The following is a 42,253-nucleotide window of genomic DNA, read 5'->3' as shown; positions in this document are numbered from 1 at the left end:
GACCTTGCGTATTCCTTTCCAGTCTAATGTCCTGGCACGCCTCCCAGAAGGCTCGCAGGTGCTCACTGTATTGGTATGGAAAGTCCTCCTGGAAGAGACTCAGCATCTGTCGAATGTATTTGAAGTAACGGGACAGTAGGGTGCGCTCAATCCGCTCAAGACCTGAACGTGTCACTTCGAATCGGAAGGCGGGCGTGTCGTGCCTCTCGATGGATAGAACGAGTCGCTCGATCTGCAGGGTGATGTCGGATTGCGAGAGTCCGGTGTAGCGGTTGTTATGTGTCATGGCTGGAGTACCTGGTGGTGTTTTCATACCAGATACCGAATGAGTATTTTAGAACCGGTGAGCTGACTCCCTGTAGCCTGTAATGGATTGAGTGCTAGTACGCTGTTGGATGTCTGTGGGTCTATCACTTGGTGTTATTTGATAGCTGACGCTGCGATAGGCATGAGTAGTACTGATAGGTCTAGCGAGCTGAGTACTTAGATCTATAAATCCAACTGATTAAATACTTAACTAAGCACCTTAATCAACTGCTTAGCTTAGTACCTAGTCAAGTACTTAGCACCTAAAATCCACTACCAACACATATAGCTATAAATCCAATCCTTACTCCAACCAAGCTAATAAGTTAACCCCATCAACTAATTAGTTAGAACCTATATGCCCAGCACTTAACCACCTCAACCTATAAGCCTACTAAATACCAGATCTATACATCTAACTAGTTAAGTACTTAGAACCTATATAACTAGATGCAGCTCAGCCTCCAGTGATCATTCACGCTCCCATCAGGTCAAGTGGACTCACACTCCCAAGCCAGCTGAGGAATTTACCCAATCTCCCTCGGAGGGAGTTAGCTGAGAGCTGTGGCTCATCCAGTCGGCATAAACGCCATGACCAACAACACGCTGGTCATGGCGACTACGGTGGCTTCCTAGCTGTCCACACTCAGGCGGCCAAGCCTGACTGGAGCGTCATCAGCCAGATCACGCTCTTCGATCCTTGCCAGGATCCATTCGTGTACTTCCCTCTCTACCCAGCCAACGCTGCGCTCCCCCAATGACACCGGCGCCGGGAACGCACCTTTGTCAATGTACGTATAGATGGTCGACCGAGCCAGACCGGTCGAGTCGATAATGTCTTTCAAACGGATGCGCGTCGCGCTGAAAGCTTTACAGCTTTTACCAGGTAAGGCTGTCCTAAAAGCCAGTGCGATCATTAGGCAGCACGTCCTCATTTACGTCGTCCAAGAACTCGCGGAAGATGTTGTGGACGGAGCTATTGATGTTGTCGATCAGTTCCACATATGAAGGGTTGCCTTTAAGCGAGCCGAGGGGATCGTGATGAAGGCTGCGACGAATATCGCGGATTACTAGCTCTCAGATTGCTACCCGCGCAAAATTTCAGTCCAATGTGCCATGATGATCCCAACCGTTGAATGTGCAAGGTTGCGCGCACGAACCGTCACAGTGGGGGGATAAATGGGGGGACAAAAAACTAAAACTCTATAGCCCCCAATAAAATATGGGAAAAACCACCAAATAACGCCGCCCACAAGCCGGGTTTTTTGTCCACGTTACAAACTGAAATGTATGAAGGGCAGCAGACCAACACAGAATCCCAGAATTCCCAGCACTCCGCCCGTTATCCCTAAACGAATGGAGATACGAACATTCAGGTCAGGGTGAAACCAAAACCACTTATAGATTTCCGCGGAGGATGCTCTCTTCAGCTCTAACTCGACTTGATCATTAAAGCGGACGCCCAGGACGTCAATCGCATCGTAGTCGAGTGCTACAGCATTTTTAGTGATGGATATCCCACCAGGAGTGCCCATCACATACCTCAAGACGCTGGCTCCATTTGCACTGTTGCAAATCATCACCGGCTCACGACGAAAGAATCTGCTCCGATCTTTTCGTTTCGAGTCGATGTTGCGGTTGTGTAGTCGAACAATGGAGTTTTGAAGCCCACTGTCCTCTGATGGCAGGCGAACCACGGTTAAGATCTTCATATTCACACCAGCCTGCCGGAAATACCTGTGAGGGCGTAGTGCGTGAAGATGCTTGTCGGGCGAAATGTGTGAGCAAACCAAATCACTTGACCCGCCTCACCCTCAAATACCCACCCACCAGCTGTGGCTCGGTGTTGTAGAGCATCCTCAAGAGACAAGAACCCACAAAAGCATGGTTGATTCGACATAGGTTGTACCTCCAGTTCACCGAGGCACCCCCACCCACCGGGAGAGAGCGCCCGGTAGGCTTAATCCAGCTCATGGCTGGATATCTGATCGCAGTCACTCACCTTAAAGGTAAGGCCGCGTACTTGAAGTGCTGACCAGGGTCAGCTCCCACAGGGCAACAAACATTTGATGTCCTGAATGGCAGATAAAATAGCTCGTGGATTCTAGGTATTCAATCCCAAGAATATCGGCACACGCTGAACTTCTGCGTACGTGCACCCCATCCAATACTTTTTTCCTAACGCTTCCGCGCCACTAGGATTACCACTGACACGGTGGTACCGGCGAAAGCGTTCTCGATGACGCGTGACCACTCCAGATCGAACTCTGGGAGCACGTCCTTGTTCTTCGCACTGGCGGGCAACACGGCCGTAACCTGTCCGCCGGCCTTCAGCAGGCCCGTAGCCGCGGTCAGGTGCGAAAGCCAACGCCCTTCGCTAAATGGTGGGTTCATCACAACACGGTCGAACCGATCAACCGTTGAACCTGCCCAATTCAAGAAATCAGCTTGGGTAACGTCGAAGCCCTTTGCTTCCAGCACCTTACAATGCAGGTCGCTGATCTCGACGCATCGCGTTCTGTTCTTGGGCATGTGATCGGCTATGCCACCAATCCCGGCTGAAGGCTCCAGGCAAGTATGCTCGTCGCCGATATTGGCCAGTTCAGCGACTTGGATAGCTAGTTCATCAGGGGTCGGATAGAACTGATGAGCCCGCTGGTCTGGCACACAACCAGAGACAATAATCTCATCCAGGGCCTCGCGTGGACTGAACTCGAATTCAAACCAGACGTGTGCATTCTTGTTGTGACGTACCCCTCCGATCATGGCCAGAATCTTCTCGGCCTCGGTCTGTACTGCCTCACTACGATCGCCGTAGTCGAACTGAAGGGCATGAGGGTTGGCCGTCAGCGGAGGCCGTGGCTCCTCCCAGCGGTCATAGCGAACCGGCCTGTTTGGCTCGGAGCGCATCTTGGACAGCATAGTAATCACCGCAAACGGAAGCGGACGACCGAACACCTTGTGGCGCTTGCCCTTGGCGCTGGGTTTCGTACGGAAACTGGCCGGAATCGCCGCAGGATACAAGCTGGCCAGGACCGCATTTAGGCGCCAAGCCATTTCCGGATGCACCTCAATATGGCAGGTCCCCTTCTTATACATTTTCATGCGTAAGGTGCCGCCATCAACCTCGTACCACTCCCCCGTGCGACGCCGGAACACCTCCAGCAGCGGCCCAGTGTCACCGTGGCGAGGTTCTTCGCGTCCCATGAACTTAGCTATGACGCAGCGCAGATCATTAAGGTAGCCAGCACGCTCGTAATCAATGGAGTCGTAGCTGTTTATCATGTTAGCAACGATCATTCGCTTACCGAATGCGGCCGGGCTGTTGGTTACGTGCTCACCCGATAACGCCCGGAATATACCGTCCACACGCTCTGCGAAGAACTTGGAGCGAGCCAGCAATAAGTCGTTCAGGGTGGAACGAACCGTCGTCTCTTCAAAGTCCGGCAGTGGGTGCACCTCCCATTCATCCAGCGACTCATTGTTATGTCGACGAGATGACGCCTTCTTGCCCATGGGATTGCGGATCTGTTCTTGCCACTCGGAACGGCGTTTTTGAGGCATGCACTCATAGACATCTGTGAGCGACAGGGCTTTGCCCCAGTAGGATGCATTGAGCGTGGCAATGGCGGGTTCGAGCTGCATCAAGCGCGCGATATCGGTGGTGTAGTAGCGGCCTTGATCACTCGTATTCCCTTCCATGAAGTACCAGAGGGCGCCGCTGAATCCCCCGCCAGTCATCATTTCATGCAGCTGTTCGATACGGCCACGTTCAGAGAGATAGCCGCCAATCAGACCGTCAACCAAGTCAGCGGAAGCGGGCGCGAAGAACTCGGAAGCGTCCTCTACGATATCGCCAATTTTGGCGTGGGATAGGTCTGTCATGGGGGTGATCTCGTACAGTTTTCGATACTGCCGAAACCCCCAGTCAAGGAGGTGCGTTTAGTCGGAGCGGAAGCCGCTTAATGTGATGGACTCATCGATAGTTTTTCATCCCTTAAATTACTGCTAGGTTTGATGTTCAACCGTTGCGGAACGTGTGCAAATGCAACGCTCTGTTCGCGAGGGCAAGATCTCCGCCTGCCTCACACAACCGCTATTGAAACCATCGTGCTCACCAGATCCCAAATTCTGGATGTGAGTTTCATGGGGATTGGGAGATCGTTGGTTGTTCATTGCATTCGTTCCTAGTGTCTCACCCCTTTTTAGAATGCAAGTGGCTCGAACGGCGGCCTACGGCGCTACTTGTTTCCGCACAAAGAAAAGCCCCCGCATTCAGAAATGCGGGGGCTTAGCGATTAGAGCTAACTTGTTAGTGCTCTACTTGGAAACGGCAACCTGGATACCATCGTGACGATCTTCAGCACGTTTTGGGTTAGGCACAAGTTTTCCGTCTTTCCAAACATAGCGAGCCACAGCTTCCTTGGTAGGGTGGCCTGCGTCGTTCTTTGGGTTACCACTGCCATTACCGCCATTACCTGCATTGGCGCTGGTTGCAGCGAACAGAGCGACGATTGCGAAACCCAATACAGTTTTCTTGATACCCATCATTACATCTCCTTGCGGCACTACGGCCTAATATTCACTAAGTTCTGCAAAGCCATATTTGCTTTGCTCACGAAACTAAGTTAACCCCCAAGCGCCGACATGCAACCCCATAAATATCGTTTTTTTTTAAAAAAAAATCTACTCGTTAAATGTTCTAAACGGACATTGATAGTTCATAAAAGTGCTTCTTAACATCGCTCACAATAGACAGGCATCCAGACCAACTGAACACTAGAAAAGTAAATCAGGATCTATTACCCACGTGCGACCTTTACTAATAACGGCCGGCGGCCTCTTGTGAAGGGCATAGACAAAATGACGAGTGGTGATTTTCCCACTTAGATAATGTGACAGAGCGCTAATCATATACCGCATTATCCCTCCTTTGGACCTCATACAGCACGAGGCCAAGAGGTTGGTGAGTAGGTTTCAAAAGATTCTTTTGGCACGAGGAATAGAGCTTCATCACCTAACCTTGACCGAGTAGATTCTGCGTCGCCCCCATCAAAAGCGCGTTGCATCGACGCCCCAACAAATCGGCAAGGATTTCAGCATCATTCGCTGCATCCACACAGTCACGATTCAGCGCGGATTTGAGGGCGCTTTTCAGCCAATCACTTACCGCCGGCGATTCAATCAATTGGGCTAAGGCTGACTCGACAAAGACAGGACCTTCAACCTTCCCTTCTACCTGCCGGAGTTGATTGTCCAAAGCGTCTTTCAAGAGAATGCAGCGCTGTTTCTGCTGCTCGCTCTCCTCCTCGGCCAGAAGTCGGAGTTCATGAGGCGTCAGGCCAGACGTACGCTGCAGGGTAACCACGATGTCGCCACCAACTGGATACATTGCACTATCAAAGCTGAGTTGAATGTAATTCTCAGGATCACTCTCATACAACTGCTGCCCGAGCAGTTCTGAAAGAAGGTGCGCGGCTCCGCCTGCCACCTTCGTAATCGGACTCCCGTAGGTTCGAACAAACTCAACCATCTGGCAGGCACTCACCATCTGTTGGCCAAGAAGCGACCGAAGCTGAATGGTCTCCGCAAGCAAATCCTTGTACGAGGGCAGATCGGCGTCGCCGGCTGGAGAGACGGCCGGCATGGAGTCACTGGTTGGCATAGGGAAACCTCTTCGGGTGGAAGAATGAGGCTATCCCCTACCGCACTCCTACCAGGTCCGTATTAGCCCCAGAATAGGGGCAGGATTTAGAAGGACCAGAATAGTTTTTCCAGATAGGTGTAATTTATTTCCTCATACTCGGCCTGGAACGAGCCTTCAGAAAACCAGTACGAGGAGCCCGCATTTGGGGGGTTGGCTTGTAGTCCTGCGAGGGATCAACGAGCGAACTAAACTTGAACCCCAACTACAAGATCGAGAACGCCGCCATGGCCACGTTCACTCCTGATGAAGTCGCCGCCGCCCGCCGCCAAGTCGCCGATTTGCTGGATAAGGTGAGCACGGCACCGAGCATCGTCCATGCGGAGCACCAGTCTGGCCAGGCCATCGGCTATGCCAAAGCGCTGGCTGACCTGGGTCTTCTGACCGAGGATGAATATAACGAGCTGCGCCGTAAGGCGCTGCGAGCTGGTACGGGATGGATGCCGCCGGATATACGCAGAGTGCCCTGACCCGTGCCGCCGCGGATTAGTAACATCCCCTCAAGCGGAGCCGATGGCTAGAGTTTTCAGGCAACTTTCCCGCCGCTCACTCAGGAGCAAAACGTATCTGTGCAGTCCCGACAGAGAGACTAACGGTACCCGCCGGGCTGCATCCCTTCCATCAGGAAAATTTTGAACGCTCCGGTCACAGATTGGACTCGTATTAGGTGAACCGATTTTCCCAGCTTGACGGCTATCTGCTCCCCTAAGGGGGGCAGTCTTTGGGTTTGCTTTATTTCTTGTCATGGGATGATTGCGCCAAATTGGAGCAGGTTTGAATCACCGCAAAAAAAAAAGGCACCTGCGCCCACACCGCTGAAGTAGTTGACTGAACGCCAGATCAACGTGAAAAGGTTGGCCTCTCGTTGCAATAATTTGGCTGTCCAAAAATTTTCTCCTTCCTAACGTGCGTTGGAGGACTGCCCCCCACAGCGGCGCCTCTTGCAATGGGAAGGCCGCAAACTGACCAAGCAAAGCTAGGGCAATCGCGATGGATACCAGCATAGCCGTAAACACCCACATCTTGTACGACACGATCAGCCATGAGCATCTCGACGGCCTTGTTTCTTGGGCAACGGGCGAATTCCCTAGCGCTGGGTTGAACCTTGTGGAGTGCGCGGATGGCCGATGGTTTGTTGAGGTAGATCACGGGCACGCGTTTGATCACCTTGCAGGCATTTCCAGACCGACCGTGGCTCCCTACATCGAGCCTGATTTTTTCCAGTCGGAAGCCGAAGCGCAAGAATTTGCTTTTACCTGCATCAGACAGGTGTACCCGGAATTGGCAAACAAAAACCTGTCCGAATACTACTCGGACGATACCGATGAATAGTCATGAAAGCCTTGTGAAGTGAGTGCACGAGGACTCAGGGCCTGCGAGTGGCTGAGAACGGGAGGTGATAGCCTTCTCAAGCGAAAACCACAGCCGCGTACACACTATCTGAGGAATCAGGTTACAGAGGAAAAACCATGTTCTACGAAAGCGTAAAAAAAGAATACGAAGCTGGGAAAGTCCGTGTTGGCCTGCCAGCCCTTGGTCACGGTAATCGCGTCTCTATCGAGGCGAACGGCCTCACCAGCTTTAAGGCAGCTTTTCTAACGGACGCGGAGCGGCGGCAGTTGGCCGAGCTTTCCAAAATTGACGCGATGGCCACAAAAGCAATCAAGTCGATGTAAGGAGAATAGTTCCAACTGAACACCTAAGTCTTGGCTCTAGAAAGCTGGGGCCGTGGGCTAAAAAGATGCCCATTAGCGTCTACACCAACAGGATAATGAAATGCGCGATTCCAAGACAGTTTTACGGGTAGCTGTAACTATGCTGATGGCCTCAGGTGTACATGCTGCGACACTGGATATTCCAGTTGGCACGGTCGCTGACTGTATTCCGTTCCCCAGCATCGAGGCGATTAAATCAGCCTCAATTTTTCAAGGAGAGAATCCAGCATTGGTTCAGCTCATGACCTGCGAAGTCATCAAGGGGCAGCCTCTCCCCGCGCAATCCAAGCTAGTCGGGGAAGTACGAGCCGGTTCCAATCTTGGCCCCTATTCGATTGTATGGCAGCGGCTGCAACTTACAGGTGCACAAGGTGTGCTGGAGTGGAATCCCGCCGATGAAGACTTTGTTTCATCGCGCATCCAGGACGCCGGCCACCTGCGTGTGACTTTCAAGCGCGGCCTCAGTGTTAGTCCTGACTCATCGTCCAAGCCCTGAGGCCCAAATTTTGAACCGGGTTGATTGAGCTCACCAGGCGATGAGTGTCGCCCAATCGTCAAGACCGGCACGAGCCTCCGCTTTCACTATCAGGAATGACGTCATGAAACACGATTACCCTGAGTATCCATTTGTCTTGGCCACGGTAGAGCCATCGCTTTACATAGAGGCAATAGACGCCCTGGAAGGCGTCCGCCAGGTTTTTTGTGATGGTGAAACCATCATGTTGCCCGAGGCCGAAATGCAGGCAGTTGAAATGCTTCGCTCAAACTTCAATGCCTCCGTGGTTTATGGCCAGGCCAAGGACTACGAATTCGCTACCAAAGCTCACGCTCAGGCAGTTCCGCTTGAGTTGTTGCGGCTCGGTCAAGCTGTCCATCACTGCACAGGCCAAAGCGCAGACGAAATGGTTCAATCTGCATTGGAGCAACCAAGTGCGACGTTGTTGTCTTGGTCAGCTCTCTATCGCTCCAGCATGTTGTTCAACTAACCAATCGTACAAGCCTAGGTATCTGACATGACTATGCCGATTTTGGAGCAATTGCTAGGAATTTTGGCCAGTGCCGGTTTGTTTGTATTCGTTGTGACCTTTCCCGGCATTCTCGGGAAGCGCACGGAGGTGCTTTTTAAAAATCCAGAGCCTGTAGCAGTGATCGGCATCTCAATTTTCGCCCTGTGCTTTTCGTCTATCTGGCTTCTGAATTCCACGCCGCTTGGCGCCTTGGTAATGAAGGCTTATTTCAACTGATCTCGGATTTCGCCGCCCCTCCTACCCGACCAGTTGAATCCAGTCACTCCCTCATCTGAGAGCGGCATAAATCGGCTCTCGCACGCCGCAACTCTAAATAATCCTGAATGGAAAACCTCGACGAATGCGACGACCTCACACCATAGGCTTTGAGGATTGGGAGAACGGCTTCTGGAAGCGGGAGCACACGCCGACTTTGCCCGTAACGTAGACTATAAACCTTGCATGGCCAGGAATGATGAATCGTCAGATCTGAGGCATCCGGATAGGCTGTGGCTGCAACCATAGTCTGCATCGGACGCTTATGGGCCTTAAACAGCGCTACTCGATTCTTTCCTTCCGTTGCTACGATCAGCGGCAATGAGCCAATCTGGCATGATCTCGGCGAAAATGGGTTCCTCAGCATTTCGCGACACGCGTATTTATCAGACCGATCCATTGTCTGTTGTACAGCCAGTACAGAACACTCATCGTCCGTGTAGTAATTGAACGTTCCCGAGACAATCATCCGACAGTCGATTGTCATAGGCTGTGCCTTACTGGCAATAAACACGACGTCAGAAAATGGAATCGTAAGCTCTACAAACTTGCTTGGAAACGTAGCTGTCCATCCTCGCTCCGGTACTGTCCATCCCTGTACCCAACGTCTAATCCGATAGAACCATCCACCAGGAATATAGGTTCTACCCTCGACATCAAACCGATCCTTTGCAGCAACAAATTCCGCCACCGCACTACGCATAACATCGTCCAAGACATTCTCCTGTGTATAGGGCGTTCGCGTCATTGAGGACCTTCTACTACTCCCCTATCCGAGCTGCACTTTGCCCGATATCGATACTTGCTGGCAGCATGGTTGGCCAAAGTAGCATCTGGCCAAAGCTAGTTGCCTTATCCAGTCATGCTGATAGTTGCTAAATTTTAAGCCTCAGGCATGATTGTGATGAGCGTACGCCAACGCTTGCACGCCCACCTGGGCGAAGGCTGGATCAGGCCATGGCTGCAAAAACTTCCTTCTAAGCATTGCCTATCGGTAATGCGCCTTGTGGGCGTGGCGCTAAAGCCGTGCAGGAGAATGCTTTGTCCAACGAAAACCGATTCCCATCCGGCGCAACCATTGATCAAGTCAAGAAGGACGCCAAAAAGCTCGCCAAGGCACAGAATATTCCGCTTAACCAAGCACAGGATGCAGCAGCGCTTAAGCATGGCCTTGCCCTGCCGTGGAACCGTGTCAACGAGTGGCTAGCCCGCCAAAGAGGATCTGCTATCGCCAGCTTCTCCCTGCCTCTTGATAGCGGTGAAACCAAGATCGTCAATTTGACCAGTGAACAGCCTCTCATAATGATTTGCGGAAGAGTCGGCTGCGGTAAATCGACGACTGCACTTGTTCTAGCTGGTCAGGCCATGGCCACATCCAAAGCCAGACTGTTTTTCCTCACGTCAAAGCCCGCCGGCTGGCCACCTGCAGTTTGGGATACTCTTCGCCAGGATTTCCCAGGGCGGTGCATTGAAGTAGGTAATTTTTATGATTTCGATCTTTTCGATCTGAGTCAGATCAACCCTGCGGCCGGTGACATCTTAATACTTGACGAGCGATACCAAGGGGCGAGGGATCATAGCCTTCAACGTCTCATCGAGCGTGCAAGGGATTGGAGAGTTGGCCTATTCGTTTGCAAGCAAGGAGGTGCAGCAGATATGGAGTTGGAGCTTACGAAAACGCCCTATCCGGACCGTGGCATCCCTTTGGTAGTGGAAGGTAAAGGTGGATTTATACGCCATGGTGAACATGCTACTTACACGGCTACCGCGTTTGAACAGGCCAAGGTTACCGGGGAGCCCGACCGAAAATCCTGGACCGGCCAGTTCACCATCACAGTGTCTAAACCTGCGGTTCTTGCATAAATGTAAGTTTTAGGAGAATGCCTCGCATGTAACCCTTTCAGGATCATGCGATGCACCTTAGCGAAGCTCATACTACTGACACTGTCATCACCGCGGCGGTAACGAGAAATAGATCGGCCCTACCTCCTCTCCATCCAAGTGGTGATGTCGTAGGCGAACTGCTCTCTGCGGTTGATGATGGATGGTTCGAGTTACCTAAAGGCAGAAATCGGTGCTACACCCACAGGCAGTTTTCCCGGATATCAGCTCTCGTCCAATCACTACCTGAGGTTGTCCAAGTACAGCAGAGGTCCCGCACGTGGTGTGCGGCAAAACGCGTGGAACTCGGAGAGCGCTTTAGCTTTATCTTCGGACTGCCCAACACTTTTCCCGACATCGTCCAACGAGCGGCCTCCATACCCTACGGTGGCCCCCGGCGACCTCGCGAATTCAGAGCGGGAACCTTCCAAGCTGTGAATTTTCTTCACTGCCTCCAGGATGCAATTTCAGCGGCTGCCCAACTAAACGATCTGATGGACGCACTGGATGCGCCAGATATGTTCGATCGCAATGCGAAAATAGAAAATCAGGTTGCTCGACTTCGCAAACATGGCCAGATGCATTACCTCGACAAATACGTCTATGCCCTTCGTGGTAAGTTTCTTTGGAAGGATGATCAGCAGTGGCTGCGCGATGTAAAGGAAGGTCGTATTTCAATGACTGACTATGACGATCGCGTCGCTGCTAGGGAAGCGCGGAACGAACAAGCCAGCGTTTTGCATTGGAGGTCCGTCTACGCCCTGACCCAGCAGTTGGCTGACTTCTTTGAGAGTGCATGCACGTATCACCATGGCACGCTCACGAGGCGACTCAGAGAGCAATTTGGCAGACGTGTAAAGCTTCTGCGCGAATCAGCATCCTGCGGCTCTGGATTTATGATCGAACTCGAAGACGGGCCAAAAATTGGCATCGGGAAAAAACTTGATGAAGGTTTTGTGTTTGTAAATTTTGTCATCGCTCTTGCGGGTGAGCTCGAGTCAGCTTCACCAGATGTCCACTCCTACTTCTCGGCTGAAGAGAGGGCATCGGTGCGATCGACTGAGGTTGCATCGACTCTAGAACGAGTTGTCCGGCGTATAGATACGCTCGAGCTTCAGAGCGTTCGCTGTTAACTGAAACGCCCACCAGGATTCGGCAGTACTCGCGATTGTTCATCACGTAGCCATTTGAAACTGGGGGCGATTCAGTTAGCAGGACCCCAAGCCAGCTAAGCTTGGCTCATACGCACTCACTTAACCTCAGTGGCAAGACGAATCCAATCTGTCGCTGGGTTCTGGATTGCACAGGTTCCTGTCTCGCCTTGAAACCCCGGAAACTTAACAATTCCCAAGGATGGACTCGTTTGGTAAAACTTGCCGAGACCGCATGGCCCGAAATCGACGGTGACGTCTTCCAGAGGCTGATCGTAGCTCATCGGCCTGCTCGAGGGAGTGAGTGCCCCTTTAGCAATCAGGGCCTTGCCATTGACGTCCACACTGGCCATCTCAAAAGTCTTTTGCCCGTCCTGATCATAGATCTGAACGTAGTTGCCTTCCTTGGAGGGGAATTCAACGCGACGGTGATCACTGGCTTCGCTTACGCTGGCCAAGAGGGCGAGCGAGAGGGACAAAGACCCGAGAACGAAATGCATCTGCTTCATTGGTATTTCCTGGTGAGAGCGCTGACGACGGGATTCGAAAGCGCGTTAACTCACAAGATGGGGGCGACCTGGGGAAATATCCAGTAGTTTGGAGATGATATTTTCCGGTTGCAGCGCCAGCCCTATCCACTACGCTTAGCAGCTTTGCACGTGCGCACACAGAGGATGGTGAGAAACGCGGCGAAGACTCAATCGCAACTAGGTGTTGCAAGCCGCCCCTTTAAATCACTATCACCTGCTCAGGATCCTTCTGCTCACTCCATTGGTGGGTCCGACTATCACGTGTCGTAAGCTCCGGTACGCGCGAGCAATCGAAGTAATTGAGTCCATTTTCATGGGCCAACGGCAAGTCGAGATGCTCACTAGGTAACGTGGACAGAATTCCGATCATTTCACGAGCTGTAACGACCGTACAGCGTGGCTCCTGCTCATTTAGTGTCTGTAAGGGATTCTCGATGCCAAAGCGCTTTCCTGCATTCTGAGCCGCGGTAGAGATTCGTGTTCGAAGGACTTCCTCTTCTGCAATTGATACTGCACCGTCCTCATGAAGAGATCCCGCCAACAGCCCTGCGCCAAGGATGCATTCGTACATGTCCTCCTCGGTCGCAGCTGCAGATAACGCACTCATAAAGTTTTCAAGCAATCTGAAATCATCAGATCGGTCGATACATTTTTTGGTCGAAAACCACTGCCGGCGGGCGGTTTCAGCTTTGCTGACCAGATCAGACCGGGTATCAGGCAGTACAAATCCCAGGTCCGTAATCGCTCGGATGTAGCCCTTGAGCTCACTTAGATGCTGATCTGCCTCAGCGGTGGTATCACAGCCTTCCATGTCCTTGATCACACCGAGCACGGCGGCCATCACCATTTCACTGTGTTCGCTCATCAAGACTCTCCCCTAATCGTACTGTCCGCAGATCGTTGCTGACGATTGCCCCTTAACGATAGTAACCGTAAGCGACGTTTCACAAGCTATCGGATGACAACTTGTCGAAATGAGAGAACGCGCCAGCACCATGAAGCTTGTCCTACGCCCAGCTCAGCTTCGTGCAATGGCTTGCATTTTTTTTCGTCCAGATACCGTGGAGAAGATCAATCAATTCCTAGGCCATCATGATGCAACTAATCGCCACTTCCCTCTTCCAGGACGCGACACCCGTCACCGCCCCAGTGAAGGAGCCTTCATTTGACGAAAAAGTGGTCAACGCTGTGGAGGTGATTAAGAGCCTGATCCGCGCAGGCAAGCGGGTCGTTGCGGCTACATCCTTTGGAAAAGATAGTTCTGTGGTTTTGGCCCTCACCCTTAGAGCAATGGAAGAGCTCAAAGCTGAAGGTGTAGAAGTACCTGAGCTTCACGTTTTGAACTCTGACACGCTCATCGAAAACCCAGTGGTTCATGCATTCAGCAAGCAGGAAATTCGCTCCCTGAAGGCCTACGCCGAGAGAAAAGGCCTTCCTGTGCGCATGTGGGTGTGCAGTCCCAACCTCAGTGAGAACTGGTTAATTTCACTCATCGGCGGCCGAACTGTTGCATCGATGCCTGGCAACTCGGCCAAGTGCACTATTCAAATGAAAAAGTCACCGATGGATCGCACCAAACGGCTAATAAAATCGATCATCAAGCAAGAGTTGGGGTCTGCTTTTTCTGATGACTCGATCGTAACCTTGATCGGTACCCGCCGTGACGAATCGGCGGTTCGCGGTCGCAACATGGCCTCCCGCGGCGAGAGCGCGACAGTCCCCGTGAACACGGCAAAAGAGGGGGAAAAGGCCAGCTGGATTTTGAGCCCGATCGCTGACTTCACCACCATGGATGTCTTCACATTTCTTGGGCGGGTTACGAACGGCCGAATCGAAACTTACTCGGATTTCTGCCAGCTGACTCAGGTGTATCGCGACTCTTCAGGCGACTGTATGGTCAACATTTTCATGCGAGACGGCGCGGCAGAACGTAAAACGTCGTGCGGTGCAAGGCATGGGTGTTGGATGTGCTTGCGGGTGAGCTCTGACAAAAGCATGGAAAACATGCTTGCTCAGGAGGACGGAAAATACTCTTGGATGGCGCCCCTTTCCTCCTTTCGAAATTATCTCAAGGCACGGCACTACGACCCAAGTGCTAGAAACTGGCTTGCACGTTCCGTCAACGCTGATGACGGCACAATCAAAATTGCGGCAAACGCGTATGCCCCAGATTTCTGCCTCGAGCTTCTACGCTATGCCCTGACAATTGATGCCAACGAGATTGAATGGGCGATGCAAAATCAAACGTCACCCCGGTTCAACTTGCTTGGCATGAAAGAGGTTCTCGCGATTGATCTTCTGTGGGCTCGTCATAGCTACCAGCGCCCATTCACAGCCCTAGCTGAGTACAAGGCCATCTTCGAAAATGGGAAGCGCTACAGCATCCCAGAGGAGTACACAGAGTTTCTGCGTTCCGATCTGGACATCTCCCGTTCCGTCGAGCTGCCTTTCGTTGACTCTGAATTCCACGGAATATTTGAAGGCCTGCGCTCTGTTGACGATGAGTTTTCTTGCCAGTCCGTCATTTCTAAAAAAGGGGTTTACTACACCAACGTCAACGAAACAAATGAGTTCGAGCTCGATGATGAGTCAGTGCATTTATTCTATGAATTCGAGCTCGACCGGGCGCTTGAATACTACGGTCCCCACACGGACGTTTACCCCTCCCAGGCCGTGCACTACCTTCTGCGGTTTGGTGTCGTGTCCATCAAAAAAGGCGGGCACTCTGAGTGGGACAGAATGCTGAGAATTGGTAACCAGCTTCATCGTTTAGGGCTTCGAAATATCCTCAACGATCCGGATGCACTGATCGAAAAACTGCTCCACCAATCCCATGATCCGCGCTTACAAAACAGCCTCGGGGTTAGCACCTCTCGCTTATCCCCCCTGAAGGTTCATGGACAGTTGCAGTTCAGTTTTTAACTCAGCTTTACGACCGACCGGTTTGCCCCTACTGGAGGATCAGACTGAAGGCAATCAATAACGCCCTCGTGAGAGAGTTCTCAGATCGGCTCAGACCAGTTACCAGTGCATTCGGGTACCAACAGCTACTTAAACTGCCACCAGGACGAACATGCTCAATACCTTCATAACCTCCGCCGGCGAGACTTTTACCCTTGACCTGAATCAAACGGGTCACACCCTCATCACCGGTACCTCAGGAAAAGGAAAATCGATCTTTACGGAGCGGGCAAAACGGGAGGCTCGCACTGCCGGCCGCTTATTCGTCGACGTGAAGGCATATCGCGATGAGAAGGGCTCGGGATTAGGGCCATATGAATACGAGATTGCCAGGCGGCACTCTGAGGGCCTTGCAGGGCATCTCCCAAGAGCACTTCGAAAGAAGCGCTACACGATTTCCTCGCCTATCGCATACGACGATGCACCAAGCCGGCGGAGCAAGCAACCCTGGTCAGAACTACGAACGGGTCCGTACTGAGCCGTGAGCTCATCCACCAAGCAAAGGATCAGCTCGAGTCGATATCCGGGATTCGGCTCAATCAGCTACAGCTCGTTGAGCTCATGGTTGACAACGGCATAGACAAAACGCTTGCTGAATTCGGTGAGGCAGAAACACAGATCCGCGGGATGTTGGCTGATGCCTTGTCCAGGAAACTAATCGGCCGGTCGTGGCCAACTTACGGCGATGAGGCGGATGCCGATGCCTTCAATGAGAACCTAGATCAAGCCGCCAAAATTCATGGATACGTCGTCCTCAAATAAGGTGAAACTGCGTAGGAAATACCAATGAAAGTACTTGTAGCCGCGTGCGGATACTTTTTGATTATTTTGGCGGGTGTTGTTGGTGTGGTTGCCTTCGCTGCACATCATGACTATCAAACGTTAGCCGAAGCTATGGCTGATTTGCCGGATTTGTGGACAGCTGTTAAGTGGTTCGTTTGCACGCTCGTCGTTATAGGTTTGATGCTGGTTTGGGAATGGTACAGCCGAGCGTCGCGAGGTGAATAAGCGGCATATGACCAGGCTATTGCAGACTGTCTGAGCGCGGATTTAAGTGGGAATTGAGTTGTGATCTTTAACTTGCGCTCGAAACAGGCAGAAATCAGAGTCGCGAGCGATTCCGGGTATACCCGGTGCCGACGGGTCAACACCAGGTCATTCTTTGTGATTTAGCTTGGTCTGATTGTATTTATCAAGCCCTCTCCTCCCAATTTGCTTGCATAGGAGTCTCCACATGTCATGGGCAGATGCTGCGGCGCCGATCGTCGCAGGAGTGATTCGCAGCGTAGGCCGGAGTGACATGAAGGTGCTGCGTAAGGCATTGGTCGATGCCTACCCTTGGGGTGAGCGAGAGCGCACTCCTTACAAGGCCTGGCTAAGCGAGATTCGCCGTCAGCTGGGTCATCCGCTGAATGCGCCAAAGTCCGACCCAAAGAACAAGCAAACTGACATGTTTAACCCGCGTTAGGATTAAAGATGGCTAGCCGCCGCCAACCTTTCACCCCGTGCAAGTTATACATCGACGGCGCTGACGGCCTGAGCGCTGGCGACTACATCGTTACATCCGGTAGATCGGCCTATCTGGTGCAGGCAACTCGGTCCAGCCCAAGCAAGCCTCAACGACTGTATCTCGACTGCCTTCGCTGGCCCCATGATCAGATCCCAATGGATGCCAGATGTTATCAGCTCAACTGGTATCGCCGATGAAATAGACAGTTACGTGGTACGACTCATCGTCGGAACGTAGCTCCGCCGGCCCAAACCTGCGCGCAGGCGGAGAAGAAAATCACACAACCCATGCCCTGAAGTAAGATTACGCCTCGAGATTACTTAGGGCAGAGCAATTGGACTCGCAAATGAGTGACGACCTTGATTGGCCGGGCGATAGTGATGAATTCGAAAGCCTAGTACGCGAGTGGCATGCTGGTGATGCGAGAGCCGCGGATAAAATTGCTCACGCGTACAGCCAAGCGGGTAATTTCAAACAAAGCATGTTCTGGCTGCGCCTTTCCCAGGACACAGAATTGAGAGACGAAGAGTTTAGTGACGGGATGAGTTTGAAGGAGACCTCGCCATCCGTAGGATTTCATCACCTCTATCGCGCCTACAAATTAATTCATCCTCGAGCATTTTTTGAACTGGATGAACTCTGCAAAAATTACTCAGCTTTTGATCTTGGACTCACCGACCAAGAGTTTTCTCACGTGTCCGCCGAGATGGCAGCACTCGTTGCTCATCACCGTGAGCATGAGGAGCGCACCGCGATGTTAACCGGATCTTACCCGGTGCTTTTTCAGGAAGTGTTCGGGCCGTCAGACTGGAACAATCTCCAGTGGCGGACCGGCTCACTGTTTTTGGTTCAACGTGGCCCGCACCAGTTTGCCGTTACCGCACGACACGTGATCGATAACATGACTGCTAATCCCGACCACTTTCGATTGGTGCTGCCCGAGTATGGAGCCATTCTTCCAATACGTGCCGCCTATACCCCAAGACCGGGGCCGTGGCTCACCCTGGACGAGACAGATGACATATTCGCCTGGCAGATCAATCAAGACTTTGAGAGCGAGAACCAAATCGACTGGTGGTCATGGATGATGGATCAGTGGGTTCGACCCGCAACAGATCTTTCAGCCGGCCAGCGATTATTTGCGACCGGTTTTCCAATTACAGACGGCGCGTACGATCCAGAGAACTTTTCCGCTCAATACACACCGCTTATCCTTAAGGGAACCTTGGATGGCTCTTCAGCGGCTGGGTTCTACACGATGAGATACGAGTCATCAGGGCTTGAAGATATAGACGGCATGAGTGGTGGACCAGTGTTTGCCGAATTCGAGTCACGATTTCATTACGTTGGAATGACTCTCCGCGGAGGGAATGGTTGGCTGTATTTCATCGACTCCACTCATGTGCTCGAGCTGCTAGATAGAATCATCTCGCAAGGGTGATTTCGAAGTGTGCAGGCACGAAAAAGGCCCAGCGATGATCGACCGGGCCTTTTTAGAAACATTGCCCCATTGACTGGAGGGGCGGTCGGGCTTGCCTGGACTCTCCCGTTTCCGAGACGCTACGTTCCCGCAGCGGACCCTCAATGAGGGTGGAGGTGGTTAGCCCGTGCCGTTCCCAACGCATAGCGCCAGTACTGAGTGGAGAAACCCCAAGTCCATCTAACCTGCAGACGTTTTGCGAACTCTCTCATCCCTGGAGCTCGGGGCACCTTCTGCGGACCCCCACGGCGGTGACGCTTATCGCCGCGGACGTATCTCTACGTCGCCACACTGAGTAGTGGCCACTATTTGGTCGTCTAGGATCACGTCGGCGCCAGGCAAGCTTTAGCTTCTGCGGCGCCTCTTTGATTTGTATTCTCCATGAGAAACAGAGATTGCAACTGTTGGACCGTACGGAGCCGAACGCGATGTTAGGGTTTAGCATCATCAATAGTGCATCGCTTCAAACGGTCGACGTCGGTACCGCTTCCACTACCAGAATCAATGTCCCCGTTTGAGTCGAGATAGATTTTTGTTTTTGGCCACTTGGGCGCAATGCTGATGCAGTGGTCACGCCCTTCCCTGCTCCTCCAGTTAAACTCCATGAAAAAATGCTCGTTGGGGAAGATATGGCCAAGATCAGCTGTGGCCTCGCCAGGAAGCATCCCGCCTTTGTCTATCCTGTGTTGAGTGTTCCAGATATAGCGCAGCTCGCCCTTCCCGTCCTTGGCGTAGTACACCGCCACCCGCGGTGTTGCGGCATACCAAAAAATGAGTGGCGAAAACAGGAGCGCTAACAGGATTGGCCACTTTCGGAGTTTACTTACATACGTGGACACGAACGCCATCCCCCCAATCCTCCGGCTTAACTGCCAGTACTTTCTCCATGATCATTTCGGCGGTGATGCCACCATCTGGATGTTGAGTGAATAGCTCGATTCCTATCCCGATTGAAATGCGGTCCGGTGCATCGTCATATGCTTTCAGGCCGTCGACGCCTTCGGTCGCGTGTGGCCCTCTGCGCTCATCCCAGTCAAATAATTTTCTGATTCCATCAGAAACAATCTGCTCAGCGCCGGCGCCGTCAGAAAGTATGCTTTCCGAAAGCCCACCTGCCCGACCGACGTACCCGTAGTGGATGTTGGACCAGATGTCGTAGAAATAATCGTAGCCACCTTGTTTATGGCGAACACCGCCGAATTTCTGCAGGATTTTCGGCTTGTGGTCCCAAGGCCGATCCTGCCCCACACGTTCAGTCCATATCGCCATTGCCGCCGCGGCATTTGCTGCAGCAATTGCTTGTGGACTAGTCGCACCCAGTTGGGCAAACCATGGCATTTCCATTTTGCTTCGAGTTTCTGCCGCCGTGTCATAGCTGAGGAGCTGCTTCATTTTCAGAACCGACGGGTCATTGATATTTCGGTTCATCTCGTCAGCAATGTAGCTGGCTAACTCCGGCATCCGATCAGGGTCATTACAGGTGATTGGCTCGGCCTTTTGTTCAGGTTGGAGCTCCAGCTGCGTGGTTGTCGCAGTGGGGTCAATCAGAGCATTTGCAGCGGTGGCTTTCTCTGTGAGTTTTGGATCGGCTAACAAGGTAGCCATTCTCTCATCATCAACTGTTCCGTCCGCCCGGAAAGCTCCGAGCGCGGCAAAATTTATGATCGCTGCGCCTGGTGCAGCTCCCATGACAAAGCCACCACCAACATCGCCAGATCCGGTGATGATTGTTCCGCCGTGACTGGTTGGGCTCCCCAAATGAGCCATAGGTCGACCGTTCACCTGGATGGAGGGGAAGCCGGTGGTGATCACCGCCCCACAGCCACAAGTATCACCTACTCGCGCTGCGCCCATAAAGTTGATGTTGGTATCAGCTGAGGCCGAGGCGATTGGCGTAGTGCCGTGTCCCGGTAACGGGCAAACATGTTTGTCGCCCAGTCGAGCAGAAGAAATCATGAATCGTCCTTGTGTCTTTCAATCCGTTTTACTTGGTGCAGTGCTGGCTGACCCTATCAGAATCGGCAGTGAAGATATGTAGGAATAGTCCTAATGTGCTCAGGGGACTGGGGCATTTGCGGGACTAAAGGGATAAATAGCCCCCTTATACTGGGCAACAGGCTTCTGACTCAGATGGATCTACATCGATGAGATAATGCTCGTCGTCGACGATGCGTGCAAAATCACCCGCTTCGTTGGCTTCAGAGTCCACCGCAAGCTCTTCGATTAGTGGATAACGATGTCGTCTGTCCGGCAGTAATGCTTTAGCTAAAGCAACTGCCTCTGGGCTATAAATTTTTATTTGCGCTTCCAACCAGAACCAACCGGTGTCGGCATCAGAGGTGATCGGCGAACCGTATCTATTCCGGTCAGGTAGCACCACATGGGCTTCACCAGGCACCACGGCGATTTGAATCGGACGCAGGTAACCATTCCCATAAGGTTCAAGCCAGCCATCTCCACCGAGCGTATGAAGGATCAGTTGTTCCACCCTTCGAGGCGACTGCGTTTTGATGTAGAACCTGTAGTAGATGGACATTCCGCTGCTCCTGTTGTTGTCACTCAAACTGGCGCTATGCGATCTCTAAAGTGCATTGGTAGAACGCCCACCGACTGTCCCCTGTCATCGACTCGCGTGGGCGATGAGCGCTCTACCGATACAGCCTATAGATCCAGCCAAACTCATATTAAGCATAGAAACTGCTTTCAAGCTCTTGCTTGGGTACTGTACCTATTGCAGCACAGATCAGTGCGATCGCGCCTAGTCCACCCATGACCCCATCCCCCAAGTAAATGCCGGCGGCGATCTCGATGACCGCAGCAAGTTTTATGATCAGCATGTACATTTCCAAATGGTTTCGAAAATCGCGAGCGTTATATGGTGGTCATCCCGTGAGAATACTTAGCAAGTATGGCCATAATTTCGATCATCCGCAGCATGCTACAGGTGTCGGATACAGCCTCATCGCGTAATGCCTCCAACCAGGTCATGACGTGTTGATTTTGCTTCATGGTCACTCTACCGCGCCCTTAGATGGTCAAAATGCTTTAGCTTGTTGGTCAACGGTAATGCATTGACCTTTTACTCGATCCAAGTCCCTTCGTGTGATTTCTTGTCCCTCGCGGTTCGCATCCAAAAGAATCTTTTTGGCACAAGGCGACCCGGTTGTTACGGACTGAATTTCGTCGACTGATGCAGCCTCCCATTGCTTTCCGATCGGCTTTCCAGCAAAAACCAAAGCCATTAATGCCAATCCTATCAACCCAATTAGCGCAACCTTTGATTTCATTTTAAGTCCTTAAACCTTGTTGATCTGACAATAGGTACGTGATGTTCATCTAGGCTAATCGCTGCACCAGAACGTCGATACATCATCCCCTGTCGGAACCACATGCAAGGGCGGCTTCGGATCCTTTTACGGGTACCAACCTTCGTGACACGCAGTTGACCCGCGGACTCCAACTCAAATGGAAAGGGCGGCCATTGGCCGCCCTCTGATTAGACACGAAACTAAGTCCGGCAAACGCCGAACTGCTGTGACCTATAGACGTACGCGCCGATCTCGTAACCGTCACGGCCATCATCGAAATCAGCCCGATCCTGGTCAGGGTATTCGGACATAGCAAAATCAAATGCTGCATCCAGATCATCCGCCGCTACCGTCCAAAGGGTGGCTGAATCCCAACCATTGGCCAATAGGCTGACGTGGAACAGTTTTGCACCTTTGCCGATTGTGGCGGCTGACAGGCTAAATAATAGGGACATCAAAAGGCACCTCAGTTAGAGAGCGATCCCCGTGAGGAGATCGCTTGAATAGACCGCTTAGAGAGCAATCAGCTGATACCCGGTTGTATCCGCGCCCCTTTTCTTCTTCAACTGAGCAACGATTTCCTCGGCCGTAGGATTAGTCATCCACATGATGATTTGGTAGTCATCGCCCCTGGTAGGGTGGACCCAAGTCGTAATGCGATGAGTGCACCCCTTAGCCTTGTATTTCGCATCATCCTTTTTCAGTTTTGCCTGATATTTCTTCTCAAAATCGTCGAACTCTTCATTCAACTTTTTCATGAAGCAACTCTCGCACTCACCATCTCGATTCGTGCGGCAGGATGAAGGATCAAACGCGGGTTTCTGGCAAGTTTTGCAAGGCATTATCTGGACTGTCTCCAGAAGAGACTTACAGTCATTCTCTGTAGCGTCCTTGATCGCAATTTCCTTGTTCTGAACGATGGTGTCACCACCGTTCGGCAAACGCACCGTTATCTGCAGGGGACTGCCGTACATGAAACAGCATGGACTGACTTCGGCAGTCAGTTCCACATCGCCACGCATTGCGGTGAATTTTTGGGCTTGAGTAAGCATGGTGTAGCTCCTGTGTAAAACTCGCGGAGCTACCCCGAGCGGGATGGCGTCCCGCGAGGGTAAGTAAAGTGCTGCGAATGCAGCATTTGGTGGCAGATGTTGCCATTAAATCAAAAAATCTAGATCAGTAGATCTAGGTTGCCGAGCATCTGAATCAAATCAAGCAAGGCTAAATTACGCCCTGCTCTCGAAGGGTCTCAGACTGTTTTCTTCGGCGCATCTCTAATTGCAGTTCCCACATTCCAGGTCTTTTGGTTCCAAGAATGTAATGTGAGTTTCTCGTCTTCACCTCGCCTCGACGCGCAGCAACGATGGGCGAAGTCTGGATTTCACGACCGTCAACGATCCCGATTAACGAAATCGTATCTTCAGTGGTCGGAATAATTTTCCAGTCGGTAATGTTCTTTGTGCTCATCAGATAGCTTCCTGCAGAAAGGTTGAATTTAATATCTCAGCCTCACGTCGGATAGCAGTGAAATAGCGTGCAGGTTTAAACATTGGCGTAGCTCCTAGGAGAAAATCTGGCGGAGCTACCCCAAGCGGGATGGCGTCCCGCGAGGGTAGGTGAGGTGCTGCGAATGCAGCTATAGGTGGCAGAATTACTGCCATTCAAACAGGCCGGAACATCCGATCTGAAAGAAACTTTTGAGTGGTGCCATAAGGCGATGGCCGGAGTATATCCTGGTGAAGGAAACTGGCAACCCCGTCCCGATCCAGCCAGAATCAAGCTGAGTGAATAAACCGCTCCAAACATATGCCAGTGTTATTCCGGTCTAGGAAAACCGCCCCCCTACCAAGGAGTCTGCAGATGAGCAATCCACCGCTTACCGTCACTCTCGACCCGGAACTCCTCGACAGCTTGGAGGCCTTTGTACGAACCCAAGTGGCATACATGGGATTGCCTCAATCCGCCTTTCTTGGCCAAGAAGGCAGACTACTCGCGGGTCAGGGAGCGCAAGCCGCCGTAGCGGTAACCCAAGCATTGCTTAAGGCATTGCCCGCTGATGGATCGGGCTCGCTGGGTGAGGCGCTGGCCGAGCTAAATGCGGCTCGATCTTAATGATATTGCTGACTAGGAAAATGCCATGTCGCCTCAAACGGACTTGATTGATGGCCAACCTGCTGCCCTAGACCCACGACAGACTACGCGTATTGAGGCAGTTCATCGTGGCTTTCTCTACCAGCATCTATACGCCGTTGGCTGTCTTTTGCTTGCAGAAAAGCACGATATATCCGCTATCTCTGTTGAGCGCGACGAAGACATCGAGCTCCAACATGTGGGGCGGACTTACATCCAGGTAAAAACCCGAATCAAACCGATAATACCCAGTGACATTGCTGAAGCGCTTGCTCGCTTCGATACGTTGCGTGCAGACCATGTATCCGGCCATAGACAAGGTAAAGCCCAGTTTTTCGTTGTGATGAACCAACCACCTGGCCCACTGCTGCTTCAAAATATCCATTCCGGGCAAATGTCAGCGGATGTGCAATTGGTTTGGCCTGGCTCTGAAACTCGCGTAATTCCGGCGTTACCCCCAGCGTGGAGCGGCATTGATCAAGCAGCGGAGTGGTGCGCCCAACTCGCCGCAAAGCTACCTTATTCCCTGATCTCACCCGAATCGCTTGTGTGGAAGCTCGCAGGTTGCGTGCAACTAGCGTCAAGCGGCTCTGCACCCTATTCGACCCATACCTTTAAAAGCGATGATTTGAGGACCTTGTTCGAGCAACTGATAGTTAAAATGCAGGCGTTTCCTAACCCGCCAGCTGTGTACCGCCCGCAGCGAAATGAGCCCTCCTTGGACAATCCTGAAAGAGTCAGAATCATCTGTGCCTTTTCAGGATCTGGAAAAACGTCTTGGGCTTCAGATTCAGCCATGCATTCCACGAGCACTTGTGCTTACTACGATGTAGGGGATCTGCCTGGACCTGCGATTGCCTCTTCTCTCGTGAGAGAGCTGGCGCCGCTAGTGCTCGATGCTAATAGTTCGGAAATCCGAAGGGTGCTAACCCTAGGCAGTACCGGACACGAATCTCTGCAGGTGCTTGATGAGCACATTGGTCGTCACAACATTCCGGCACTGGTGGTGCTGGATAACGCCCACCGTGTTCCCGTAGAAAATCTTCGTGCATTGGTAGAAAGCACCAGAAATTTGAAATTTGTCCTGCTAGGCCAACCCGGCCCTAGCATGCATGAGATAGCTGCTTTACTTGGGCTAACTCAAGAAACCCTTTTGGGGTGGGACGCAGATTCGATCGCTGCAGAGGCTGAGCTCCATGGCGTTAAGGGAAGCGCAAGCACCTTCAAAAAGCTCAATTCGCTGACAGCAGGTTTGCCTCTCTACGTACAAAGCGCCCTCAGGCTCTCTAAGACGCATTACAGAGGCGACCTAGCGAAGCTTTGCTTGGAGATCTCAGAACAAAGCAACGTCGCTGAGACAGCTCAAGAGATCATCCTTTCGAAATTATTCGACTCACTTTCAGAAGCGTCACGCAACGCGCTTTCTGTTTGGAGCCTGGTAGACGTGGGCATGACCAAAGATGAGGTCTGTAATCTGTTGAAAGCAAGCCTCTGCATGACAAACCAACAATCGTTGGCACTGCTAAGGGTGTTGCGTGCCCAGGGGGTAGTCCAAGCCATTGATGCCGATCAGATGAAGATACACGACTCACTGAGGCTCTTAGGGCGTAGGCATTTGCACACTCTCGCCCCAGCAGTCACCCAGGATGCCCTGCAACATCTCAGGACCATGTTGTTTAAGTATCTGACTGTACGGCGCGAACCATCGCGTTTGGCGACCCTAATTTCAGTCTTGCTTCAGTTGGAGGACGTGGACGCCATCATAGAATTTGCTGGAGAAGAGTTATTTCACGAGATGGGACCCAGCATTGAGTTTATGACGTACCTGGACCAAATCGCGATCTCACCTCAGGTAGAACCTACCCAGCGGTTTTGGGCATTAGATGGCTTGGTTTTCTCCGATGTAAAAAACGGACGACATGAGAATCTGGCTGAGCGATTTGATCAAATGCGGCGACTTATCGCAGATCATTCCCTAGGTAATGAAATTCAAGCGACGTATTACATGAAGCTGATGCTGCATCATGCTCAGTTTGGCCGTGCCGATTTGGCCCAGGAAGCCTTTTCCCACGTAAGAGATCTGCTCCCTGACAAGCCCGTTGAAAGGCGAGTGCTTCAGTACAACGCCGCAACCTCATTTTCTCAGCTAGGCAACCGCGAGGACTCGCTTCATATGCTTGAGCCAGTCATTGAGGAATATTTCGCGGTGCTGGGCTTCAACCTCCCGGATATTGCCGCCCTCCCTCCAGAGCAGATCTGGGAGCGAACATCCGGGCACCGCCATGCAGGCGACAACATCAAACGCCTCGCTGATGCGTTAGAGCTGCGCGCAAAGCTCTGTACCGATATGGAACCGGATCAATTGATTTACAGGTTTAGCGCCTTGAATTTGTATGAAATGGTTGGCGCCATCGACTCACAGATTCGAGTGGGCCAAGACTTAGCTGACGACATGTCGGCACGAGGCCGTTTCGATGAAGCAAAGCAAGTGATCGAGAGACTACTCCTACCGTTACTGGCTGAGCACGGCATGGTAGATCAAGCTATCGGCGTGAGGAGCCAATACGCCGTGTTCTTGGCATATTGCGAAGAGTTTGATGCCGCTGATGCGGAGATGGCCAGGCTAATGCCCTATTCGGCCGGATTCACCAGAAGACAACGCGAGGAAATTCAGGAGCAACTGAAGATCATCCATAACTGCAAGGTGCAATACGTATGTCGAGTTGAGGGAGTACTCCCGACCATTGTTGAGGATGGATCGGCGGATTGTCCTTGCGGCTCCGGAAAAACCTTTTCGGAGTGTCATGGCGCCCTCTCTTGACCGCATTTGTTTACGATCCAGGAAAGCAGCACATTTCCTCTGCCACAGAAGAGTGTCGGAGCAGGAGTGGGTGACAAACCCGGCGTACCGGGTTTGTGTGACTTCTATAGTCCTTCGCCAAGGTAAAGACGGTGAGTTGATTCTATCTGTTCGATCAGATTGTCATCCGTCATCCCGGCGACATCGGCGAATTCGCGCCAGCGACGGACTGCCTCAACAACTTCCTTAACCACCTTTCGACCATCCAGGTTTGTAATCAGCTTTGCGACGGCGAGGAGATCTTTGAGCTCAAAGTTATCTCGCTTCCCGTTCAGGGACATTTGATGTTGCGATACCCAAGGAGAATCCGGCCTGTAGGACCAGCACATGTCGTATGCCGGAGTGAGCCTCCACACACCATCTCGCCAAATTTGAAAGGCCAAATTTTTTGTATGGTCGTCCTGGTTGCGAGCCACGATGTTAAAAACTGCACGACGAAAAAGCTCTACTTGATCCTCCCGAGGTAATCCCAAATCTCTGCAGACCTGCAAAGCTTGCTCATAACTGTATGCACCTGGCAGCGTGAAGTCTGCGCTGTCCATTGCACAGAGCGTCTGAATATGAACTTTGTCTCCGTCATCTAGACGATCAAACCGTTTCGTCATGAAGTGGGCGCGAGGGCCTTCTATGTGGAGACGACACTCTGTCATCTTTACGCCGGCTGCCAGCGTCATCAGGTAGTAGGCGTACTCAACACGTCCGAAACCTGCAGGATCCCCTAACGTGCTTGCCCCATTGGACACATCGAATTTAAATAGCCAGTAGGTGTACCCCTCGGGCGCCTCAATTTGCCCAGAGCATATGGCTCCGGTTTCTTCATTGATCGCTATGATCGCTTTCGGACGCTGCCCACCAGCGGAAGAACCCACCTGAAACAAATGCTTGAGGGCTTGATCCTCTTCTTCTGACTTAATTTCCAAATGAAGATCTTCGTACTGCGTTTGGCGCTCTTCAAGTATGCGTCCGGCGAGGTCGACAAGCGACTCCAATTGCAGCTGCTCAACCTTGTCTACTGCCCGGTCCAGCGCCGGCCGAAATTCCAGAGCACCCATTCCCCGCTGGCCCACGTACAACAGACGTTCAACAGGAGAAAATGAACGAGGATCGCGGCCCTTTTGCGCCAGCCACGCGTCAATGACAGCGTTACCGAAAGCATCGGGAAGAGAATCGGACAGACATGGGGGAAGCCCCTTGAATGCCACAGGGTTGAGGCCTGGAAAAGCATAAACTTCATCAGGCTCGGCCCGCATCGTCAGCGGCGCAATCTCTAATCCGATTTCACAAAACTCAGGATCAAATTCGAATGTACCTGTGGCAGGGATTTGGGTTTCGTCCCAGAGCACTACGCCGACGCGGGTTTCCCACATCCAAATTTCTGCAACCTTAGCCACGGCTTCTCCTTGGGATCAGCAAGTTAGGGGTCTGTCCTTCCAACTTACCTGTCGTTACGCCACCGTTGACTTTGGTCGCGATGGTTCTTGATTTGACTTGTGATGCGCCGACCGCTCGGACTCTCGTTGTTTTTCCGGTTTTGGCAACCGCCAGCGGGCTTACTCGTGGGGCCGCTAGTAGGCTCATCAGAAGCTCCAAGCAGTTCAGCTCTCGAAGGACGGCAATGAGGACCTGGATAGTCCCCTTCCCTTTCTCAAGCTTCTGTATGGTGGGGGTACTCACACCAACAGCCTCAGCCAAATCGTCCTGCTTGATATCCTTACGCAGGCGACGCTCTCGAATAGCATTACCCAGCTGATCGGCAATCGCTTCGTCGCTTAATCGTTGAATTCGCATAAGCTAAACCTTTCTTTGCTTTACCCTCTCCCAACCACTGGAAGAGAAAGGATTGTTTTCTTAACGGAAACCATATCAGCAAATCTCAATAAGCACGCTAAGCAAACATTTTTTTGTATGACCCCGGTGAATTTCGAGACTAGACAAAAATTTCTTTTCCTTAGATATCCTCTCACAAATTTAAGAGACGAGAGGTCCTTTCAGATGTAATGCCCCCTTAACTCAAAAAGTGGATGCCGGCCCACCACCACTACTGAAATCCGTTTCGGCGCCGATCAAAGCTGCCGAGAACATGTCGCGGTCAACCAGCAGTGCAATCCCCTCTTTTGATTTTGGGTCGAATCTGCAGATTCTCCAGAACCCATGATCCTCACCAAAATCGATAAATACTGGCTTCGTCGAATGCCATCTTTGAAACAGCTTGCTCCTACCGGACCATCTGAACCGGGCCATGGCATTCTCATTCACCCCGCTTCGAGAGTTCGAAAAATTCACACAGTCGAATTCGTTTTTCGAGCCGTCGATAACCCACACCATCCGCTGATAAAACTGCTCGCGAGCGGTGACCTCCGCGGGCTCAATAGTCGATCGCTGAAACTCGATCACTACGCCGTGGCCGGTACGGACGTCAGCAATGTGCCTTTCACCCGTTAGCTCATCTTTAAGGATGACCTCTTGCCAGCTTTCGTGAAATCGGTCCTTCCATCGCCGGTGCCACTCGGTCTCTGATTCCCACCAAGGATCACACCCAATGAGCGAGAGATGAGACCAGTGCCACACCACGTGCTTACCGCATTTTGAGATTACCTCGCCCCCACAGGAGCGGCAGACGCCACGAACCTTTGGTCGCGCCTCGGACTTAACGCCTTCAACATTTGCATATCGCATTAGATCAATCCCTCGTAAATGCGGAATAAAAATGGCAAGCCTTCGCCTACCACCCAAATTGCACCTCGAAAGTCACAGGGGGGGGCCACATTCGTTTTTACTAAGGCGCTCGATGACCGGCTTGAGATTGCCCGAAATTACGGGTGATTGCTCGTGCGATCACGTTCTCCAGTGGTTTCCCTCTGTTATCGCGGATGTCCTCCAGCCCGAGCATCATGCAGCCGACGTGTACGGCATCACCGTGAAGCTGATACTCACCTGATTGCGACCTGAGCGGGGTTGTGGAGGCGAAGCCAGTCAACCATCGTTCGCATTACACCCCGCCAGAGGAGAGATTGGCCGGTCACACATCAATCCGTGCCTTAACCGATGACAAGCCCGCCCCCGGCCCACTTACCAGGAGGAGAGTTCGGGTGCCGCGTGTACATCAGCCGACAGAAGGCTCAAAGCTAGTTATTCAGGGCACGCATCTTGTCTATTCTCCTTGTGAGGTCCACTTCCTCACGGCGCCGCCGGCGCGAAACAGGAGCCCCACATGTCAGATGCCACCTACCGGATTAAGACGCGGAAGAACATCAACGGAAAACCTTTGCTCATAGTGACGTTCAACGTCGATTACGAAGTGCTACTGGATCAGGAGCGGTTCGAGCAGCTCTCAAGCACCGTCGTTAAATATTCGGACGGTGTTGAGGGTGAGAAGCTGACAAGCGAGGAGTTTCGTTTCTGGGGGGACGAGCTCAAACGAATGTGGGCCTTCCGAAACTCCATGGGTGAGTTACCGCCGTATGCCCAGATGGAGCTGGAAACCAAACCATCCGTCATACCGCGAGCTCTGCTTCATTCAATTCTAACGTCCTACGAAGAGACCACGAAGCAGCCAGTAAACATCTTCGTATCGGGTCAAGCACCGAACTTCAGCCTGAACATCAACTGGGGCACTGTCACGTATAGCGCGGTAGTACCCGCAAGCCAAGCTAAGGCCACCTTAGGGGCGCTTACTGAGTTGAATGCCAAAGCGGAACAGTGCCTTGCCGAGGGCAAATCGAAGGACGAAACGAAGAAATTGCTGCTGGAAACAGGGGCTGCGATTCTTGGTGCCGGGCAAGCAACCAAGGAGGTCGTCGACTGCACAATCGCGATAGCTGTTGCTTGTGAGTTTCCTGGCGCAATACCTGCCGTGATTTTTGAATGCAAGGAAGCATACGACAGCATCGCGGATTTGCTCGAAGCGTTTGAGAACGAGAAAAGAGCTAAGGAGCAGGCAGAGCGGGAGCAACACCAACAACAAGTGGAAGCGAATATTGAGCGTATGTCTCATTGCCGCGAACTCAGAGAAAGCGGCATCCAGAAATCTAGAGACATCGACGGCGCCATGATTGGCATGCGGACAGCCTGACGGTTCCGAAGCACGTCATTGAGAAGCGTTGCATCTATATCGCGCACCAGTGCAGCGCGATATGACTTGATGTCCGGAGCAAATCGCTGGTGCGTCCGTAGCGACGTTGCCCCGATATGTAAGAGCCAGCAATTTGCTATGACGGGATAGAAACGCTTTTGTTGGTTGGGAAGGCCCAAGCCAATCCTAAAAGCCGATGCTGGCGAAGAGTGTAAGTGAAGCGAACTTTCATCCGACTCGATGACGATCCGATGACCTCGGTAAAGGAGTCTCCAGGCCGAGCCATACGTTGACCTTTAAAAGGGCCATCGATAACAAGTAGTTGTTTGGTTTCATCGCGCACGATCATTGGGATAAGTCCAAGGGGCGCAGCGCCCATTCTGTCCTAACGTGGTCGATGCCTAAAGGCGACGATGCAGATGACAATAAGGGCGATGCCTTTAACCGTCTCGAAGGTATCACCCGAACCGATCATCCAAACCCCAAGGCAAACGCCTACAAGGGTTACAACTACGCAGATGATGAAAAAACAAGTGTCATTCAACAAGACCTTGGAAATCATTGCCTGGTCACTTCCCTGCTACACCCACTCTGGAAGGTATATTTCGACGTTTTTCTTACGTGGTTTGCGATCACGCGGCCCCAATGTTGCGCACCACTCAAGATACGCAATATCGCGACGCGATCGTCTAAAAAAATCCTCTCGGTTTCGAAGGTTTCGCGCTTCAATTTCCTTGAATAGCAGCGATTCAGAATCGTCCTGTTTCTCCCTTTCGTGTGGCCAATTTTTCTCTACATAGTCAATCCAATCGCGGAGGATGACTTGATCGACTCTTTGCACCCAGAAATGGACCTTGGCGGAGTCGCCGCTCACTTCGCCGCCCTCTTGTTCGAGAGCCTCCTTCACAAAACCGACGAGACCATAGCTATCGGCATCAGACCAAAACACCGGTCCGCCACTCATTCCACTCAGCTTCGAAATAGGAGGCAGAGAGTCTAGATCGCTGTAGAAGGTCACGCTGTGATGCTTACCATCCGCACCATTTCCTGCAGCAACAGCCCTGACGAAACCCATGCTCAGCTGAACGCCCCCAAACTTGGAGTCAACGTCCTTTTTCTCTGCAGTCGGAAAACCGGTGGCCATGGCATATGGAAGCGGCCAAACAGGATCATTATCCGAAATTACAAAGGGTCGCTTACCGATTCTCAACACAGCTGCTTCGTCGATTGGCGTAATGGCGACATCCGGCTCGTGATCAGGAAAAAATTCCTTTGGTGGAGCCACGAAAGGACCGCGAATTACCAAACCTTTATTTACTGGACAAAAATAACGAACAGGCAGATTTCGCTCGGATGCCTGGCCAGTCAAATACGTCACCACGTGTTTGGCTGTAACTGCGTAACACTTCTCGCCATAGCGAATGAACGTGACGGTACCTGTTAGGTCGTCAGGCTGTGGAAGGAAGCGACGATCCCCAAATTCAAGCGTATGGAGAGCCAATACCGCCGAATGTACCTTGGCGTCGTTTAGGTCATCGTGGAAATGAAAATTCGGTTCAACCTGGTCGTATACAGTCTGAACGATTTCAATTCGTGGGTCGTCCGTTGACCGCAGGAACTCGAGCGCCGGCTCAGAAAAAACAAGATCGAAGCACTCACCGTCAAAATGCCAGCTCTTAAGAATGGTCTCCCTAACCGTTAAGCCACCTCTGGCGATATTCACACTCTCCCTGGCCAGAAAATTGAGGTGCTGCATCAGCACGTCTGGCGCAGTAGATCCTCTTGGTTTTCCCTGAAGCGTCTTCTGAAATTTCATCTCTGCTCACTAATCAGGATGGCTCCGGTGTTCAAATCACTCGGCCGGACTATTCGTCAGCGTTGAGGGTAAGGCTGCCCGTACCACGTGAGCATCACAGGTGAACGTGCCCGAAAGCTCATAATCACAATCGCCCGCGTTGATCGTAACTACCACCTGATTTGCACCAAAACCAACGGCATACACGTTTTTGATGACAACCTGGTCAACTGGTCTAACGGTGCCCGGCAGGCACACAACATAAGCTGCAAAAGCGAGCCCAAGCCCGCATAAGTTTTTGGTATTGCTATCAAATTTGGTATTAAGCAGTAAAAATCCTAGACCAGTTAGAAACATGGCCATACCTAGTGAGAAGCTTTTAAACACCATGAAGAGTAGCGCGAAAGAGCTGAAGCAAAGGAACGTTTTCCAGGTCAACAGATACACAATAAGCCACGCGACCGTGTATTTTTGTGGCTGAGTTGTGGTGGTTTGACTCATAGTTTTCTCCTGAATGGTATGGTCGAGATTGTTCTCTATCGAAGGCAACTGGCGGCGTTAAATAGCCATCCGCCGCCCCTCACTCGTACTGCATTTACGGATTTTCCGGCGCTGCATCCAAAAGCTTCCCCAAATCCCGATACCGGCGAAGAGAACTGCACCGATGGCGAGGCCGACTACTGCCGGCGTTCCTCCAACCATGTGCCAATCATCCGATTTATACATCAGGGGCCATTCACCTGCAGGTAGCTCAAAGGTCACTGGCAACTCTGGTTTTGGTGTAACAGTCCAGGTCCCATCTAAATTTCCCTCCACTCGGCCCACAACTCGACAGTGGCCATCCTGCACAGGAATTTGGAGGTAATGGCAAAGCTCAGGTTGCTTCACAAATACAGTCGCGCTATCGATAACCTGCATCGAAAATCCGATCTGTGTAGCGACCCAAAAAACCAGCACCTGCCAAGAGATGGAAAGTATGAAGTTGAGCATTTCTATTTCCTGAATGTTGTGCGACAGCGGCAATCTGAACGGTTAGCGCTGGACGGTGAAGGCCTTTGCGGTGCCGCCTAAAGCAACATTCCCTTCACAGTGGCGCCCCGGATCCGGAAGCTGCTTGATAACCACCTCTGCTATTCCATCGGCGCCGCTGCTGAAAGCCTTAACCTTTAGTCCTGTCAGAACATAGTTTTCATCGGCGCCGGTGAGCACACTATCGCTGCCGCACGTGGCGCTCATTACCGTTCTCACGGCAAGAGAGTTCGACGGTACCGCCTGGTAAACCTTAACCGTCTCAACAGCGTGCTTCTGTTTTCCAAGTGCCGCGGCGTACGCCTGCGAATCCAGAGGGCTAGTAGATGGTTCAGAACTGCAGCCCGCGACTAAGCCGCAGATCATCAGAGACATTACTTTTACTGTGCTGCGCATTGGAAGCTCGTCGGTATTGGGCAGAAAACAAACGGAACGACGAAGCTAGCCATCGAGAGCGAGCTGCGCTGTCCTCATGAAATGGAAAAACTTTGAATATCGGCAGCGGGGCCTAAGGATCAGTTAGATAAATGAAATTGCCGATAGTGCTCATAGGACGCCGCGCCCAAGGCGGTGAACGTCATAAATTGAGAGCCTGACTCATTGTGAGTGATCACAATCAGTCCTTTCCGCTGTAGCCCCTTAGCTGCACGTGCCTCACCTCGCTCAATAGGAAGCGAGGTACCGGCTTTGGGCTCAGGGTAAATATGCTCGATGATCGAGCTGAACAGCCCCTTCTCACTAGGCGAGAGAGCAGTGACTTGCTTCATCTCAGCATCCACCTACGCACGTGGATTGGCTGGATTGTTGGTAATGGCGGTCGCCGGTATGGAAAAGGCATCGCCAATTTTGCGAACTAGGATCCCCGACGATTTAACGGAATTGGACGCTGCAACAATGTTTGCGACGACGCGACCGTCTTCTACGGCAATTTCGAGGGTGCGGCCCTCGGTGTCGATGGCCGTCACTGTTTGACCGATACTCAACGCTGCAACTACGCGGTGACGTCCATTCAGCAGTTCCAAACCCGCGTCTTTGATCTGATTCAAAACATCCATTTTTTAGCTCCTCAGAAATTGTTTGGCCGATTAGCATGCTTGGCCCATTACCTAACTGGTGATTCATTTTTGCATAACTCGACCAGATGCAAGAGGCTTTCGATGCTCATCTTCCTCTCTGGCCGGCACTGAATGCACGCTCGATCTGTGGGTTAAGCCAGAAACCCGGTCGATCCCGAAAAAGCTCCGCACCAGAGCGAATGTACTCAAGATTGATCTCGCCCGACATCCACGCGCGGTTGTTTAGCTCTGCAGCCAACGAAGTAATTCCCCGGCCAGAAAAAGGATCTACGACCAAATCGCCCTCCTCCGTCAAAAACTTGATCAGAAACTCAGGCACGCTCAGTGGCTGACCTGCCCCATGAGTTGGCAACCCAAGCTCAACTGCTGCTTTACGGTGTCGGGTGCCATGTGGACAGCGGTGGCCCCTGCTGATGATGTTATTTGGAATGCGGCCAGGTGTCGGGGTACCAAAGCTGCCAAATTTGAGACGGTAAGCACCATCACCATAATTTGTTTCCCGTTTCTCACCACCAGCCTGCATCAACTTCAAATGACGCTCAGAGTGTGGTTCAAGAACGCGACGGTTGTCAGATTTCACCTTCAACGGATTCCGCGCGAACCACAGCAGAGGCTCCCAAGAGACCTGTAATTGCTGACGTGTTCGACTGCACCATTGCATTGGCCCAGGCATCTTCGATTTGTTTTCCCATATCAAACGATCCATCAACCACATTGGATTAAAGCGATCGCAGATCTCCAGAGTCAATCGCTCAACGTAAGTCGAGCGAGCGGGAGAATTTGTATGGAACACGTCGTTGCTCACATTCAGGACTAGGGACGCGTCCTCCGCCATCGCTTCTATAACAGGCTCCAGCGTGTCGCAAATGAAGTCGACGATTTCCCTTTCGTCAGGGTTTCCGTAGGCCCGCGGTCGACGCAAAGCGTAGGGAGGCGACGAGTAGACAAGGGAAATCGGAACGTGCAAATTCTTGAAAATATCGCCCGATGGCCCCCATACCGCTATGCCCAAATCGGTACGAAATCCCAGAAGCTTTACCCCTGATTTTGCGGCATGGAGGTCGCGCTTCGCTGCCTCAGTCAGCCGCCAAACGCCTCGTTCGCCCTTAACCCTCTCCAAGATGCCTTGGCGTTTGAGATCTTGCTGTCCCCAACGGATCGCCCTCCTAGCAAGGCTGTGCTTTTGCCCGCTCTTACCCACCGGAACACGCTCGTCAATGACCGAAAAAGGCACCCCTGCTTTTTGTGAAACAAGGCTGTAAAGCGCAGCGTTACTGATAGCTGTCTCAGGTGTTGATTGATACACACTGGCGATCTGATCAAGACCAAACAGCTCACCCTGGCCAGGGGAGAAATGGCGTTTCGCTCTAATTGGTTTCATGCGGCAGTTCTCCTAGACGCCATTGTCAGAAACGGAATGTGGGCTGTTGGGACTGCTCGGTGTTCATCTGCAGGCGCTCAAAATTCGAAGGCGCTGGGCTGGTTCCACCGGTAGAAATGACTTCGATCGACCTGACTTCATAAATTTTTACCTCGTCAGTGCCTATCACGAGCACCAGCTTCGGTTCACTGCCAGACCGACCAGCATTGTTGGTGATCAGCTGGTAAGTGGCCGGTTGCACAATCGTTGTGGTGGTTATGGTTGGCGAACTGCCTTTGCCCATAGGCGTAGGCTCCGCAGATGCGCCGCCCATTCCTGTGAGGAGAACAACAAAAACGAAAGCCGAAAAGGTTTGGATTTGGGAGAACATTTACGATCCTGGCTTGAGCTGGCCGCAACCGGCCGGGTATGACTCAAAGCTATCTGCAATTTGCGAAGTGCAAGCTCGCTATTGGCCTCATGAAATGGGCACAATTCCGCACGTAGCCTGACCTGACTTAGGGGTAAAAAACGGACCGCATACGCCACTGCCCAACAAAATTCGTACAAGCCATTATTGAATGGGACTGCGCCTCTTTGCCCTATTCATTCCTGGGCCTAGACGACCGCTGTGATATCAGGTTTCGCAAATTCCAAGGTTTTAGCTCCCCGCTTGGGTGCAGTTCATCACCTTAAGGTCTGCGGACTCATGAGAATATTGACTCTGAAGAATCACCCGGACGACCGTGTAGATATCCAGCCACGAGGGAGAATTGAGCATGTCACTGCGTTTTTTTGAGGAGGTAGAGTTTCAAACCGATCTCACGTCTTATGGAGTCGGTCGTGTCATAGCAGTGCTTCCTGCAACTGATGAGGTGAAGGTGCTCGACGAATGCGGCTTTGTGTGGCGTGGACCAATTGATCTTGTATCACCAACCAATGATGATGCTGTTCGAACAAAAAACAGCGCTAAGGAGCAATTCCGTGACTGTGATTGACGAAAAAGAACAGCGCCTAAGCGAATGGCACGAACTGCTGGAGGGCACGGTTATCAATGGCAGTCTCGACGCCTGGCACTCTGAGCTCCGCCATGGCATCGAAATGATGAAGACTGAAGGGCTGATTGATGCAGGTGAGGCGCGTGAATTGCGCGAGCTAGCAGACGCGGCGCACAGTCACCAGATCGAAGCTCTGCAAAACCGCTAATCGACCGGTACTAACGGTCAAAGGAAGATACAAATTTGTCCGATCAAACCCGCTCCCTTGAGGCCTGCATGCTATCAATCAACCGTGGAATAAATATTCCCCATGACGCTGTCGACGCCGGCTCGTATACCGACTTACCAGGTGCTTTCAAATGGGTCATGCAAAACTCACTTCATCAGGAGTTTGAGCACTTGGACCGGGTTCAGGCCCTAGCGACTGAATTTCCGCTCTTGGCAGGTGCAGAAATTGAGTATTGGGAAGCCAAGACTGAGGACCTTGCCTCCTCCGGACTTTCGGTGCGCGACCAACAGGCGCTTACCGCAAACTTCTTAACTCAGCCATGCGGAGTACTGGTTTACCCGGTCCCCAAACTCATCATCGGACCGACTCTCAATGAGTGCCCGGAATCTGAGCAAGACATGATGATCAGGCACGAACTGGTACATCTTGAGCAAGCGGTTCGCGGGGATACCCTTCTCATCGACGAAGGCCAGATATGGAAGGGAGCGCTCTATCCCATCGATTACATCTACGACATCAATGGAGGCCTTTACAATAATAATCCCCACGCCACGTACCTCTATTTTACGCTACCGTGGGAAGCTGAGGCTTTCCGTCGATCTGAGGGCGACGAGGCATACGATGACAAACTTCGTTTCGTCCACCTTGCCTATCTGATTCATGAGCGATTACCTGACATTGGTGAAAGTCATTCTTTCCAGCTTTCGTCGGCAGCCTCCCACATAGCCGGCTTTGGTCGGGAGCTTGCTGAAAGGAACGAAATAATTGCATCTCAAAGCGGTGAGTACCTCACCGATATCTTCAACGCTGCCTCGTACGAGATGACAAACTCCCAAGGTGAAGGATCCTGGCAATTCATATTGAGCCTCCTCGAACTTGACCCAGATATCACCCAGCTTCATGACCTAGACGATGCTTGGGCAGTGCTGATGCAGGCCTCGGACGCCTTCTTGAAGTATCGCGCCAGCAGTGAAAACAACTAACGCTACACTGACGCCCGATGCGCGCCCCATCCCCTGCGTCCGCCAACTACACTGACGGTGTCCGCAGACGGGAGCCGGGGAATGGGCAAGCGCAAACCGCCGGCCACCGACCCGTGGCCCGAACAAATTCAACCCAAGCTACTTTCCCTGGCCAGCGTTCCCCCGCCAGGAAACTGGCTCTATGAAATGAAGTTCGATGGCTACCGGTTCACCGCTGGTATTCGCGATCGAGTCAGGCTATTCACCCGCAACGGCCACGACTGGACAAACCGACTGCCAGTTATCGCTGCTGAGCTTGGCCAGCTTGAGCTATCTTCGGCATGGCTGGATGGCGAAGTCGTGGCGCAGGACGATGAAGGTCGGCCGATTTTCCACCCTCTGCAAGGTGCGTTCAGCTCCGGACGAACTGATGATCTGGTTTACTTCGTGTTTGACGTTCTGTACCTGGAGGGTCGCGATCTGCGCGGTGAACCCATTGAGCGGCGCCGATCATTACTGCAGTTACTGATCGAGCGTGTGCCGCTAGATCATGTGCGTTTCTCGGAGTCCTTCGAAGTACATCCTCGTGATCTTCTGGCCAGCGTCGACGCGATGGGAATGGAAGGAATAGTCGGCAAACGTGCCGGTAGTCTTTACACCCCTGAAAGGGACGGTGCGTGGATAAAACTCAAATGCAGTAATCGACAGGAGTTCGTCATCGTCGGCTATACGCGCGCAGCTGGTGGCATCGGCTCGCTACTTCTCGCGCTGCACGATGACATCGACATGCTGGTCTATGCCGGTCGTGTTCAGTCCGGATTGAGCGGGCGCAAACTCGCCGGCCTGCGCGCACGCCTGGGCGATCTTCAACGCGACACATGCCCGATGGCGAAGATGCCCACAATTCGCAAGGGCTTGAGCGTGGTGTGGCTGGAGCCAAAACAGCTTTGCGAAATCAAATTCGCTGAAATCACACCGTCAGGAAAAGTGCGGCACGCGGTGTTTGTTGGCCTACGGGATGACAAAAATGCCATCAGCATTCAGCTCGAAAGCTAATTCGTTCAATGGAACCGGTTGCTATGGAGTTACTTCACAAATGGCCAGTGAGCCTTTTTTGACGGTGGGAAAAGCCCGGACCGGAGAGCTGGTCAGCATCGACACCCAGCGCAGCGGAGTATGCGAGCTAGTCTGCCCTTTCTGTTCGAGAGCCTTAGTTGCTGTGCGTGGCCAAGTGAGGATCCACCATTTTCGGCATGATGGCGCAACCTGCAGAGAATCCAAGCGTCCCCTGTCTTTGATACCAGGATGGGATCATTTCAACCTTTCGCTTTCGGCGAGCGTCGTCGACGAATTGTTACACCAAACCAGTAAGTCATACTTCCCCACCTACTTAAGTCGAAAACCTTCTCTCATGATAGGGCGAATGGAGCGTTATGGACTGATCGAGCATGGGTTTATGGGACATTGGCAGCTGACCGATACCGCTCAAGTGGTAACAGGAATGTTAACGCTGAGTAAGTTTGATCCATGGCTACGCAGGCGTCTTCAAGAGCGACTTAGCGAGAAGCGCGAACTGGTTGCTGCGGGGCAACTCCATCCCGCGCACTTTCAGGTGGAAGCCTCCAGACAGGAGCAAATCCTTTCAGCCACGCTTTACCTGTTTGAATTGGTCTCGTCTGACGGAACCACGTTTTACAAAATCGGCCGGACACTGAGGAGCGTTGAGCAACGACTGGCCGAGGTGAGTCGGGATATGACGGCGACTCTCAATGTCCCCATCCAAGGGAAGATCCTCAAGGCAATTGAAGGCGCCGGGCACATAGAGAAATACACCCTTTGGAAATACCGCGCTTCGTTATTGGCAATAGGACGATACCAAGAGTATCTGCAACTGGTGCCCGGAGACCTTCGCGGCCTCAAGAGCGAGCTAACACGCTTCGAAAATAGCCGCGATGCCTTCAATGAGTCAGAGGTTGTCATCGTTTCGGGTAAATGGACCAATGAGGATATTGAGCCAGGGCCCGCTGGGGACCCTGGCTAATCAATCGTCCACCGTGAAGAGGGGCGTCTGATGCGTCGAACTGAGAGGTCAATCTGTCAGAACGTTTGGCACACGCTACGATCGAGCACAATCTCGCCGGCGTTCTGCCTCTGGGCACATATGGCAACATCTACTCCGTATGGAAGCTGTATGTGTGCGACATCACCATAGGCCACCTCGATCCGTTTCGAGATCTGCTGGTTGCCCTGCAGGGCCTGTATGTCAGCAGGTACCTCTTGCTTAATTTCCTGACCGTTTACGATGTGCGAGTAGCTGCGCCCAACCTGGTAGTTCAGGTTGATTGCCACAGTCGCCGCTGTTGGGCTCGAAGAAATGATTTCAGCTGAGCCATCGACAACTCCAAAACCTAATGAACAGGCAGTGCGCGATTGGTTACAAGCACGCACTTCCATGGCTGGATAGCTGAGAGGGGTCGCCCCTCTGGAGGTCTCACGTACATCCCAGCTTCCCCCAGTACCGCGCGACTGCTGACCGAACAGATCGGGGCCGTACGCGGACACAGTCACCACGGCTGACTCCTTCTCGACGGACTTTCCAACGGCACAACCAGCAACCACCGCAAAAGCAAGAAAAGACGCGCATCGAACAACTGCATGCATAGATAAAACCCCGAAAAAAATTTTACTGCGCCGTCCTGAATGTCCAGCGTTCCAAAACAAAATATCGGACTCAATCAGCAATTGCATTCCAACTGGGGTGCATTTCCAGCACAAAAGAAACCCGGCCTATGACCGGGTCCAGTTCGTGAACGATGTCCCTTTCATCAGCATCCTGCCGCCTATGGAACAGAAGCGTCATGGTTCGCTTGCTCGGGGGTCAGTAGCAACGCTCTTTCACTCTCGATATCCAGCAACGCACGTGCACCGGCTTCGCTCATGCCACTTTCCGGAAGGTGTCCCAAGTTTAAAAGCGCAGACAGCCTGGCATCAGCATTGAGGAACTCCAAATCACAACCGCACTCCGTCACTCGCTCCTCAGGTGGAGTAGCTAGCAAACTTTGCAACGTGGCCAAATGGACGCGGGTTTCTTGAATTATCGCGTGTTCTAGTCGAGTCATCCTGGCTTCCTTATGAGGATGGGGGGGGTAGCATGATCACCAAAAAGAATGTTTAAGCGCTATCAGAAATGTCTGGCGAGCGCGTCGGACATTTCGCTTTAGCGTCCAGCCATGCAAGTGCCTTCAGTTGGCCGAGCCTCGACATGCATATGTCCAAGCCATTTATCGCTGTCGTCCACACCACGCTGCCAGACTTTACGCTCGGGCCAACGCCAATAGGCTACTTCTCGAGGAGCACCCAGTTTAAGCCAACACACGCGGCTACCAGGAGTCAAAAGCACATGTGATGCATCCTCAGGGGCAGTAGACCAATCCGCGACCGGCTTTGAAGGAAGCTGAACACTAATCGCAAATACCGCAACAGGCTCTTCTCCAAAATGCGCATGGGTAATGGTGGTCTCTCTATACCCTTGCCAGGGTAACGATAGGCGCCGCGCAAGATCCTCACGCTTGGGATACCCCTTAGTCAGCACAACGGCGTCATAGCTACGCCCTTCCAGGCGCTTACGCCAGTAAGGCGTAACGAGGCGGTACTCCTCCTGTTTCTCGCCTGCCATGATCGCGTCAAAATATTCGCCCTTTAGGGCCAGCGTAAGGGTGGACATCGGTTATTCCTGTCGATCAGATTGTGTCTAGGGAGAGTGTTTGCTGGGGACTTACTCCGGTCGGTCGGACCGTGTTAAAGCCCAGGGTCACAGCGTTTTTTTCCTCAATCCAAAATCGCTCACGTTCGGTGATAAACCTGACAGCGTCCGTGCAGTTCTCTGGAAAATCGATTACTTCAATCACGGAAA

General features: G+C 52.3%; 51 protein-coding genes and 1 pseudogene (1 of these 52 running past the window's edge). 21 read left to right on the top strand and 31 right to left on the bottom strand.

The genetic code is table 11. The annotated features are described in order from the left end of the window. From KW848_RS24290 to KW848_RS24265, 6 genes and pseudogenes are all read right to left on the bottom strand, one after another. A pseudogene (locus KW848_RS24290) lies at positions 1 to 286 on the bottom strand (hypothetical protein); the annotation flags it as partial. Between the two features lie 652 nt (positions 287 to 938). Beyond that, positions 939 to 1,223, bottom strand: coding sequence for an AlpA family phage regulatory protein (locus KW848_RS24285; protein WP_218538312.1), 285 nt, complete (start codon positions 1,221 to 1,223; stop codon positions 939 to 941). Between the two features lie 357 nt (positions 1,224 to 1,580). Next, positions 1,581 to 2,018: a hypothetical protein gene (locus tag KW848_RS24280; RefSeq protein ID WP_218538311.1), complete on the bottom strand. Its 438-nt coding sequence runs from the start codon at positions 2,016 to 2,018 to the stop codon at positions 1,581 to 1,583. Between the two features lie 466 nt (positions 2,019 to 2,484). Next, positions 2,485 to 4,191: a class I SAM-dependent methyltransferase gene (locus KW848_RS24275; protein ID WP_218538310.1), complete on the bottom strand. Its 1,707-nt coding sequence runs from the start codon at positions 4,189 to 4,191 to the stop codon at positions 2,485 to 2,487. 435 nt (positions 4,192 to 4,626) lie between these two features. Continuing rightward, positions 4,627 to 4,857 (bottom strand): hypothetical protein, encoded by a 231-nt coding sequence (locus KW848_RS24270; RefSeq protein ID WP_218538309.1) that lies wholly within the window; start codon positions 4,855 to 4,857, stop codon positions 4,627 to 4,629. A gap of 466 nt (positions 4,858 to 5,323) precedes the next feature. Then, positions 5,324 to 5,971 (bottom strand): hypothetical protein, encoded by a 648-nt coding sequence (locus KW848_RS24265; RefSeq protein ID WP_218538320.1) that lies wholly within the window; start codon positions 5,969 to 5,971, stop codon positions 5,324 to 5,326. A 233-nt stretch (positions 5,972 to 6,204) separates the two neighbouring features. Between KW848_RS24265 and KW848_RS24260 the strand changes: the two genes are divergently transcribed. From KW848_RS24260 to KW848_RS24225, 8 genes are all read left to right on the top strand, one after another. Continuing rightward, positions 6,205 to 6,480 carry a hypothetical protein gene (locus KW848_RS24260; protein WP_218538308.1) on the top strand — a complete coding sequence of 92 codons (276 nt, stop codon included), beginning with the start codon at positions 6,205 to 6,207 and terminating at the stop codon, positions 6,478 to 6,480. 520 nt (positions 6,481 to 7,000) lie between these two features. Then, positions 7,001 to 7,342 carry a hypothetical protein gene (locus tag KW848_RS24255; RefSeq protein ID WP_218538307.1) on the top strand — a complete coding sequence of 114 codons (342 nt, stop codon included), beginning with the start codon at positions 7,001 to 7,003 and terminating at the stop codon, positions 7,340 to 7,342. Between the two features lie 137 nt (positions 7,343 to 7,479). Beyond that, a complete protein-coding gene (locus KW848_RS24250) occupies positions 7,480 to 7,686 on the top strand; it encodes a hypothetical protein (RefSeq protein ID WP_218538306.1) in 207 nt (68 codons plus the stop codon). Positions 7,687 to 7,786: 100 nt separating this feature from the next. Beyond that, the gene (locus KW848_RS24245; protein WP_218538305.1) at positions 7,787 to 8,221 is read left to right on the top strand and encodes a hypothetical protein; all 435 of its coding nucleotides are present in this window, start codon (positions 7,787 to 7,789) and stop codon (positions 8,219 to 8,221) included. A 103-nt stretch (positions 8,222 to 8,324) separates the two neighbouring features. After that, on the top strand, positions 8,325 to 8,711 hold the full coding sequence (locus KW848_RS24240) for a hypothetical protein (RefSeq protein WP_218538304.1): 387 nt from the start codon (positions 8,325 to 8,327) through the stop codon (positions 8,709 to 8,711). A gap of 27 nt (positions 8,712 to 8,738) precedes the next feature. Then, on the top strand, positions 8,739 to 8,969 hold the full coding sequence (locus KW848_RS24235) for a hypothetical protein (protein ID WP_218538303.1): 231 nt from the start codon (positions 8,739 to 8,741) through the stop codon (positions 8,967 to 8,969). A 1,080-nt stretch (positions 8,970 to 10,049) separates the two neighbouring features. Beyond that, positions 10,050 to 10,871: an ATP-binding protein gene (locus tag KW848_RS24230; RefSeq protein ID WP_218538302.1), complete on the top strand. Its 822-nt coding sequence runs from the start codon at positions 10,050 to 10,052 to the stop codon at positions 10,869 to 10,871. Between the two features lie 452 nt (positions 10,872 to 11,323). Then, the gene (locus KW848_RS24225) at positions 11,324 to 12,022 is read left to right on the top strand and encodes a hypothetical protein (RefSeq protein WP_218538301.1); all 699 of its coding nucleotides are present in this window, start codon (positions 11,324 to 11,326) and stop codon (positions 12,020 to 12,022) included. Positions 12,023 to 12,138: 116 nt separating this feature from the next. On the opposite strand, the gene KW848_RS24220 is transcribed toward KW848_RS24225, so the two are convergent. Together KW848_RS24220 and KW848_RS24215 are read right to left on the bottom strand one after the other, a co-directional pair. Then, on the bottom strand, positions 12,139 to 12,549 hold the full coding sequence (locus tag KW848_RS24220) for a hypothetical protein (protein WP_218538300.1): 411 nt from the start codon (positions 12,547 to 12,549) through the stop codon (positions 12,139 to 12,141). A 220-nt stretch (positions 12,550 to 12,769) separates the two neighbouring features. After that, complete coding sequence (locus tag KW848_RS24215; protein ID WP_218538299.1) at positions 12,770 to 13,435, bottom strand: hypothetical protein; 666 nt, start codon at positions 13,433 to 13,435, stop codon at positions 12,770 to 12,772. 230 nt (positions 13,436 to 13,665) lie between these two features. On the opposite strand from KW848_RS24215, the gene KW848_RS24210 reads away from it, so the two are divergent. The 5 genes from KW848_RS24210 to KW848_RS24190 all read left to right on the top strand — a co-directional run bounded on the left by KW848_RS24210 (position 13,666) and on the right by KW848_RS24190 (position 18,482). After that, on the top strand, positions 13,666 to 15,492 hold the full coding sequence (locus KW848_RS24210) for a phosphoadenosine phosphosulfate reductase family protein (protein ID WP_218538298.1): 1,827 nt from the start codon (positions 13,666 to 13,668) through the stop codon (positions 15,490 to 15,492). Between the two features lie 600 nt (positions 15,493 to 16,092). After that, a complete protein-coding gene (locus tag KW848_RS31945) occupies positions 16,093 to 16,293 on the top strand; it encodes a hypothetical protein (protein WP_256365267.1) in 201 nt (66 codons plus the stop codon). A gap of 24 nt (positions 16,294 to 16,317) precedes the next feature. After that, positions 16,318 to 16,539 (top strand): hypothetical protein, encoded by a 222-nt coding sequence (locus KW848_RS24200; protein ID WP_218538297.1) that lies wholly within the window; start codon positions 16,318 to 16,320, stop codon positions 16,537 to 16,539. 226 nt (positions 16,540 to 16,765) lie between these two features. Next, a complete protein-coding gene (locus tag KW848_RS24195; RefSeq protein ID WP_218538296.1) occupies positions 16,766 to 16,999 on the top strand; it encodes a hypothetical protein in 234 nt (77 codons plus the stop codon). 388 nt (positions 17,000 to 17,387) lie between these two features. Then, a complete protein-coding gene (locus KW848_RS24190; protein ID WP_218538295.1) occupies positions 17,388 to 18,482 on the top strand; it encodes a hypothetical protein in 1,095 nt (364 codons plus the stop codon). 470 nt (positions 18,483 to 18,952) lie between these two features. On the opposite strand, the gene KW848_RS24185 is transcribed toward KW848_RS24190, so the two are convergent. The 8 genes from KW848_RS24185 to KW848_RS24150 all read right to left on the bottom strand — a co-directional run bounded on the left by KW848_RS24185 (position 18,953) and on the right by KW848_RS24150 (position 23,296). After that, positions 18,953 to 19,369, bottom strand: coding sequence for a hypothetical protein (locus KW848_RS24185; RefSeq protein ID WP_256365265.1), 417 nt, complete (start codon positions 19,367 to 19,369; stop codon positions 18,953 to 18,955). After that, positions 19,341 to 20,477 (bottom strand): polymorphic toxin type 44 domain-containing protein, encoded by a 1,137-nt coding sequence (locus tag KW848_RS24180; RefSeq protein WP_218538294.1) that lies wholly within the window; start codon positions 20,475 to 20,477, stop codon positions 19,341 to 19,343. The genes KW848_RS24185 and KW848_RS24180 overlap by 29 nt, the downstream gene beginning before the upstream one ends. Before the next feature lie 145 nt (positions 20,478 to 20,622). Beyond that, the gene (locus tag KW848_RS24175; RefSeq protein WP_218538293.1) at positions 20,623 to 21,057 is read right to left on the bottom strand and encodes a hypothetical protein; all 435 of its coding nucleotides are present in this window, start codon (positions 21,055 to 21,057) and stop codon (positions 20,623 to 20,625) included. A gap of 148 nt (positions 21,058 to 21,205) precedes the next feature. Beyond that, on the bottom strand, positions 21,206 to 21,358 hold the full coding sequence (locus tag KW848_RS24170; protein WP_218538292.1) for a hypothetical protein: 153 nt from the start codon (positions 21,356 to 21,358) through the stop codon (positions 21,206 to 21,208). 198 nt (positions 21,359 to 21,556) lie between these two features. After that, positions 21,557 to 21,808, bottom strand: coding sequence for a hypothetical protein (locus KW848_RS24165; protein ID WP_218538291.1), 252 nt, complete (start codon positions 21,806 to 21,808; stop codon positions 21,557 to 21,559). Between the two features lie 221 nt (positions 21,809 to 22,029). Further along, positions 22,030 to 22,284, bottom strand: a complete 255-nt coding sequence (locus KW848_RS24160) for a hypothetical protein (protein WP_218538290.1) — start codon at positions 22,282 to 22,284, stop codon at positions 22,030 to 22,032. A gap of 57 nt (positions 22,285 to 22,341) precedes the next feature. Further along, positions 22,342 to 22,881, bottom strand: coding sequence for a hypothetical protein (locus KW848_RS24155; protein ID WP_218538289.1), 540 nt, complete (start codon positions 22,879 to 22,881; stop codon positions 22,342 to 22,344). Positions 22,882 to 23,050: 169 nt separating this feature from the next. Continuing rightward, a complete protein-coding gene (locus tag KW848_RS24150) occupies positions 23,051 to 23,296 on the bottom strand; it encodes a hypothetical protein (RefSeq protein WP_218538288.1) in 246 nt (81 codons plus the stop codon). 393 nt (positions 23,297 to 23,689) lie between these two features. Here KW848_RS24150 and KW848_RS24145 point away from each other — a divergent pair, with 393 nt between their 5' ends. Continuing rightward, complete coding sequence (locus KW848_RS24145; protein ID WP_218538287.1) at positions 23,690 to 23,941, top strand: hypothetical protein; 252 nt, start codon at positions 23,690 to 23,692, stop codon at positions 23,939 to 23,941. 25 nt (positions 23,942 to 23,966) lie between these two features. Next, positions 23,967 to 26,780: an SEC-C metal-binding domain-containing protein gene (locus KW848_RS24140; RefSeq protein WP_218538286.1), complete on the top strand. Its 2,814-nt coding sequence runs from the start codon at positions 23,967 to 23,969 to the stop codon at positions 26,778 to 26,780. 104 nt (positions 26,781 to 26,884) lie between these two features. Here the strand turns inward: KW848_RS24140 and KW848_RS24135 are convergent, their stop codons facing one another. The 3 genes from KW848_RS24135 to KW848_RS24125 form a co-directional block, all read right to left on the bottom strand. Then, positions 26,885 to 28,210: a type II toxin-antitoxin system HipA family toxin gene (locus KW848_RS24135; RefSeq protein ID WP_309140081.1), complete on the bottom strand. Its 1,326-nt coding sequence runs from the start codon at positions 28,208 to 28,210 to the stop codon at positions 26,885 to 26,887. After that, positions 28,203 to 28,607, bottom strand: a complete 405-nt coding sequence (locus KW848_RS24130; RefSeq protein WP_218538285.1) for a helix-turn-helix transcriptional regulator — start codon at positions 28,605 to 28,607, stop codon at positions 28,203 to 28,205. Before KW848_RS24130 ends, KW848_RS24135 begins: the two co-directional genes overlap by 8 nt. Positions 28,608 to 28,829: 222 nt before the next feature. Next, positions 28,830 to 29,495 (bottom strand): competence protein CoiA, encoded by a 666-nt coding sequence (locus KW848_RS24125; protein ID WP_218538284.1) that lies wholly within the window; start codon positions 29,493 to 29,495, stop codon positions 28,830 to 28,832. A 535-nt stretch (positions 29,496 to 30,030) separates the two neighbouring features. On the opposite strand from KW848_RS24125, the gene KW848_RS24120 reads away from it, so the two are divergent. Further along, complete coding sequence (locus KW848_RS24120; protein WP_218538283.1) at positions 30,031 to 30,891, top strand: hypothetical protein; 861 nt, start codon at positions 30,031 to 30,033, stop codon at positions 30,889 to 30,891. 580 nt (positions 30,892 to 31,471) lie between these two features. On the opposite strand, the gene KW848_RS24115 is transcribed toward KW848_RS24120, so the two are convergent. The 8 genes from KW848_RS24115 to KW848_RS24080 form a co-directional block, all read right to left on the bottom strand. After that, positions 31,472 to 32,707, bottom strand: a complete 1,236-nt coding sequence (locus tag KW848_RS24115; protein WP_218538282.1) for a serine protease — start codon at positions 32,705 to 32,707, stop codon at positions 31,472 to 31,474. A gap of 36 nt (positions 32,708 to 32,743) precedes the next feature. Then, complete coding sequence (locus KW848_RS24110) at positions 32,744 to 33,187, bottom strand: hypothetical protein (protein ID WP_218538281.1); 444 nt, start codon at positions 33,185 to 33,187, stop codon at positions 32,744 to 32,746. Positions 33,188 to 33,244: 57 nt separating this feature from the next. Further along, positions 33,245 to 33,676, bottom strand: coding sequence for a hypothetical protein (locus tag KW848_RS24105; protein ID WP_218538280.1), 432 nt, complete (start codon positions 33,674 to 33,676; stop codon positions 33,245 to 33,247). A 42-nt stretch (positions 33,677 to 33,718) separates the two neighbouring features. Beyond that, positions 33,719 to 34,111 carry a hypothetical protein gene (locus tag KW848_RS24100; protein ID WP_218538279.1) on the bottom strand — a complete coding sequence of 131 codons (393 nt, stop codon included), beginning with the start codon at positions 34,109 to 34,111 and terminating at the stop codon, positions 33,719 to 33,721. Positions 34,112 to 34,230: 119 nt separating this feature from the next. After that, positions 34,231 to 34,482, bottom strand: coding sequence for a hypothetical protein (locus KW848_RS24095; protein WP_218538278.1), 252 nt, complete (start codon positions 34,480 to 34,482; stop codon positions 34,231 to 34,233). 12 nt (positions 34,483 to 34,494) lie between these two features. Continuing rightward, positions 34,495 to 34,770 (bottom strand): hypothetical protein, encoded by a 276-nt coding sequence (locus tag KW848_RS24090; protein WP_218538277.1) that lies wholly within the window; start codon positions 34,768 to 34,770, stop codon positions 34,495 to 34,497. Positions 34,771 to 34,876: 106 nt separating this feature from the next. Next, complete coding sequence (locus KW848_RS24085) at positions 34,877 to 36,172, bottom strand: site-specific DNA-methyltransferase (protein ID WP_218538276.1); 1,296 nt, start codon at positions 36,170 to 36,172, stop codon at positions 34,877 to 34,879. 25 nt (positions 36,173 to 36,197) lie between these two features. Beyond that, positions 36,198 to 36,542: a hypothetical protein gene (locus KW848_RS24080; protein WP_218538275.1), complete on the bottom strand. Its 345-nt coding sequence runs from the start codon at positions 36,540 to 36,542 to the stop codon at positions 36,198 to 36,200. 388 nt (positions 36,543 to 36,930) lie between these two features. On the opposite strand from KW848_RS24080, the gene KW848_RS24075 reads away from it, so the two are divergent. From KW848_RS24075 to KW848_RS24055, 5 genes are all read left to right on the top strand, one after another. Beyond that, the gene (locus KW848_RS24075; RefSeq protein WP_218538274.1) at positions 36,931 to 37,149 is read left to right on the top strand and encodes a hypothetical protein; all 219 of its coding nucleotides are present in this window, start codon (positions 36,931 to 36,933) and stop codon (positions 37,147 to 37,149) included. Continuing rightward, the gene (locus KW848_RS24070) at positions 37,136 to 37,357 is read left to right on the top strand and encodes a hypothetical protein (protein WP_218538273.1); all 222 of its coding nucleotides are present in this window, start codon (positions 37,136 to 37,138) and stop codon (positions 37,355 to 37,357) included. The genes KW848_RS24075 and KW848_RS24070 overlap by 14 nt, the downstream gene beginning before the upstream one ends. Before the next feature lie 35 nt (positions 37,358 to 37,392). After that, the gene (locus tag KW848_RS24065; RefSeq protein WP_218538272.1) at positions 37,393 to 38,361 is read left to right on the top strand and encodes a hypothetical protein; all 969 of its coding nucleotides are present in this window, start codon (positions 37,393 to 37,395) and stop codon (positions 38,359 to 38,361) included. 81 nt (positions 38,362 to 38,442) lie between these two features. Beyond that, entirely contained in the window at positions 38,443 to 39,396 is a 954-nt protein-coding gene (ligD, locus tag KW848_RS24060) for a non-homologous end-joining DNA ligase (RefSeq protein ID WP_218538271.1), read from the top strand. A gap of 367 nt (positions 39,397 to 39,763) precedes the next feature. Continuing rightward, on the top strand, positions 39,764 to 40,381 hold the full coding sequence (locus KW848_RS24055; RefSeq protein ID WP_218538270.1) for a hypothetical protein: 618 nt from the start codon (positions 39,764 to 39,766) through the stop codon (positions 40,379 to 40,381). A 56-nt stretch (positions 40,382 to 40,437) separates the two neighbouring features. Here the strand turns inward: KW848_RS24055 and KW848_RS24050 are convergent, their stop codons facing one another. The 4 genes from KW848_RS24050 to KW848_RS24035 form a co-directional block, all read right to left on the bottom strand. Further along, entirely contained in the window at positions 40,438 to 41,088 is a 651-nt protein-coding gene (locus tag KW848_RS24050; protein ID WP_256365264.1) for a hypothetical protein, read from the bottom strand. 92 nt (positions 41,089 to 41,180) lie between these two features. Beyond that, positions 41,181 to 41,459: a hypothetical protein gene (locus tag KW848_RS24045; RefSeq protein WP_218538269.1), complete on the bottom strand. Its 279-nt coding sequence runs from the start codon at positions 41,457 to 41,459 to the stop codon at positions 41,181 to 41,183. A gap of 98 nt (positions 41,460 to 41,557) precedes the next feature. Continuing rightward, complete coding sequence (locus KW848_RS32520) at positions 41,558 to 42,064, bottom strand: hypothetical protein (protein WP_218538268.1); 507 nt, start codon at positions 42,062 to 42,064, stop codon at positions 41,558 to 41,560. A gap of 16 nt (positions 42,065 to 42,080) precedes the next feature. After that, positions 42,081 to 42,253, bottom strand: partial view of a GIY-YIG nuclease family protein gene (locus KW848_RS24035; RefSeq protein ID WP_218538267.1) — the 3' end only. 577 nt of this gene lie beyond the right edge of the window; 173 of the gene's 750 nt are visible here — the last part of the coding sequence; its start codon lies off the right edge, out of view — the gene reads right to left on this strand; the stop codon is at positions 42,081 to 42,083.

The sequence above is a fragment of the Pseudomonas sp. PDM25 genome (assembly GCF_019219045.1).
GTDB lineage: Bacteria > Pseudomonadota > Gammaproteobacteria > Pseudomonadales > Pseudomonadaceae > Aquipseudomonas.
This window is presented reverse-complemented; position numbering and strand designations above follow the sequence as displayed.

Excerpts from the sequence above, each read along its gene's own strand:
- KW848_RS24285 (WP_218538312.1), bottom strand. The coding sequence starts at position 1,223 with ATGATCGCACTGGCTTTTAGGACAGCCTTACCTGGTAAAAGCTGTAAA.
- KW848_RS24280 (WP_218538311.1), bottom strand. The coding sequence starts at position 2,018 with ATGAAGATCTTAACCGTGGTTCGCCTGCCATCAGAGGACAGTGGGCTT.
- KW848_RS24275 (WP_218538310.1), bottom strand. The coding sequence starts at position 4,191 with ATGACAGACCTATCCCACGCCAAAATTGGCGATATCGTAGAGGACGCT.
- KW848_RS24270 (WP_218538309.1), bottom strand. The coding sequence starts at position 4,857 with ATGATGGGTATCAAGAAAACTGTATTGGGTTTCGCAATCGTCGCTCTG.
- KW848_RS24265 (WP_218538320.1), bottom strand. The coding sequence starts at position 5,971 with ATGCCAACCAGTGACTCCATGCCGGCCGTCTCTCCAGCCGGCGACGCC.
- KW848_RS24255 (WP_218538307.1), top strand. The coding sequence starts at position 7,001 with ATGGATACCAGCATAGCCGTAAACACCCACATCTTGTACGACACGATC.
- KW848_RS24250 (WP_218538306.1), top strand. The coding sequence starts at position 7,480 with ATGTTCTACGAAAGCGTAAAAAAAGAATACGAAGCTGGGAAAGTCCGT.
- KW848_RS24245 (WP_218538305.1), top strand. The coding sequence starts at position 7,787 with ATGCGCGATTCCAAGACAGTTTTACGGGTAGCTGTAACTATGCTGATG.
- KW848_RS24240 (WP_218538304.1), top strand. The coding sequence starts at position 8,325 with ATGAAACACGATTACCCTGAGTATCCATTTGTCTTGGCCACGGTAGAG.
- KW848_RS24235 (WP_218538303.1), top strand. The coding sequence starts at position 8,739 with ATGACTATGCCGATTTTGGAGCAATTGCTAGGAATTTTGGCCAGTGCC.
- KW848_RS24220 (WP_218538300.1), bottom strand. The coding sequence starts at position 12,549 with ATGAAGCAGATGCATTTCGTTCTCGGGTCTTTGTCCCTCTCGCTCGCC.
- KW848_RS24215 (WP_218538299.1), bottom strand. The coding sequence starts at position 13,435 with ATGAGCGAACACAGTGAAATGGTGATGGCCGCCGTGCTCGGTGTGATC.
- KW848_RS24210 (WP_218538298.1), top strand. The coding sequence starts at position 13,666 with ATGCAACTAATCGCCACTTCCCTCTTCCAGGACGCGACACCCGTCACC.
- KW848_RS31945 (WP_256365267.1), top strand. The coding sequence starts at position 16,093 with ATGGTTGACAACGGCATAGACAAAACGCTTGCTGAATTCGGTGAGGCA.
- KW848_RS24200 (WP_218538297.1), top strand. The coding sequence starts at position 16,318 with ATGAAAGTACTTGTAGCCGCGTGCGGATACTTTTTGATTATTTTGGCG.
- KW848_RS24195 (WP_218538296.1), top strand. The coding sequence starts at position 16,766 with ATGTCATGGGCAGATGCTGCGGCGCCGATCGTCGCAGGAGTGATTCGC.
- KW848_RS24190 (WP_218538295.1), top strand. The coding sequence starts at position 17,388 with ATGAGTGACGACCTTGATTGGCCGGGCGATAGTGATGAATTCGAAAGC.
- KW848_RS24185 (WP_256365265.1), bottom strand. The coding sequence starts at position 19,369 with ATGGCGTTCGTGTCCACGTATGTAAGTAAACTCCGAAAGTGGCCAATC.
- KW848_RS24180 (WP_218538294.1), bottom strand. The coding sequence starts at position 20,477 with ATGATTTCTTCTGCTCGACTGGGCGACAAACATGTTTGCCCGTTACCG.
- KW848_RS24175 (WP_218538293.1), bottom strand. The coding sequence starts at position 21,057 with ATGTCCATCTACTACAGGTTCTACATCAAAACGCAGTCGCCTCGAAGG.
- KW848_RS24170 (WP_218538292.1), bottom strand. The coding sequence starts at position 21,358 with ATGCTGATCATAAAACTTGCTGCGGTCATCGAGATCGCCGCCGGCATT.
- KW848_RS24165 (WP_218538291.1), bottom strand. The coding sequence starts at position 21,808 with ATGAAATCAAAGGTTGCGCTAATTGGGTTGATAGGATTGGCATTAATG.
- KW848_RS24160 (WP_218538290.1), bottom strand. The coding sequence starts at position 22,284 with ATGTCCCTATTATTTAGCCTGTCAGCCGCCACAATCGGCAAAGGTGCA.
- KW848_RS24155 (WP_218538289.1), bottom strand. The coding sequence starts at position 22,881 with ATGCTTACTCAAGCCCAAAAATTCACCGCAATGCGTGGCGATGTGGAA.
- KW848_RS24150 (WP_218538288.1), bottom strand. The coding sequence starts at position 23,296 with ATGAGCACAAAGAACATTACCGACTGGAAAATTATTCCGACCACTGAA.
- KW848_RS24145 (WP_218538287.1), top strand. The coding sequence starts at position 23,690 with ATGAGCAATCCACCGCTTACCGTCACTCTCGACCCGGAACTCCTCGAC.
- KW848_RS24140 (WP_218538286.1), top strand. The coding sequence starts at position 23,967 with ATGTCGCCTCAAACGGACTTGATTGATGGCCAACCTGCTGCCCTAGAC.
- KW848_RS24130 (WP_218538285.1), bottom strand. The coding sequence starts at position 28,607 with ATGCGAATTCAACGATTAAGCGACGAAGCGATTGCCGATCAGCTGGGT.
- KW848_RS24125 (WP_218538284.1), bottom strand. The coding sequence starts at position 29,495 with ATGCGATATGCAAATGTTGAAGGCGTTAAGTCCGAGGCGCGACCAAAG.
- KW848_RS24120 (WP_218538283.1), top strand. The coding sequence starts at position 30,031 with ATGTCAGATGCCACCTACCGGATTAAGACGCGGAAGAACATCAACGGA.
- KW848_RS24115 (WP_218538282.1), bottom strand. The coding sequence starts at position 32,707 with ATGAAATTTCAGAAGACGCTTCAGGGAAAACCAAGAGGATCTACTGCG.
- KW848_RS24110 (WP_218538281.1), bottom strand. The coding sequence starts at position 33,187 with ATGAGTCAAACCACCACAACTCAGCCACAAAAATACACGGTCGCGTGG.
- KW848_RS24105 (WP_218538280.1), bottom strand. The coding sequence starts at position 33,676 with ATGCTCAACTTCATACTTTCCATCTCTTGGCAGGTGCTGGTTTTTTGG.
- KW848_RS24100 (WP_218538279.1), bottom strand. The coding sequence starts at position 34,111 with ATGCGCAGCACAGTAAAAGTAATGTCTCTGATGATCTGCGGCTTAGTC.
- KW848_RS24095 (WP_218538278.1), bottom strand. The coding sequence starts at position 34,482 with ATGAAGCAAGTCACTGCTCTCTCGCCTAGTGAGAAGGGGCTGTTCAGC.
- KW848_RS24090 (WP_218538277.1), bottom strand. The coding sequence starts at position 34,770 with ATGGATGTTTTGAATCAGATCAAAGACGCGGGTTTGGAACTGCTGAAT.
- KW848_RS24085 (WP_218538276.1), bottom strand. The coding sequence starts at position 36,172 with ATGAAACCAATTAGAGCGAAACGCCATTTCTCCCCTGGCCAGGGTGAG.
- KW848_RS24080 (WP_218538275.1), bottom strand. The coding sequence starts at position 36,542 with ATGTTCTCCCAAATCCAAACCTTTTCGGCTTTCGTTTTTGTTGTTCTC.
- KW848_RS24075 (WP_218538274.1), top strand. The coding sequence starts at position 36,931 with ATGTCACTGCGTTTTTTTGAGGAGGTAGAGTTTCAAACCGATCTCACG.
- ligD (WP_218538271.1), top strand. The coding sequence starts at position 38,443 with ATGGGCAAGCGCAAACCGCCGGCCACCGACCCGTGGCCCGAACAAATT.
- KW848_RS24055 (WP_218538270.1), top strand. The coding sequence starts at position 39,764 with ATGGAGCGTTATGGACTGATCGAGCATGGGTTTATGGGACATTGGCAG.
- KW848_RS24050 (WP_256365264.1), bottom strand. The coding sequence starts at position 41,088 with ATGCAATTGCTGATTGAGTCCGATATTTTGTTTTGGAACGCTGGACAT.
- KW848_RS24045 (WP_218538269.1), bottom strand. The coding sequence starts at position 41,459 with ATGACTCGACTAGAACACGCGATAATTCAAGAAACCCGCGTCCATTTG.
- KW848_RS32520 (WP_218538268.1), bottom strand. The coding sequence starts at position 42,064 with ATGTCCACCCTTACGCTGGCCCTAAAGGGCGAATATTTTGACGCGATC.